We start from the raw sequence: 57,671 nt of genomic DNA on the forward strand, positions 1-57,671 counted from the left end.
GTCCTCTCAATATCTCGCTGCCTCCTACGTCACTGCATCTGATTTCAGAGCTGTATTCGTAATTTAAAGCAATGAGTTAGCGGCGCGCTTTAAGGCGTCGAGAGAGGGTGTACCATGCCAGCAAAACGGGTACTTCGGTATGTTACGGAAGTTGAACACGGCATCGATAACTACGTCGATGACTTGCCGTACACAAATGACAACACCAAAGGCGGGATTGAATTTATTCCCGCAGGCCAGCTTATTCTGGTGTCGACGGTTGACGACAATGGTGTGATTGAAGACATCGAACTCTGGGCCCCACCGGGAGCGTCGACCGCGACAAGGCTGCCCCCTGCCCGCACCAAGGGGCACAGTCGTGGTTATCTCGTCGATACCAGAACCAACCGTGCTGTAAGTTTTGCCAGCACGTACGAATTGACCTGCGCGTTGATGCTGCTTACGAATTCTTCAGTCGTCGATATCGAGGATCAACCTCCAGCCCTTCATTATATCGCAGCTGATGGGACCGAGCACAAACACACGTTCGATTATCGTGCGACCTTGCATAATGGAGTGCGGATTGCATTCGCGGTTAAGCCAAGGGACCAGGTGGAGTCTTCGGGCATCGAAGATGTTATCCAGCGGATCAAACCAAACCTTCGTGGATTTGCTGACGCCGCAGTCCTTATCACGGATCGGACTCTTACCCGGGACCGAGCATGGAACGCAAAGTGGACCCTGCGTGCATTGAAAATCCGGGATGAAGCTGACTGCGAAAAATTGCGCACCCTCGTTTCTGACATCAATGGAATTGTCAGTGCCTACGAGCTTGCCCGTAAATTCGAGCGGTTTGCTGACGGGCTGAATGCAATCTGGTGCCTCGTCTATGATGGTGTCCTTGAGTTGGCCGAACCTGGTAAAAAGTTGGTCGACGCACCGTGGGTGAAAATCCGTCACGGCAGGAACTGACGCCATGAAACCTGCCAACACCTTGACCTCAATGCTCATCGTTTCTGGATACTGGAAACCGCCGCTATGGTGGTCGCCAACCATATAATGCTGGCCTCTCTCCAGTAACCACTGCTTCCCATTTTTATAAAATTTCAATCCGCCACACGCGGAAACGGACCGCTGTGTCCGACAGGAATTCGACGATGAATATGATGCTCCGACACCGTCATTTGCATGCCCCAGATGCTCATGAAACAAAGCTCTATGACTTCCATCGCGGTGATCGTGTTGAATACAAACATGCCGTCTACAACTGGTTGAGCACCACGAATTCTGGGTACTGGTTTCAGCGCACTGATGACAATCTCCCACCCGAATTCTACACATTTGAAGAGGTTTCACGCGCTTTCCAGCAAAAGCGCGATCCCATGGGATATCTGCCTCACCGTCGTCGTCCCGAAAACGAGACAGTCTCCGGAGGAACGGAACTTCTCAGTAATCTCCTGCCTGACGAGCAGCAGGACGTCCTGTTCAAGCACGCCTGGTGTCTGCGTTTCCTGAAAACGGAAGACGATACAAAGGACCTTGAGATGGCCCTGCGAGTCACCCGTTCTGAGGCCAAACTGACGAAATACCTGAACGACACTCAAGAGGCCCTGCAGAAAGCATCCGACGAAGCTCATAAAGCGGCCGGACGTACCCATCGCACGGCCCCAAAGCTTCATGCACCGCCCGCACCTCGTACTTTGCGCCGATGGGTGGAGACTTTGGAAAAATCGAACTTCGACCCGGTAGCCCTCTGCAACGATAACAGTGCCAGACGCCGCCGTGACCATTTCACGCCGGAGGAGCTGAAGTACATCAATGAATACGTGTGGATGTACGCGTCGCCAGATCGCCTTCCTATCAAAGAGCTGCACCGGTTGCTTTCGCGTGCAATCGAGGCAGATAATGCGAAACGCGAGCAGAAAAATGCGGAGATGGGCGCGCAAGTTTTGGCAAAACTTCGGGTGCCGGACATTGATACGTTCAGCGCACGTATCCGTAAACTCCCCTCGTCTCATGTTGACCTGGGTCAACACGGCGCAGATTACGCCACCGCAAAGTACCGTTCGATTATGTCAGGTATCGACGTGCTCAGGCCGCTCGAACAAATCCAGCTTGATGAATGTTGGATCGACCTTCAAACGCTTCTTATCCAGGCCGAAGAGTGGGAGAACCTCAGTCCAAAAGAGAGGAAGCTCGTAGCCCGTGTCAGGCTGTACGTTACTGCGGCAAAGGACGTGGCTACGAAATCCATCGTTGGCATGCGCATCCACCATACATCGCCCAACACTGCCAGTGCAGTCTCTACTTTGGAGATGGTGACGCGCGACAAAACTGAACTCGCGAAAAGCATTGGATGCGAAACTCCTTGGGATCAGCATGGAGTGTTCGGCGAAGTCTCACTGGATTCCGCGAGTTGGAACGCCAGTAACGAAGTCCGGATCGCTGTAAATGACTTGGGCGGCATCCTCTTTCAGCCGAAATCAGGTGATGCTGCTGCGCGTGGAACTCTGGAGCGTTTTTTCCGCACCATGAACCGTCAGGCCTTGCTCTTTTTCACCGGCCGCACTTGGGGTTCCCCTGCAGAAAAGGGAGATTATGACGCTGAGGGGGAAGCAAGTGTTGTATTCCACCAGGCCGCAGAACTTCTGATGCGCTTTGTTGTGGATGTCTTCCATAATACTCCGCATGCCGGATTGAATGGCGAAACGCCACGACAGGCGTGGGAGCGACTGAACAAATTCTACAAACCTGCGCCTCCTCTTTCTTCCCGTCTGCGCCGTAACATTTTCGGGATCACGATTCGCCGAAAAATCTCCCGTTCAGGTATTCGTGTTCTCGGGATTCAATATTCCTCCAGCAAGCTCCAGAAGCTGTTCCGTGAGGACGATCTGGAGGTCGAGGTACGCATTGATCGCTTCGACCTCGGTGCGATTTCAGTGCGGCATCCGGAAGGCTGGCTTACAGTCCCGGCAGTCCATGACGATCTCATCGGAATGAGTATCTGGAAGTGGCTTGCCTTCAATGATCGCCTGCGGCTCACCAATCGCAAGAACGTCGAGGTCTCTCAGGCAATCGTGAACAGAACAAAGGAATGGCTGCGCGATCAGGCGCAAATGGCAAGAGCCGAAGCGGAGCTTGGCAGCGCAATTCTGACCGAACGAGACATTATGCGTTTTGAGAAGAAGGTCGCCTATTCCATCGACATTGTTGAGGAAACGCGTGCCAACGAGAATGCCATTCCTGAAGAGGTAGACGTCGCTACCACCATCAGGAACTGGGACATGTACGGCATCAGGCAGGACCCTAAAGTGGAACAGGCACCGGAGCCTGCACCTTTGCGTCCTTCGACTTCCTCCAGACTGAACACCCTCAATCCCGATTTCAACCGCTGAGAACGATCTTCGCAAAACCTCTTGTGAAGCGTGAAGGCCTGTCTCTTTGAAAGGAGAATTCCATGAATATTGCCCAAATTCCTAACGCCGAAATCGCTCGTATCCGCGCAATGATGCCACCAGACATGCTCGCGAAGGCAGACCGTATCGCGCAGATCAATGGTCGATACATTGGACTTTCACGGGATGCGACGCTCAAGAAAGCGTTCGACGCCATGATCGCGAGCATTGCAGTTATCGGCATTTCCGACATGGCTAAACCAGACAAGCGTCGTATTGTGGCGCTGTGTGGTGAATCCGGAGCAGGGAAAACGACTGCCCTTCTGACGCATACCTCTGAGTGTGCGATCATGCAGCCTTACGTGAACGAGGATGGCAATACGATCCGGCCTCTCCTTATGATGACCGCGCCCAGTCCATGCACTCCAAGGCTGCTGGCGTACGAAGGCCTTCATGCGATGGGTTACCCCGTTCGCCCAGGCCTGAAGGAAAACGAGATGTGGAAGCTGTTTCGTGATGTGTTGAAAGCGCATGGCGTCATGTGGCTTGTGATCGACGAAGCCCAACACGCGGTGGACGCGTCTAATGCGGTCGAAGTTACCAAAATTGGTAACGCTCTCAAAAACCTTGTGCAGATGCCGGACTGGCCAGTCCGTATTGTTCTGGCAGGTGTCGCACCGCTTGAAGCGTTTCTCTCAAGGAAACAGTTGGCAAATCGTTGCACGAAGATTCCGTTTGGTAAAATGAAGGGTTCTACCGGGGCAACGACGATGGCTGTTGTAACACGCCTGATCATCTTCGAGCATGCCGAGATGAAGACATCTTTGCATAAGGACGAGGAGTTCATTCAACGATTGATGCATGGATGCGATAAGGATTTTGGCACAATGGTTCAAATGATCCGAGGTGCCGTTGAGCTTGCGATATACGCAGACGAAAAGGTGATCACTATCAAACATTTTGCAGACTGCTTCGAAACCAACACCGGTCGTGATGACGTCGAGAATGTGTTTGTGGCCAAGGATTGGGAGGACATCAAGCCTTACAACGCATCGGAAAATCAGGTCACAGCGCGGTATCATCAGCAGCGCGGGTCGCGGAAGAGAGCGCGGTGAATACGATGGCCAAACTCTCTTTGACACTGCCTATTCAGCCCAGTGAGACACTGCCAAGCTACTGCTCGCGCATTGCTGCTGTGAACGGTATTGGGTCCGCATCAGAATTCTCGGCGCATTTCGGCTTCAGCTTCGACCGGCTGGCGAAAGGTTGGCACGCGGATATGGAAATCTTTGCTGAGCTTGTTGGGAAACGGCCCAATCAGTTGCATTTGAGTCAGCTCGCACAGTTCAGAAAGACCGTCGAAACGTATGGCGGAGTATTCACACGTGAGTTTATCGACACCGACCGGTGTCGCATCTGCCCGGCGTGCATCCTCAATGACATTGGCCCGAAATACGCATTCCATCGAGCTTACGGCCGAGCAGAGTGGATGCTGCGGTTTGTCCACACCTGCCCTGATCATGGAATTCCTTTGATCAGGCTCGCCAGTGATCGGAGGATTGCATCCGACTTCGCGACACAATTGCGTGCGATAATCCGTACCATTGAGTTTCATGCGAATGAACCCCTATCGAACTCCCCCACTGGTCTCCAGAACTACGTCATCAACCGTGTCCGTGGAGGTAAGCTGCAAAGTATCTGGTTGGACGGTTTCGCCATTCAGGCAGCGGCACATTTTACCGAACTCCTGGGAGCCGTGATCCGAGATGGTTCAGAACCTGATCTGGAGAGCTTCATATCGAATGACTGGATAGAGGTTGCCGATATTGGTTTCGAAATTGCAAAAAAGGGGAAAGCTGCCGTGAGAACCGCCCTGAAGGCGTTTCTTGCTTTCAAACCGACAGGGCATCGAATTAGAGCCTCCGTGTTTTTCGGTCGATTATCGGCGGAGCTTGTCGAACGATATGATCAGCCAGGATATTTTGATCTCGCAAAATTTCTCGAAGAAGTCGCACTATCAAGATATCCAAAATTGGTGACTGACCTCCCTATCTAAAACTCCACACTGCACTATGAGTAAACCGGGTTTCGACCCGGTTTTTTTGTATCTAGATTCCAGTGAAAATTGGGCCACGCTACGTTCGGTTTTGGGCCTCGGGCCTTCCGTTTTCGCTTCAAATCAAGGCGTTTTATAAGCGAGTTGGGCCATACGACGTTCCGTTTTTACACTTCACCATTTCATTCCGCATTTACGCAGTGCAGTCATGAATATCGTTGACGAGGTTAAGCGGATCGGTACGCTTTCGACATTGGTTCAGTGATAGAAGGTTCTGTTGTCGTTCGCACGAATGACTACGCATCCTCACGTTCTCTTGCTGCACCGATGTGTCTGGCTCAGGCACTGACGGTTGCGGTGGCCACTCGTGTACAGAAGTACGGACTCCCACCGTAACTGGCATTTAGCTATAGGCCTGTGACACCATCCCAGATGAGTTTGACGGCAACCAGAGCTACAGAAATATAGGTCATGGGATAAAAGACAGACGCACTCATGCGTCGGACAACCCACGCCCCCAGCCAGGTCGACACGATGGCCAGCGGCGTCATGAGTGCCGCGCGACCGAGGTTCTGGCTGGTAAAGCCACCCAGCGCCGCATAAGGAATGAGTTTCAAAGCATTGGTGATCGCAAAAAACATCACGGTCACTCCCGTGAAGATTTTTGGATCCAGCCGACGCGGTAAAAGATAGACCTGCAATGGCGGTCCACCAGCATGCGCAACGAAGCTGGTGTAACCGGCCATCATGCCCCAGAAACCTGCCGAATGACGGTTTTCGGTATAGTCTGCCTTGATTGTTTTCCCAAAGACAACCCGTAGAACGAACAACACTGAAACTGCACCGACAATCAGTCGGATCATCGCGTCAGATGTGAGATGCGCGGTCATCCAGCCCAGTGCAATACCGCATACCGACGCTGGCAAAATCCGAGCCATGATCTTCCAGTCAACCCATTTGCGCCATGCAACAACGCCGACCACGTCCATGACGACCAGAATGGGCAGGAGTATGGCTGCTGCTGTCACCGGAGACATTACAAGCGCCATCAGGGGGACGCCCAGAAGGCTCATCCCGCCGAGCCCGCCTTTGGAGAGCCCGACGAGAAAGACGGCTAATATTGTCACTGACAGTTCCAGTGTCGAATTGAAGAGACCGTAGCTCATTTCTGCCCCTGGAGCCAAATACCAGTTTGATGGCGAGAAGGTTATGCCTTCTTCACCCGTGCCTTCTGGCGATACACGTCTGCGACAACTGCCGCCACGATAATCAGCCCCTTTATGCTTTCCTGGTAGTAAGCATCAACACGCAGAAACGTAAAGCCGGACATTGCGCCCATGACGGTCTAGGTGAGCGTTGAAATCGATGAAAGACATTCGCGTAACGACTCGTTTTCACCAATCGAAAACAGATAAGGCGGACGTGACAAGCAGACTTCAAAGATCCGCCTCAGCAGCACACTGAAGAGCATCGAATATAACATTGCAAGCAACTTTGCCTGATCACTGATGATGAGGGAGGTAACGGCCCTTCGAGCCTCGAAACATAGGATCAACACAATTTCCGCAGAGAGCCTTCACACGCACCCACACAAATATTTGTCGCGCACATAATTTAAATTTGACGCGCGTAAATATTTGTGGTCTTGATGCCGCTGCGGTCGAAACCGGGGAGGGTCTGCCACTTCGGCCGCTAATCAAAAACAGGCCCGCGCCGAAAACGTTTCGGGAGGAAAGAATGATCCGCAATCGTATTTTGAAGTCTGTTTTCGCACTTGGCATGCTGTCTGTTGCAGCCGTCTCCGCACATGCGGAAGGTATCGGTGCTTCGCTTCTCACACAGCAGCACCCCTTCTACATCGATCTCGCAAACGCGATGAAGGATGAAGCCAAGGCAAAGAATATTCCGCTGGAAGTGTCCATTGCCAACCAGGACCTCAGCAAGCAGCTTGCAGACGTTGAAGACTTCATCGTCAAGGGCGTAGACGTCATCGTTATTTCGCCGGTTGATAGCCAGGGCGTACTCGCCGCTATCAACAAGGCTGAAAAGGCTGGCATCAAGGTCATCACCGTTGACGTTCCTGCCAAAGACGCAAAAGTTACCTCGCACATCGGTACCGACAACTACACCGGTGGTGTGAAGGCTGGCGAACTGATGGCGAAGGAACTTGGCAATAAGGGCAACGTCGCAATCATCGACTACCCGACCGTTCAGTCGGTTGTGAACCGCGTTGAAGGTTTCAAAAAGGCGATTGCTGAGCATCCTGATATGAAGATCGTCTCGATCCAGACCGGCATCACGCGCGCTGAAGCCCTGGCTGCTGCACAGAACATGCTGCAGGCAAACCCTGATATCAACGGCATCTTCGGTTTCGGTGATGACGCGGCTCTTGCTGCTGCCGTTGCTGTAAAGGCTGCCAACCTCGAAAGCCAGGTCAAGGTCATCGGCTTTGACGGTATGGAAGAGGCCCGCAAGGCAGTTGACTCCAACCCGGTGATGGTTGGCGTTATCCAGCAGTTCCCTGACCAGATGGGTAAGGCCGCTGTTGACACAGCCGCCAAGGTTATTGCTGGCGAGGAAGTTCCTGCGGACCAGCCAATCGTACCTGGTGTTTACACCAAGAAGTAAGCCTCCCAAGGCTGGCTGGCCCTTGTCTTCAGGGCAATTGGCCACGCCATTCGACGGTCCCGCGCTTCCCCCCAATCTCCCTTGCGCGGGACCGTTGAATAAAATTACAAAAAGAAGACGCAACAGGTTTGAGGAGACGCCGCATGGCAGACGCCGGCACGGACACTGTTCTCCAGATCAGCAATGTCACCAAAACATTCGGCACCGTTACGGCGCTGAAGGATATGCGGCTCAACGTCAGGCGTGGCCGTGTGCATACACTGCTGGGCGAAAACGGTGCAGGAAAATCAACGCTGATGAAGATTTTGGCCGGTGTTTACCAGCCAAGCTCCGGCGACATTCGTCTGGACAACCAGCCTTACCAGCCAGCCAACCCGCAGGATGCGGCAGGTTTGGGCCTGACCATCGTGTTTCAGGAACTGAGCCTGTGCAACAACCTGACCGTGGCTGAAAATATTCTGGCAACGCGCGAACCGTCCTTTGCCGGCTTCATCAACGACCGCGCACTTGAGACCAAAGCGCGCGCCATCGTGAAGGAACTTGGCTTGCCGATCGACGTATCGGACAAGGTCGGCGACCTTTCGATTGCCCAGCGGCAGTTGGTGGAAATTGCCAAAGGTCTTAGCATCGATGCCCGTGTGGTGGTGCTGGACGAACCCACATCCTCCTTGAGCGACAGCGAAGCCGAAATTCTATTTGGCATCGTCGAGCGACTTAAGGCGCAGGGCGTCGCCGTCATCTATATTTCGCACCGCATGGAAGAAATCATGCGGCTGAGCGACGATATCACCGTTGTCCGTGACGGCTGTTACATCACAACGCGTCAGCGTGAAGAGGCCACCATTGAAGAGCTCATCGCACTTATGGTCGGCCGCACGATGGACGAGATTTATCCGCAGCGCGAAACCCCTGCTCCGGAAGCATCGGTTGCGCCGATGTTGTCGGTAGAGGGCCTGGGACGCGAGGACGAATTCGAAAACATCAGCTTCGACGTGCGTCCCGGTGAAATTCTCGGTTTCTTTGGCCTGGTTGGTTCTGGACGCTCAGAGGTCATGAACGCGCTTTTCGGCATGAAACTCTCGACGGGCACGGTTCGTCTGAACGGTGAAACCGTCAAGATCAACTCGGCAGTCTCGGCCATTGAACACGGCATCGGTTTCGTGACTGAAAACCGCAAGGAAGAAGGCCTGGTTCTCAGCCAGAGTGTAGAATCCAATATCAGCATGGCCGCGCTGCAAAGCTTTGCGGGCAAGTTCGGATTTCTGCGGCGGAAGGAAGAGCGCCGATCCGCCAATGCGGAAGTGGCGCGCCTTTCCATCAAGACCGCATCGCTGGAAACAACGGCGGGCTCTCTTTCCGGTGGCAACCAGCAGAAGATCGTTCTCGCAAAGTGGTTGCTTACCAAGCCTAAGGTTCTGATACTTGACGAACCAACCCGTGGCGTCGATGTCGGCGCCAAATTCGAAATCTACAAGATCATTCGCCAGCTTGCGGCCGAGGGCACAGCTATCCTGCTGATCTCATCGGAATTGCCGGAAGTGCTGGGCATGAGCGATCGCGTCGTCGTGATGAACGAAGGCCGCATGATCGCAACTGCCTGCGGCGCAGATCTTAATCCTGAAACCATCATGACCTTCGCGACGGGGCACCAATCATGACCCAGACCAATTCTGTATCAGCCGCTTTTATGAAGATCATGAAGCAGTATGGCGGCATTCTTCTCGCGCTCATCATTTTGTGCGTTGTCTTTTCCTCTTATAATCAGCGGTTCATGTCGGTTGCCAACTTCATGAACATCCTGCAGCAGGTGGCAGTTATCGCCATCGCGGCCTTCGGCATGACCTGGGTTATTCTGCTCGGTGAAATTGACCTGTCTGTCGGCTCAATCATTGCCGTGGCCGGCATGGTCGGCGCGCAGTGTTTTGCCTTCGGCTTCGGTTTTTTCCCGGCCGTTCTGCTAACGCTGTGTGCAGGCGCCATGATGGGCATGATCAATGGTACGCTGACGGCCAAGCTGCTGCTGCCATCCTTCATTGTCACCGTTGCGACAATGGGCATCTATCGCGGTCTTGTCAGCCTGCCGACCAATGGCGCGCCGGCAATGATCATGGATGAAAGCTGGTCGGCGATTGGCGCCGACAGTTTCCTCGGTCTGCCGATCATTATCTGGATCGTAGTGGCACTCTTCCTGTTCAACCACATCCTGCTCAGCAAGACGACCTTCGGTCGCCGCGCTTATCTGATCGGCGGCAACAAGGAAGCAGCTCTTTATTCCGGCATCAAAGTTGATCGCATGAAGATCACCATCTTCATGATCTCCGGCATCATGGCCGCAATCTCAGGCATTCTTCTGTCGTCCCGCCTGTCATCCGCCCAGACCAACTCCGGTACAGGCGCTGAACTCGATGCGATCGCTGCAGCGGTTCTTGGCGGCACAAGCCTTGCTGGCGGCGTCGGAACCATGGTCGGCACACTGATTGGCGCGTTGATCATCGGTGTGATGAACAACGGCATGAACATGCTGTCCGTGCCCTATTTCTACCAGCTCATCGCCAAGGGTCTGGTCATCCTCATTGCTGTCTGGCTCGACGTTCGCGCCAAGCAGGCAAAACGCTAATCCCGCATAAAAGACGATAACATGAGCAAGATACTGACCATCGGTGAAATCCTTGTCGAAATCATCGCAACAGATCGCGGAGACGGCTTTCGTGCGCCTGTTCCGCTGATCGGCCCCTTCCCTTCTGGTGCTCCTGCCATCTTCATTGATCAGGTGGGCAAGCTTGGGCAGCAATGCGCCATTATTTCGCGCGTCGGGGAAGACGATTTTGGTTATGTAAACCTCAACCGCCTCGAGGCAGACGGCGTTGATATCTCGGGTATCGAAGTCGATCCGCAGGGCACGACAGGCAGCGCCTTTGTTCGCTACCGCGAAGATGGAAGCCGGGCATTCGTGTTCAACATTCGCCACAGCGCATGTGGCCAGATCAGCCTCAACGACAAAACGCGGGCTCTGCTGGACGACTGCACCCATCTGCACGTCATGGGCACAGCCCTGTACGCTCCAAGCGTGGTTGAAACCATTCTGGAAGCGATCGAGAGCATCAAAGCAAAGGGCGGAACTGTATCGTTCGATCCAAACCTCCGCCCTGAAATTCTGGGCAGCCCAGGCATGCGTGAAGCACTGACAAAGGTCCTGTCGAAGACTGACCTTTTCCTGCCGAGCGGCGAAGAGTTGTTCCTGTTCGCCAATGCCAAAACCGAACAGGAAGCAGTATCGGAACTTCTGACTGGCGGCATCAAGGCCATTGTCCTGAAACGCGGTGAAAAAGGCGCGACTTATTTCGACGCACATCAGACCATTTCGCAGCCCGGATTTGAAGTCACGGAAGTTGATCCAACCGGTGCTGGCGACAGCTTTGGTGCGACGTTCGTCACCTTCTGGCTGGCTGGGAAAGAACCATCGGCAGCGCTCACGCTGGCCAATGCCTCCGGTGCCCGTGCGGTTACCAAAGCAGGACCGATGGAAGGCGCCTCCACGCAGGCTGAGCTAGAAGACTTCATAGCGAATACGGCAAGGAAACAAGCATAATGAGCCAGAACCCGCTTCTCGATATCGCCAAGTGGAAAGATCGTACCGGTCCTCGCGGCATTCCATCCATCTGCTCGGCCCACCCGCTGGTTATCGAAGCTTCAATGCTGCGTGCACTGAAAGATGGCAATTACCTCTTGGTTGAAGCAACCTGCAATCAGGTCAACCAGGATGGCGGTTATACCGGCATGACACCGGCGGATTTTCGCACCTTTGTCGAAAAGATTGCTGCAAACGCCGGATTTCCATTGGAAAAACTGATCCTGGGTGGCGATCACCTTGGCCCTAATCCATGGAAAAACCTGGTTGCATCCGAAGCCATGGAAAAGGCACGGGTGATGATTGCAGCCTTTGCCAAGGCGGGCTTCACCAAACTTCATCTGGACACCAGCATGGGATGCGCCGGTGAACCTGTTGCCCTTCCAGATGCAATTACTGCCGAACGCGCAGCAAACCTTGCGGCCGTTGCTGAAGCTGCCATCAGTGGTGAAAACGGCATCAAACCGGTCTACATCATCGGCACAGAGGTGCCAATTCCGGGCGGAGCCATGGAAGAATTGGAGACGCTTGAGGTCACCTCACCGCAGGCAGCACTCGAAACTGTCAACATTCATCGTCAGGCATTTATCGATGCTGGCGTGGAAGAGGCATTTTCACGCGCTATTGGCGCGGTCGTGCAGCCGGGTGTCGAGTTCGGCAACCACAATGTCATTCCGTATGTTTCGGAGGCCGCCCGCGACCTGAGTGCGACACTTGCAGACATGCCAGGTTTTGTCTTCGAAGCGCATTCCACCGACTACCAGACACAGGAGGCACTGTCCTCGCTAGTCAATGACGGGTTTGCCATTTTGAAGGTGGGTCCCGGCCTTACCTTCGCCCTTCGCGAAGCATTCTACGGACTGGATCGCATCGCCGCATTCCTGTTTCCTGATCAGCGTAAGGAAAGCCTCATCGAGGTTATCGAGCGTGTGCTGACAGCAGATCCGAAAAACTGGGAAAAATACTACCACGGCACATCAGACGAACAGCGTCTGCAGCGCCACTTCAGCTATAGCGACCGCATTCGTTATTACTGGCCAAATCCCGAAATTACCTCGGCAATCAATGCGTTGTTTGCTTTGCTTGATGGCGTGGAAATTCCGGAAACGCTTATCAGCCAGTACCTTCAGGGAAGTTATGAACGGGTTCGCGACGGCAAGGTGCGCCCTTACGCACATGACCTTTCCATTGCTGCAGTTGATGCCGTTCTGGATATTTATTTCAAGGCATGCCGCTCTTAAGGAGCGGCACAAAGCTTATCGTGTAAAATCATTCCGGCAGATTGATCGTCCCCTTGCGGGGAGGTAGATGTAAAAATTCAATCGATTTATGCCGGATTGACGAATGGGGAATTCATACCGTGGATAAAGCGCCGATCAAAACGATGGAGGATTTTTCCGAATTCGTCGGCCTGTCTCGGCCGACGGTTTCCAAATACTTCAACGACCCCTCGTCTGTTCGCAGCAAGACCCGCGATCTGATCGAGGCTGCCATCAAGGAATCCGGTTTTCGGCCGAATATGTTTGCGGTGAATCTCAATAGACGCCGCAGCAACATATTGGGGATCATCATTCCCAATTCAACCGACCCCTTCTACATGGCCCTCACGCGCCGTGTGGAGCTGCTGGCCAATGAAGCCGGTTTTCTGGCCTTCATCCTGTCATCGGATGGCAATCCGGAGATTGAACAGCGGGCCATTGAAACACTGAAGTCCATGAATGTCGCCGGTGCCATCATTGCACCGCTTGGCGTTAAGTCACATCACCAGACGCTTGCGCAGCTTGGCGCCAGCATTCCACTGATTTACGTCGATTCACCACTGGACGAGACCTCGTCGTTCGTCGGAACCAATAACCGCCAAAGTTTCCAGTTGATTGTCGATTATCTGTGCCGCTCGGGTGAGCCGCCCTGCTATCTCGGCATGCCAGGCGTCAACAACAATGCCACCAGCCGTCGGCTGGCCTATATCGATGCCATGGAACAGTTACGGATAGAGCCCAAACTCGTTATAACATCAGAAGGCCGGGACTGGGACTTCGAAAAATTCGGTTATGACGAAACCATGCGCACCCTCAAGGAGCATGGGCGCTTCCCGACAAAGACGGTTTTGTGCGCCAACGACCGCGTGGCATTTGGTGCCATTGCTGCGGCATGGCAATCCGGCCTGAAGGTTGGGCGTGGTGTGGATTGCGATATTCGTATCGCTGGCCATGACGATCACCCACTGTCACGTTATGCCTGTCCGCCCATCACCACGGTTGCCCAGAACTATAATGAGATTGGCCGACTGGCGACCGAACTGTTGCTGTCAAAACTTGGCGAAGCAACCGACGCAAAAAACGAGATTCCGTCTGACGAACGTATTTTGCTCAACGCTGAAATCATGCTGCGCGACTCTGCTTGAATGTGATAAGCGGAACCTCCCACCACTAATGAATGGAAACATGCCATGAAGAATGAAATGCGGTCCCTTCCCTCCTCCCTGAGCGAGGCTCACGCCGCTTTTCTGTTCGACATGGATGGAACCCTGTTGAACTCGATTGCCGTCGTCGAACGCGTGTGGCGTGAATGGGCCGTTGATAACGGCATTGAACCGACTGCATTTCTGCAGCGTATTCATGGCCTCCGCGCCATCGAGGTGGTTCGCCGCGAAGCTGTGCCTGGTCTCGACGTTGTAGAGCAGGCCGCCATTCTGCTGCAACGCGAAATGGATGATGTTGAAGGCATCATCAAAATTCCGGGCATCGCAGGCTTCCTGTCGAAAATTCCTGAGGGCCGTTGGGCTATTGTCACATCAGCCCCTCGTCCGCTTGCCGTCCTTCGCCTCGCCGCAGCCGGCATAGTTCCACCTGAGATCATGATCTGCGGTGAAGATGTCGAAAACGGCAAGCCAGACCCTGAAGGTTACCTGAAAGCCGCCAAGCTGCTTGGCGTGGATCCGACACAATGTGTGGTATTTGAGGATGCACCGGCTGGTATCAGTGCAGGCGAACGCATGGGCGCAAACGTTGTGGTGATCAGCGCAACGCACTCACATCCAATTGAGACGGATCATCTTGCCATCGACAGTTATGACGAGTTGGACATTACAGTGACCGAGACTGGTGCTCTGCGTCTCGATCGCGCCAACGTTACGGCCCGCTGAGCTTTCCAACAAGCGCTGTCGTGACGAGGTATCCTGACAGGGATGCAATTCCTGTCAGGAATGTACCCCAGATGATGTCAACCACAGTCATCGACACCGACCAGCCCTTTAGGGTAGAAAGATTGGTCATGTCGTATGTGCCATAGGCGAGCATTCCCAGCAGTGCGCCATTGATAAGCGCGGTTGTCCAATTGCCGGAAGTAAGTGCAGGCCAAACGCCGAAATAGACAATACCGGCCACGTAGAAAAGATAGAATATACCGGCAGCCGTAAAGTTCGGCTGCTCCAGCAACAGTGAACCGATGCGGCTGCGGTAAAAGGTGCGGGTCATGGTCGAAAGCCAGATGAAATCCAGGCCGAAGAATACCACAGCCGTTGCAAAATAGGCCGTCAGGTATTTCACCATATCATCTCTCCTTTTTTTCGCAGGTTAAATGCCAAGAAGCGGCTGCACCAGACGGACAACCCAGCTTCTGAATTTCAAAGGTGCATCCGTCACCGCAAGGCAGATACAATCAGCTTGCGCCGAAGCGATGGGCTGATGCACCAGTTCTGAGTCCGCATCTTCTATGTCGCCACGGCCATAACTGTCTGTTTCATCGGTAAAGCTGCCACTCAGAACGAGAGTAAGTTCCCGCCCTCCATGACCATGCTCCGGCACCGGCTTTCCGGCAGGTATACGCAGCAGACGCACACTGGTTTCATTATCGCCAGTTTTAATCGGCAAATGGTAGGCGCCACGCCCCAATGACTTCCACTTCACATCCGAGAGATCACCGCCAACATAGGAGCGTAGAGGTTCAGGAAGAACAGTGGCATCACGCGTAATAGCTGTGCGTTTTACGGGTAATGCTGGCTCATCACCCTCACAGGTGATCCGTGACTTGATGCTATCCCAGGCAGAGTCGACATCATTATCAGCCGGCAGTCTGTCGATCATGTGTCCGCCAAGTTGCTCGAAACCTCTCAGCCTCGAGCGGCAGGCGGGGCACAAGGCGAGATGGGAGGCAACTGCGATGCTCCATCCTTCGCCAAGCGTTCCGGCCGCATAAGACGACAGGAGATCGTCGCTAAGATGATGTCTGATCTCAATCATGCGTCGTCTCCTTGTCCAAGGACGAGGCGCAACTTGGCAAAGGCAAGCCGCATACGCGACTTCACCGTTCCAAGCGGTATATTGAGCTTCTGGGCAATCACGCTATGCGTTGCATCTTCAAAGAACGACATTTCAAGCAATTTCGCCTGTTCTCGCGGCAATCCGGCAAGTGCTGCCTTCAAATGTTCAGCGGTCTGTTGTGCGACCAGCACATTGTCGGCGGATGGCTCTGCATCGGGCACGAACACCGGGTCATCAGCATCAAACTCCGGCCGTTTCTCTTTACGGACCGCATCGATACGCAAATTACGGGCAATCGTGAAAATCCATGTTGAAAGCGACCCCTTGGAGCGGTCATACCTGTCCGCCTTGTTCCACACAGCGATCATTGTCTCCTGCATCAGCTCTTCTGCCAGTTGGCTATCTGCAGCGAGTTTTGACATGTATGAACGAACGCGTGGCGCAAAATGCCGGAAAATTATCTCATAGGCATGAATGTCCTTTTGCGCGCTAATCGCGAACATCAGTTTTTCAAATTCATGCTGCCCGCTATCTGCGGCGCCATCATCCATTGCACTATTTCCTCGGCTCTTTCGACGTAATGGAGCAGACCGCCGGAATGTAATTCCAGCTTCCTTTTGCCACGTCGCTGCGCCTATGGAAATATGTGTGTTCATACCGCTTTTACGTCACGACTTGAACAATAGATCACCTGACTCAGTTTTTTTTGATCTGTAGCGATCCAACCTGCATTTCCTTGCGTAAAACATGCATTACAAAAATGAGGTAAGCAGTGGCGACCGAAAAACGATCCACGAACGAGACGAAACGCGTTGCTGTGATTGGCTCCGGCATATCCGGTCTTTCTGCGGCATGGTTGATCTCAAAAAGCGCCTCGGTAACGCTTTACGAAAGCGACGATAGGCTCGGCGGCCACTCGAACACCGTGACTGTTTCCGGCAGCAGTGGCAATATTGAAGTCGACACCGGCTTTATCGTTTACAATGAACGCAACTATCCGAACCTTGTTGAACTGTTTAAGACTGTCGGCGTTGAAACTCAGCCATCCAACATGTCTTTCGCCGTATCGTTAAACGGTGGCAAACTGGAGTATTCCGGTTCTGGTCTCAATGGACTGATGGGCCAACGCGGAAATATTGTGAAGCCCCGATTCTGGGCCATGTTACGAGACCTCATGCGTTTTTATCGCGAAGCGCCTTTGGCCTTGTCGTCACATGAGATGGACGATTTGACGATCGGCGATTATCTCGACATGAATGGTTATGGTCAGGGCTTTATCGACAACCATTTGTTGCCAATGGGTGCGGCAATTTGGTCGGCCAGCGCACAGGAAATGCGCGCTTACCCATTCAAGGCTTTCATTCGATTTTTCGTAAGCCATGGCCTGCTAACCCTGAAAGATCGACCGCTTTGGCGCACGGTAACAGGTGGCAGCCGACAATATGTAAAGCTCCTGATCGAGACGTTACCCGACATACGCATGTCGACCCGGATCGTCTCGATTGAGCGAAACAAAGACGGGGTCCACATCACCGACGAGCGCGGTAACCGAGAGACTTTCTCGGATGTCGTGTTGGCAACCCATGCCGATCAAGCGCTGGCTCTGCTGTCCGATGCATCGGACGAAGAACAAAATCTGCTCGCATCGTTCCGTTACACCGACAACGAAGCTGTTCTCCACACAGATCCGTCACTGATGCCGAAACGCGAACGCACATGGGCAAGCTGGAATTATATTGGTGAAACTAAACAGGATGGCGCCCAGTCACTCTGCGTGACCTACTGGATGAACCGTCTGCAGAATATTCCAATGTCCGACCCGTTGTTCGTCACCCTTAATCCGGTTCGCGAAATTGCGCCGGAAAACATACTGCGGCTCATTCCTTATATGCATCCGCTTTTCGACGGCCCTGCACTGGAGGCTCAACGCAATCTCTGGCGCATTCAGGGTAAAAACCGCATATGGTTCTGCGGGGCCTATTGTGGTTATGGTTTTCATGAAGACGGGTTGCAATCCGGTCTGGCGGTTGCAGAGGCAATAACCGGGCAAAAACGCCCATGGACCGTGGCGGATGAATCCGGTCGCATTCATTTACCTCCCAAATTGGAGGCAGCAGAGTAATGTCGCATTCGGCGCTTTTTGCAGGAAAGGTCATGCACATGCGGTACCGCCCCAAGCGGCATCGCCTGCAATACAGCGTCTTCTCGCTTTTACTGGATTTGGATGAACTTCCAGCACTAGACAAAAAACTGCGGCTGTTTGGTTACAATCGCCGTGCGTTGATCAGCTTCCATGACAAGGACCATGGCGATGGTCAGCCAGACGGCTTGCGGAATTGGGTAGAAATCCGGCTGGATGAAGCCGGTCTTTTGGAGCCTGGCATGCAAATCCGTGTGCTGTGCTATCCACGTATCCTGGGTTATGTGTTCAACCCACTCACTCTCTATTTCTGCCATGGAAAAAATGGCTTGCGCGCCGTTCTATACGAGGTGTGCAACACATTCGGTGAACGTCATACCTACACAATCGCGGTTGGGGCCTCGCAGCAGGAGAGCATTCGCCAATCCTGTGCCAAGGATTTTTACGTCTCACCCTTTGTGCCGATGAACTGCCACTATAATTTTCACATCGAACCACCCGGTGAAAACGTTTTGGTGCGGATCGATGAAGAAGACCCGGATGGCATGCTGCTGGTCGCATCCTTTGCCGCCAACCGGCAAGAGTTGAACAACCGTACACTTCTATCCGCCTTTGTGCGCCATCCGTTGATGACACTGAAAATCACCGCCGGAATCTACTGGGAAGCCCTGCTCCTCTGGCGCAAAGGCGCTCCGATCTATCGCCATAGTGCCGCAACCAACCGGGTTGCAAGCACTGTCGTCAGACCTTCATCCGCAGGAAATCAGGCTCATGACTCACGCTGAAGAAAAGTCTTTTGAAAGCCGCCTGAACAACTTGCCCTTTTGGGCAAGATTGGTGAAGGGCTGGGCCAACCGTATCGTGATCGGCAGTCTGACGATCAGGTTCCCCAACGGCAGCATGCATCATGTAGCCGGAGAGCAACCGGGGCCAGCGGCCACAATCTCGATATTATCAGGCCGCTTCGTTTGGCAGATCATGACGGAAGGCAATCTGGGACTGGCGCGCGGTTATATGGATGGCACCTGGGACAGCCCGGATATTGGCGCTGTTCTCGATCTGGGTTTGGCCAACGAGAAAGTCCTGTCTGGACTGATTGCTATTCCTTTCATGCGCAAAGTCATGGCCAATTACCGGCACCGCAAAAATGCCAATACCAAGGGTGGAAGCCGTCGTAACATTGCCTTCCATTACGACCTCGGCAACAAATTTTACGATCAGTGGCTGGATGGTACCATGACCTATTCCTCAGCCATCTTTCAGCGCCCTGATCAGCCACTCGATGAGGCGCAGACTGCCAAATATGCACGCATTGTCGAAAAGCTGGATATTCAGAAAGACGACACCGTACTGGAGATCGGCTGTGGATGGGGCGGCTTTGCAGAATATGCTGCACTCACCACCGGTTGCCGCATCCTGTGCCTTACGCTTTCCAATGAGCAGGCACTGTATGCGCAGGAACGCATGCGCCGTGCAGGACTGCTGGACCGTGTGGAGATCCGCATTCAGGACTACCGGGACTGCGAGGGTTCCTTTGACAAGATCGTTTCGATCGAAATGTTCGAGGCAGTTGGCGAGGAAAACTGGCCGATCTATTTCGACAAGGTCAAACATCTGCTCAAGACAGGTGGTGAAGCCATGCTTCAGGTTATCACCATTTCCCGCAATCGTTTTGAAACCTACCGCAACACCGCAGACTTCATCCAGACCTACATCTTCCCAGGCGGCATGTTGCCGTCAAACGAAGCATTGGTCAGCGTGGCCAATCACCACGGCCTGAAGCTAAGTGACCAATATTTGTTCGGCTTGGATTATGAGAAAACGCTCCTGTGGTGGGACCGCGCATTTTCCGCGCAGTGGCACAATATCGAACCCCTTGGCTTTGATAGCCGCTTCAAGCGCATGTGGCGTTATTACCTGCATTATTGCGCCGCAGGTTTCCGTTCCGGCCGCATTGATGTCGGCCAGTTTCACTTTCGATTAGAATAACAAGCATAGCAGTATGCTTCCTCTCCACCATTATGAAACAGGAGCCGGAAGATGGTTTCACGAGCAGTCGTTTGGCTTCGCAACGACTTGAGAATTGGCGACAACCCTGCACTTGATGCAGCGCTTGCGAGAGGCGGTTCGGTTACAGCCGTTTATATACATGAAACGGACCAAAACCTGCGCAAACCAGGCGCCGCGGTACAATGGTGGCTGGAACAAAGTCTTGCCAACTTTTGCAAACGACTTGAGAAACTAGGCGTAACCCTCATTGTTGAAACAGGAAAATCCGCGGACATCCTGCCAAAGCTGGCAAAAGAGATAAAGCCGGAGGTGGTTTTCTGGAACCGTCGGTACGCACCAGCTGAGCGGGAATGCGATGCGCAGATAAAGACTGAGCTTCGCCAGTCGGGTTTCACGGTAACCTCATTTCATGGCAATCTTCTCCTTGAACCCTGGCAACTCGAAACAGGCAGTGGCGGCCCCTATCAGGTCTTCACACCGTTTGCCCGTTCACTGCGTCAGAAGGGTGTGCCCACGCCCCTGCGTTTGCGCGACACCAAAGCGCAGTCATCATTTACCAAGCCTAAAAGCTATGAGCGTCCATCCCCACCGCATTGGGCTGAAAAGATGGAAGGCTCGTGGCAGATTGGCGAAGAGGCCGGTTACGAGCAGTTCCACGACTTTCTTGATGAGATCGTGAAGTCATATGCCGAAAGCCGCGACGTTCCCGGCAAGCTGGGAACGTCCAAGCTCTCACCCTATTTGCGATTTGGCGAAGTCAGCGTCCGACAGCTTTGGCACAGTGCTCTTCATTACAGCGAGCAACACCCTTCCGTCTCGTCGGGCGTCGAAAAATTTCTCTCCGAGCTGATCTGGAGAGACTTCCATTACCACCAGCTCTACCACCGCAAGGATATTGCGCGTTACGATATGCGCGACGCCATTGCCCATATCGAATGGCAGGAAAACAAAAAAGCGCTCAGCGCCTGGACAAAAGGACAGACGGGCTTCCCAATCGTCGACGCGGGCATGCGGCAATTATGGGCAACCGGATGGATGCACAATCGCGTCCGTATGCTGGTTGCCTCCCTGCTCACCAAAAACCTGCTCATCGATTGGCGACATGGTGAAGAGTGGTTCTGGGATACGCTGGTGGATGGCGACATTGCCAGTAATCCCGGCAGCTGGCAGTGGGTTGCCGGTTGTGGCATGGATGCTGCCCCTTACTTTCGCGTATTCAATCCCGTTGTCCAGGGCGAACGGTTCGATGCTGCGGGCGATTACGTCCGTGAATGGGTTCCTGAACTGGCCGACATGCCTAACAAATGGATACACAAACCGTTTGAAGCACCAGACACCGTACTGGAAAAAGCCGGTGTAGTACTGGATAAAACCTATCCAAAACCTATTGTTGATTTGAAAAGCTCATCGCGTCGTGCACGCAACAGTAAAAAGGGCCAAGAAGACAATCTCTTCGCCTAACACTCAAGGCTTTGCGTCATCCAATCATAGAAAACATTTTATGTCGACAGTATGTATTACCTCATGTTAGTGCTTGCCAAAAGCACTTCCTCCGTGGTTGGGAAGGGTGACAAAATCGGCGGGAGCGTCTTATGAGCGATCAGGAAAAACATGATGTGCTTGTGATTGGCACAGGCATTATCGGAGTGATGTCGGCACTTTATCTGCAATCACAAGGTCGTTCTGTAACCCTTTTGGAACGTGGAGAAATTGCACGGGGCGCAAGCTCCGGAAATGCCGGCATTCTAGCATTCCCTGAGATCATTCCCATTCCTGCGCCGGGCCTTATGAAAAAGGCGCCGCGTTGGCTTTTCGATCCGCTGGGCCCGTTAAGCGTTCCACCATCCTATGCCCTGAAGGTTGCTCCCTGGCTGTGGCGTTTCTGGCGCGCGAGCTCCGAATCCGCCTTCCGGCACGGCCTAAAAACCCAGATCTCGATGATGAAACTGTCTGCCGCGGAGATGGAAGTGATCCGCGCGACGCCCGAACTCTCCGGTTTCTTTAACAACACCGGAACGCTTGATCTTTACGACAGTGAAGCAAGCTTCAATGCCGCTGCTGCCGATTGGGCGGAAAAGGAAAAAGCCGGTTTTGTCTTCAACCGTGTTGGGCGCGATGAGATCAACGAATTGCAGCCGGGTCTGGCACCACAATTCCAGCACGCCATGTTTACATCTGGCGGCCTGCAGGTCTCCGAGCCATACGAATTCACCAAGGCGATTGCGGAACTGGTCATCGCACGAGGCGGCAAGCTGATTGAGGGCGAAGCGCTACGTCTTGAGCCCCGTGGCGACGAGGCGCGCGTGACCTTGACGGGCGGCAAAACAGTCGACGCGGCAAAGGTGGTCGTCGCCGGTGGCGCATGGTCAAAGAACCTTGGTGCCAGCCTTGGCGAAAACCTGCCGCTTGAGACAGAACGTGGCTACAACACCACCTTGCCCGACCAGTCTTTCAACTTGACCCGCCAGCTTTATTTCAATGACCACGCCTTCGTCGTGACGCCGCTCTCCACCGGCATTCGAGTGGGTGGTGCCGTCGAACTGGGCGGCCTTTCACTGCCGCCAAATTACCGACGCTCGGAAGCACTTTTGGGAAAAGCCGCCAAGTTCATGCCCGGTCTGAAAACCGAAGGCGGTAAACAGTGGATGGGTTTCCGCCCATCCATGCCCGATTGCCTGCCGGTTATCGGCGCCTCCAAGGTAAGCACCGCCATCATCTATGCCTTCGGGCACGGGCATCTTGGGCTGACGCAGTCGGCGGCAACGGGCAAACTGGTCAGCGATCTCGTTGCGGGACGGGAACCATCAATTTCCATCGATCCATTCCGGGCTGGCCGCTTCGGTTAAACATCACGGCTTTGTTGCGGTCAGAATAAACCGTCGATAAAGCCGCGTTCTCAAACGATCACGCAACTTCGCCTGCTTACGCTGCGCCACCGCGATCGGGTCGTGCGAGTGCAGGCGAATATCTGAAAACCCGGCATCTTTCAGCAGTGGAATGATGCGTTCAGGACGAAGCCCGCCCCCGAACGGCAGTTGCTCCATGATGTGTTTATGTTTGGCGCTTTGAGCACTGTCGTAATGTGGATCGGGCGGGGAAAACCGACCAAGAAGCGCAATCAGCTTTGACGCGATGCGACCAACCAGCGTCAATTGTGCCCAGTCCCCGTCAAAAACCAGCAAACGGCCACCGGACTTCAATACACGGTGCCATTCCTGAAACGCCTGTTCAGGCTGCGTCAACGTCCAGACCAGATGACGGCACACGATGGCATCATAGATGTCGTCAGGCTCCATCGTGTTTTCGGCATCCGCAAGCACAAAACGCAGACGCGGTTTTCCCGCGTGTTTGCGCCGCGCAACTGACAACATGGCTTCGGAGAAATCGAGGGCCGTCACGTTGTGACCAATGTCGTGAATAAGCCGTGTCACCTCGCCCGTGCCACAGGCCAGTTCCAGCACGGATAATGAATGTTCACCTAAAGCGTCGCGCACTGGCTGCTGCCAGGCGTCAAATTCTGGTCCGGGTGGAATACGATGGCCGAATACCAGATCGAATGTTTCCGACCGTTTCGACCAGTAATCCCTGATATCGTCCTTGAGATGGAAGTTGTCGATGCTCATGGTCAAGCCGTCTTGTACTGGATATGGCAGCGGCCATGGTAAGATGATCGCTCAATACGCGCACTAACTCCAAAAACGTCACGAATGAGTGTTTCCGTCAGAACCTCTTCTGGCGGGCCGAAAGCCACGATCTCCCCCGCATGCATGACCGCGAGATTGTCGCAGAACATCGCTGCAAGATTGAGATCATGCAAGGCGACGATACACGTTACCGGCAACCGGGACACCAGCGCCAGAATGTCCAGCTGGTGCTGAATATCGAGGTGGTTGGTTGGTTCATCCAACAGAAGCTGTGACGGCGTTTGCGCCAATGCCCGGGCAATATGAACCCGCTGTTTTTCACCACCAGACAGCGTGTGCCAAAGCCTCGAGGCTTTATCCAGCATGCCGACATGTGTCAGCGCATCCTGTACGGCGGCCTCATCTTCCGACTTCCAGATTGAAATCGGGCTGCGATGCGGTGTTCTTCCAAGCTTGACGACATCGATCACACTGACCTGGATTTCCGTCGTTGCCTGTTGTTCGACAAAGGCCGTACTTTTGGCAATCTGTGACTGAGAAAGGGTCGCTATGTCCTCGCCGCCAAGCGTAATTACGCCGCTCTGGACTTTGCGGATACGGCAGATGAGTCGCAGCAAACTGGATTTTCCCGAACCATTTGGCCCAAGCAGGCCAAGCGTCGTGCCGGGTGCAGCGTCGAGAGTTACGCCATTGACAATAAGACTGCCGCCTGAGGCCCAGTGAACTTTTTCCAGCGAAATACTCATGCGGCCCTCCGTGCCCGGTAGAGAATAAAGGCAAAAGCGGGAGCGCCAAACAATGCAGTTACGACGCCGATGGGCAGGATTTGCTGTGGGATGATGATACGTGACACGATATCGGCTGCCACCATGAATATGGCACCGATCATCGCAGACACAGGCAAAAGACGCTGATGTCCGGAGCCAGCAATGAAACGTGCGGCATGGGGAATGACCAATCCGACAAATCCGATGCAACCAACAATGCTGACGACGGTTGCCGTCATCAATGCCGTCACGCCAAGCAGAGTTATGCGTACACGACGAACGGGAATACCAAGTCCGGCGGCGGTATCTGTACCGAACATGAAAGCATCCAGTGCCCGGGCATGGGCCGCACAAAACACAAAACCCAACAATGCAACGGGTGCAGCGAGATAAACGTCCGGCCAGCGCACACCGGACAGGCTACCGAGCAACCAGAACATCACACCACGTGCCTGTTCTGCATTTGCAGATGTGGTGACGATATAGGATGTCAGCGCATTAAAGAGCTGCGAACCGGCCACGCCGGCAAGAATGATACGGTCGCTGCTGCCACCAGCGCCGGCCGCAAGCAGTGACACGAGAAGAAACGCAACGACGGCGCCCAGAAATGCTCCCGTAGACAGTGTCAAAACACCGTAACCGATTCCCAGAACCATAATACAAACGGCACCGGTCGAGGCACCTGCGGAAATGCCCAGCACGAAAGGTTCAGCAAGAGGGTTGCGTAGCAATGCTTGCAGGATCACGCCACAGAGCGCCAGCGCAGCCCCTGCACTTGCCGCAACCAAGGCGCGGCTCAGACGATAGTCCCAGATTACGCCTTCATGGATGCGGCTGATTTCAAACGGCATTCCAAAGGCGCGTTTCATGATCGCCTTGACCGTCGTATCGAGCGGAATGGAAATTTCGCCGATCGACACGGCAAGACTTATCATGAAGCCGAGAAGAGCTAGAAAAAAGACGGTGACTGCCAAAGGCAGCCACCATGCTGAACGACGTGCAGACATTTCTGTCACTTGGAAATCCCGAGCGCCTGGATACCCTTTGCCAGGATTTCAATGCCATCAATCGTACGAATGGTCGGGTTCATGGACTGTGCATCCATCATGACGAAATGTTTGTTCTTAACGGCATCCATGTGGCTGGTGACCGGATCATTTTCCAGGAAGTCAATCTTGACCGCAGGATCATCGGCGGCATAACGGCGACGATCCATGGTAGCGATAACGACGACAGCAGGGTTGGATTCGGCAATGGTTTCCCAACCGACCAGCGGCCACTCTTCTTCCGTGCTTACGACATTTTTGGCACCAAGCGTTTTCAGAATATAGGCCGGAGCACTGTTTTTACCGGCAATATAGGCGTCGCCCTTCACTTCCTTGCTGGAGAACCAGAAAACAACAGGAAGATTGGCCGACGATGCGTTTCCGATCGACGCGACGGCTGCGGCCTCACGTGCCCTCAGATCGGCTACCAGTTTTTCGCCCCGTTCTTTGATATCGAAAATATCGGAGAGTTCGCTGATCTGCTGATAGATCAGATCCATCGTGAAAAGCTCTTTGCGTACGCCATCGCCACCATCGGCATTGATCTTGGCCACGCAGTCTGCAGGAGAAACATAGGTATTGATGCCAAGTGAACCGAATTGTTCGCGTTTGCCCACAGAACCCTGCGTGCCGACGTGCCATTCGAACTCCGCAGCAACCAGATCAGGCTCTTTGCCGACAACCGATTCAAAGCTGGGGTCATTGTCTGCAAGGCGCGGAATTTGCGCATTGACGCCTTCATATTCTTTCAAAACCGGCCCAACCCAAACGGCGGTACCGGCAATCTTGTCTGCCAAGCCAAGGGAAAACAGGATTTCGGTCATGCCCTGTCCGATCGAAACGATCTTTGCTGGTGCTTTTTCGAACGTAATCGACTGACCGCAATTGGTAACCGTCAACGGATATTGGGTCGCCGCATGGGCGCTAGCAGAGAACCCGACAACTAAAACGGTTACAGCACTGAGAGTTTTTATGATGGCACGCATGGAAGCCTTCCGATTGGAAATATTAGAAATGCAGTTGAGATTACGGGAATGAATTGCCCGGTTTGTGCAGCGTTTAGAAAAACGACGCGCGGTTAACCCAACAATGCGATGAACGGAGGCAACAAATGCATATGTTATGTAATAACATGACTATTCCTTTCCGGACAACCCCGCCCGGTGCGTTGGATTAACAAATAACGGCAGGTCTCCTGGCTCACGAATTCACGCCGTTCATCTGCCTTCCCGTGCACTCAGGGGCACAGTGGCATGGTGTAAGAGCTACACCACAAGGATGAGCGGCAATCCGCTTACAGTTGCGGGGGCAGCCATGGCATTGTTTCTTCGATAGAAACGCACCATGTTCCCTATTAATCCCCTCCAGGTACAACCCTTTGGAGAACCGTCGGATGCCACTTATGGCCAAGGCGCAGACAAGGTCAAGGCTATTGCAACAGACCGAACAAAAGAAAACCGCCGCCCCAGAGATTGAGGCGGCGGCATTTTTCATTCTCAAAAATCTTGGAGGCTCAGAATTCTGTCCAGTCCGCTTCCTTGGCTGTAGTCGCAGCGGCAGATAAACCGCCACCGAAGGCGCTCGCCAACTTATTGCCCAGTGCACGTGCTGGAGAAGCAATCGGCCTGGACTTTGTCGATGCTACCACCGGTGCCGGTGCAGCAGGTCGCGAAACCGAAGCGGCGGCGCGAGGAGCAGCAGGCCTTGCGAAACCAGCCATACCGCCGGTGCCTGTCAGTCTGAACTGGCCGAGCAGCGAGTTGAGGGACGTGGCTTCCGTTGCAAGACCATGGCTTGCTGCCGTTGTTTCTTCGACCATGGCGGCGTTCTGTTGTGTGCCCTGATCCATGGTGTTGACGGCGGTGTTGATTTCCTGAAGACCAACCGACTGTTCGCGGGTTGCCTCAGCAATTGCGTGAACATGCTGGTTGATTTCCTGAACTTGAGCAACAATCGCGTCCAGCGCCTTGCCTGTCTGGTCGACAAGTTGAACCCCGGTTTCAACATGCGATGTCGAGGCGGTGATCAGCGACTTGATTTCCTTGGCGGCATTTGCGGAGCGCTGGGCAAGTTCACGAACTTCCTGCGCCACAACAGCAAAACCCTTACCAGCTTCACCGGCGCGCGCCGCTTCGACACCCGCGTTCAGAGCAAGCAGGTTGGTCTGGAAGGCGATGTCATCGATAACACCGATAATGTTACCGATTTCGCTGGAGGATTTTTCAATCTGCTCCATTGCGGTGACGGCTTCACGCACCACTTCACCAGACTTTTCTGCTTCCTGACGGGTACGGGAAACCAGGTGGCGTGCCTCTTCTGCGCGCTTGGCGGAATCTTTGACCGTCGTGGTGATTTCTTCCAGAGCGGCGGCTGTCTCTTCAACAGAAGCAGCCTGCTGCTCTGTGCGGCGGGAAAGGTCGTCAGCCGAGGAGCGGATTTCATTGGCACCAGCATCGATGGCGCGGGCATTTGTACCAACGCTCTGCATCGCCAGATCAAGCTTTTCTGCCGAATGGTTGAAGTTCTGACGCAGTGTGTCCAGTTGGCCGTTAAATGGATGTGCAATACGCGCAGCCAGATCGCCATCAGCCAGTTTGCCAAGCGCGGCACCCAGCGTATCGACGGCTTTCTGAATTTCTGCGGCTTCCAGGACCTTCTGCTGCTCGCGTTCAGCGCGCTCATTCTCGGTGCTGACGCGATCTTCATCAGCTTGACGGGACAGGCGACCACGTTCAATGGCGTTGTCGCGGAACACGGCCACTGCGGCCGCCATGTTGCCAATTTCGTCCTTGCGGTCCAGGCCGTCAATTTCAGACTTCACATCGCCACTGGCCAGTGTCTGCATGCGTTCGCGCAAACGAACCATCGGTGCAGTGATACCGGCGTGAGCGACGTAAATCGCAAAACAAACGGCCGCCACCAAGCCAACACACATAAAGATGAAGCTCTGTGTAATCGTCGAGCCGATCGATGCGGAAAGCGACTTGCTGCCATTGTCCAAAAGCTGCGACAGTGCGGTGTTGTTAGCACCGGCCTGATCCGAAACCTGTTTCAACAGTGTTTCCAGCTTTGACTGCATGGCTGGTAGTTCTGCGCCATTGCCGCCGAAATGCAGCTGCAGCATTTTTTCATACATGGTTTGCAGTTCGTTGGTCGAAGCCAGCAACTTCTCTATGTCGTCCTTGCGGCTCGGAACCGACGCCGGCACGGCGGCCAGTCGATCCTTGGCAAGCTTGAAGTTGGAGGCGAAGCGTTCGCGCATCTCCGGCAGGCCAGGATGCTGAGCATCCATTTGCAGCATACGCTCTGCCCAGACAACCGATGTCCAGATACCGGAAGCGGCACGGGCGCTCATCATGGCGGAGGTTGCTTCCTTGTCGATAAAGCCAAGGTAGCTGGTGTTTGCATCACTGAACTTGGCGGTAATGAATGTAAAACCACCAAACGAAACCAAGCCGAGCATGAACAAGGTGGAAAGTATCTTCCACTTGATGCTGAGGTTTTTCAACATGTTGGACTTCCTAGAACGAAAGGACAAGCGGAATACTGTGCCGCAGGCTGCGGCATTCCGACATCGATTTTTGTGGGAAAACTATGCTTCGACTAAAAGCTCAAACAACAAGCGTCATGCAGCCCCGGAAGGTGTCGTTCAACATCGTTATAGAAAGAAATTTATTAAAAACTTGTATAACTTTCGGTTACAACCAGTCCAAGCGTTATAAAAAAACGCCTTAAAAACAGTATGTTCGACAGTTTTCATGTACAAGTAGCAATCTCATTGACAGCAGGGCAAAAACGCGACAATTTGCACCTATTCCGAGGGGGGCATCCTACGATGCTGAGATGGCGGTGAGCCGGACCCTTGAACCTGATCCGGGTCGTACCGGCGTAGGAACGGAAACAGCGGCATAAAGCCCCCTTTTCTCTTCTCCGCTTGCCTGGATCTCCGTGATTGTCACAAGTCTGGAGATCGTAGATGACATTCAAGATTGCTATAGGTGCCGTTCGCGGCCATCCCCCTCATTTGGTTTATCGTTTCGTATAAACCCAAATGCGTGTCTCATCCGCCGTTTGCGGCGTGCTGTTGCTGGTCGTTGGCTGGCAGGTTGGCACGTGGCTGTTTGCCCCTGCGCATTATATTCTACCCTCGCCCTATGACGTCGTTTCGGCGCTGTCACGGCAGCCATCCTACTTGCTCGAAAACAGCCTGATCACCCTGACTGAAATGGTGGTTGGCCTTGTATTGGGCACTGGGTTTGGCGTTGGGACAGCTTTCGCAACAGCAGCATTTCCGAGAGTTGGAAAGCTGGTCTGGCCAACCATGCTGATCCTGCAGGCATTTCCCGTGTTTGTCCTTGCTCCCATCCTCGTGCTGTGGCTCGGCTTCGGCATGGCCTCGAAAGTAGCGATGACGACGCTGATCATCTTCTTTCCTGTCGCCTCGGCCTTCAATGACGGCCTGCAACGCACGGAAAGAGCAATTCTGGATGCCGCAGCGCTCACACAGGCAACACACTGGCAGATCCTGCTGCGGTTACGGGTGCCCCTCGCCCTGCCGGGGCTGATTTCGGGCCTGCGGGTCGCAGCGCCGCTCGCACCCCTTGGTGCCGTCATCGGCGAATGGGTCGGCGCGTCCTCAGGGCTTGGTTTCGTCATGGTGCAGGCCAATGCCCGTATGCAAACCGATACGGTTTTTGCAGCCATGGCCATTCTTGCGGTTCTGACCGTGCTTTCTCGCCTTTTTATCGACCGCGTCACCAGAGGGCTCACCCCATGGGCGGTCGAGACTGAACATTCCCTGCCATTTCTTAATTCCTCAAGGAAACACGCCTGATGAAGAAACTTGCCCTTTCTCTTTCCATCGCACTTGCGACGATCCTTCCCGCATCCGTGACACATGCCGCCGACAAGCTGACGGTGATGCTGGAGTGGTTCGTCAATCCCGATCACGCGCCGATGGTCATCGCCGCTGAACGCGGCGTCTTCAAAGCTGAAGGGTTAGAAGTCGAGTTGGTACCACCAGCCGATCCATCTTCCGTTCCGCGTCTGGTCGCCGTCAAACAGGCCGACATTGGCGTGCATTATCAACCAAACCTCTATCTCGACAACGCTGCCGGTTTGCCGATCCTGCGGTTTGGAACACTTGTCGAGACACCGCTTAACACGGTGACGGTTCTGGCTGATGGGCCGATCAAAAGCCTGAAGGACCTGAAGGGCAAAAAGATCGGTTTTTCTGTATCCGGTTTCGAAGATGCCATGCTGAAGCGCATGCTTGAGAAGGAAGGTGTCAGCCTTGACGATGTTGAGCTTATCAACGTCAACTTCTCGCTGTCACCTTCGCTGATCAGCGGCAAGGTCGATGCGACACTTGGCGGCTTCCGCAATTTTGAACTGACCCAGATGAAGCTCGCAGGTCACGAAGGTTATTCCTTTTTCCCTGAGGAGCATGGTGTTCCCGCTTATGACGAACTGATCTTCATCACCAACAAGGATCTGGTCTCGGACACTCGCTTGCCGCGTTTCCTTGATGCCGTCGAACAAGCCTCGATCTTCATCACAAACCACCCGCAGGAAGCTTGGGAACTGTTCATCAAAGCCTACCCCAGCCTCAATGACGACCTGAACCGCCAGGCATTCATCGACACCCTGCCGCGTTTTGCCAAACGCCCCTCGGCACTGGATCGCGCCCGTTACGAACGTTTCGGCCAGTTCATGCAGGACATGGAACTGGTGAAACAGGCGCCTGCCGTTGAAGACCTTGCGGTGGAATTGCAATGATTACGGCCCATACAATATCAGCTAAAAAGGCAGCCGATGTGCTCGAGCGGGTGCGGCAAAGCCGCCCTCGCGTCCATTGCCTGATGAACACCGTCGTGCAGAAATTCACTGCCGATGGCATTACGGCGGTCGATGCCATTCCTTCGATGACATCGTCGATGGAGGAAATCGAAAGTTTTGTTCTCAAAGCCGATGCGTTGACCATTAATCTCGGCACGCTGGATGCGGAACGTCGCAAGGTTGTCCTGCTTGCTGTGCAGGTGGCCAATGCGCATGGCAAACCTTGGATCGTTGACCCCGTCCACTGCGACTACTCTCCGTCGCGACTGGCCTTTGCAAGGGACCTTCTGCAACATTCGCCGACCATCATCCGTGGCAATGCGGCTGAAATGGCGCTGTTTGACGACACAGGCAACAGCTTGCGAATTCAAACCGGTCCGCAAGACCATTTGTCTCTCGCAAATCGATCGGTCCGTATTTCCAACGGTCATCCATGGATGGCGAAAGTGACCGGAACAGGCTGCCTTTCCGGCGGCATAATCGCCGCGTTCCTAGCGGTAGAGCCAGACGCGCTGCTGGCGGCCAGTGCGGCGCTGTGTGTGACGGGAATTTCTGCAGAGCAGGCCGCGGTCTACGCCAATGGTCCCGGCACATTCGAGCCGGCATTTCTCGACATGCTGTCGGCCATTGGCCGTCAGGACATCATTTCCCATGCAAGGATAGAACATGACGAAGGTTGATTATCGCCTGAACGCGTTGGTCGATGGCTCCCTGATCGATATCGCCCCGCTGCGGGAACTCGCCCGTATCGCGGCCGAAAACGGCGCAACACTGATTCAATACCGCGACAAGACGGCATCCACCCGTTTGATGATCGAACGGGCCAAGGAGATTATAGCCGCGCTCAAAACAAGCGGCGTCCCGCTTGTCATCAACGACCGCGTTGATGTCGCGCTGGCGGCTGGTGCAGATGGTGTGCATCTGGGTGCGGACGACATGGATGCAGAGACGGCACGCAGCATTTTGGGCAACGAGGCGATTATCGGACTTACCGTCAAAAATGCCAAGGACGCGGCACGCGCGGCAGCGGCGCCTGTCGACTATGCCTGCATTGGCGGCGTGTTCGAAACAGTATCGAAAATCAATCCTGACCTTCCAGTCGGCATTGATGGTTTCAGTGCGTTGCGGGCAGCACTGCGTCAGCAGCGACCCGAACTACCGGTCGGCGCCATTGCCGGCATCGATTTGGCAAGAACACCAGAGGTCGTCGCGGCCGGTGCCGATGGCATCGCGGTTATCTCCGCGATTTTCAGAGCCAATGACATTGCTGAGGCGACACGCAGCTTCCGTGACGCAGTGGATGCTACACTGGCGGAGAAACACCCATGACCGCCATTGCTTTGACCATTGCAGGTTCCGATAGCGGCGGCGGGGCCGGCATTCAGGCTGATATCAAGACATTTTCAGCGCTTGGTACTTATGCCGCCAGTGTACTGACCGCAATCACCGCCCAGAACACCAGGGGCGTGACGGCTGTTGAAGACATTTCCGTACCCTTAATCGTCGCGCAGATGGATGCCATTTTTTCCGACCTCGATGTCGATGCCGTCAAGATCGGCATGGTGTCCCGGTCGGAGACAATTTTGGCCATTGCAGAGCGACTGCGCCACTACAAACGCGGCGTGGTTCTCGATCCGGTGATGGTTGCAACCTCCGGCGACCGGCTTTTACAACAGGAAGCGATCGAGACACTGAAGCAAGAACTTGTCCCGCTTGCAGCCGTCGTCACGCCCAATCTGCCAGAAGCAGCGCTGTTGACGGATCTGCCCATCGCTGCAAACCAGAGTGAGATGGCGCGCCAGGCAGACGTCATCCTGAAAGCAGGGGCACGCGCCGTGCTGATCAAGGGTGGACACGGTGACGGCCCTGACAGCACCGATCTTCTGTTCGATGGAAACGAAATCCAAGTCTTTTCCGCACCGCGCATCGACACCAACAATGATCACGGCACCGGATGCACGCTGGCCGCCGCAATCACCGCGCATCTCGCCAAAGGATATTCACTGACCGATGCGGTGGAGCAGTCGAAGGACTATCTGCACAAGGCACTGCAAGCGGGTGTCGGCCTTTCAATTGGGCACGGTCGTGGACCCGTACACCATTTCCACGGCTGGTGGTAAATATGGTCTGGCGAGACGATAACATCAGGCATGTTGCACAGCGTCTCAGCGACGCCATAGAAGCAATGCTCGGCGCACTTGCTGTTATCGTCCTCGCCATCATGCTGGTCACTGTTCTTGCCACTGCCGGCATGCGCTATTTTTTCCATACCGGCATTGTCGGCGTCGAAGATCTTGGCATCTGGCTGCATATCGCCCTCATCGCGCTTGCTGCACCGCTCAGTGTCACCGGGGCATTGGCAATGCGTTTTGATGTGCTGGTCCGCGTGTTGCCCGAAAGAGGGCGTGCACTGACACGCATTGCGGCTGACAGCATCAGTGTCATGGCAGCGTTTGTCCTGACCTTTGGCGCTGTCAACATAAGCACGATGCTTGGCGGCTACTCACCCACACTTGGTCTACCGGAATGGATTCGTTTCGGTTTTATCGGCGTCGGCGGCGCATTGTTGTTGATCATGATGTTGCTTCGCCAGTTGGCAACCGGGCAATGGCGGACAGGCCTTGTTGCACTAATTGTCGGAACTCTGCTCTATACCGCGGTTCCGCTGGTCTTTATCGACAGCTCATTTCCGGCCAGTCTCTATCTGGCACTGATTGCAGGGGCAGGTCTATTGCTGGCGGCACCGCTTGCCCATGCATTTCTCGTCGCCGCCTATCTGGCCATTTCATTTGGCAGTTCCCTGCCTGAACAGGCTATTGTTTCGACAACGGTCACCGGGATGTCGAAATTTCTGCTGTTGGCCATTCCATTTTTTCTGCTGACCGGCGGCTTGCTTGGCGCATCAGGGGCTGCACAAAGGCTGGTGCATGTTGCCCAGACACTGGTCGGTCACAAAAGAGCAGGTCTGGCGCAAACCGTATTGTTGACCAGCGTGCTTTTCTCAGGCGCGTCAGGTTCTTCGGTCGCCAACGCGGCGTTTGGAGCATCGACCTTTCAGCCGGAACTGGTGCGGCACGGATATCCACCTGCACAGGCAGGCGCCATTATCGCCGCAACCTCCGTGCTGGATAACGTCATCCCGCCATCCATTGCGTTTCTCATCCTTGCCGCCGCAACGAACCTCTCGATAGGTTCATTGCTGGTTGGAGGCTTTTTTGCGGGCGGCGTCATGGCATGCTGTCTGGCAATCGCCATTCATTTGACCGTACGCGAAAAAAACAAGCGCCCACCGGCCCCGGCAAAAGAACGTTGGCAGGCAGCATTTGCAGCCATTCCGGCCTTTGGCCTCGGTGTTATTGTGGTCGCTGGCATTCGCTTTGGCATTGTCACCACAACGGAAGCCTCCGCTCTCGCTGCGGCCTATACATTTGCACTCGCATATTTTGCCAGAACAGGCGCTAAAACGCTCTATGGTGTGTTTCGCCAAGCCGCAACGGAGGCGGCGGCCATTGGGCTACTGATCGGGACAGCCGCACCATTTGCATTCCTGCTCGCAACCGATGGCGTGGCCGGCCACGTCATGGATTTTGTAGCCATGCTTGGCGGCAGTGCCTTTGCCGTGCTGCTCCTGGCCAATCTCGTGCTGCTTGCAGCCGGTCTGGTGCTGGACATTGGCGCAGCCATTCTGCTGTTTGGTCCCATCCTACTGCCTGCGGCGGTCGCGGCTGGCATTGATCCCATTCATTTCGGCGTCATTCTGGTTGTGAACCTAATGATCCACGGACTGACGCCACCCATCGGCATGTTGATTTTTGTCGTAAGCGGCGTGACGAAAGTGCCTGCGTCCTCCCTCTTTCGCGCCGTTCTCCCCTATCTGACTGCGCTTTTGGTCTCCCTCACCATTCTTTGCGCCTACGCGCTTGTTTTCCGCTGAAAGGATACTTTCCGTGCATAGATTTTCTCGCCGCATGTTTTTGAAAAGCCTCGGCATCGCAACAGCCACGCTGCCTCTACCCGTCCTGATGAGACCGGCCTTCGCCCGGATCCAGACAATAACCGTTGCATCACTGCTGGGAGAGGACAAACCGGAAACCAGGATCTGGCGCCAGATCGCAAAACAAGTGGAAACGCGCCTGCCGGGCCGCTTCCGTTTCAACATCGTTGCAAATGGCGCATTGGGCGGCGAAAAGGAAGTCGCTGAAAGCATGCGGCTCGGTTCCGTGCAGGCCAGCCTCTCTACAGTCTCAGCCCTCTCGGGCTGGGTACCGCAGTTGCAGCTTCTCGACCTGCCCTTCCTGTTTCGCGATGCGGAACATCTCAGACGTGTCGTCAACAGCGATATCGGCCAAAGCCTGAAGGATGAACTGCTGCAGCAGCAATTTGTGGTTGGCGGGTTTATCGATTACGGCCCACGCCATCTTCTGACAAAAGAACCGGCCCGCACACCGCAGGATATAGCAGGTCAGAAAATCCGGGTTATCCAAAGCCCGCTGCATACAAAACTCTGGAGCTCTTTTGGCGCGGTGCCGGTCGGCATCCCTATCACCGAAACCTACAATGCACTGGCATCTGGCGTGGCTGACGCTATGGATCTGACGAAATCTGCCTATGCCGGTTTCAAACTTTACGAGGTCGTGCCCTGCATGACACAGACCGGACATATACGCGCATCCGGTGTCGTGTATTTCTCCAACATATTTTGGAGCGGACTGTCGGATGAGGAAAAGACCGTTTTGTCGGAGGAGACCGCTGCTGGCGCCGACTACTTCAACCAGCTGATCGTTGAAGATGAAACAGCGTCAATGAAAGTAGCCTCATCCTTGGGCGGACAGGTTTTTGAGCCAGAAGCACTCGATCAATGGCGGGGCGGTGCCACTGCCGTGTGGCGTGACTTTGCCGATGTGGTTGGCGGCATGGCACGTATTGATGCAGCGGAAGCTGCCTGACGAAAATGGTTTAGCGGATCGCGCTATTCAATTGATGAAAAAGAAAAAGCGGCCAAAGGCCGCATTTTCTGGCAGTGCGGGACGCTATTGCAGGGCTTTACAGATCGCCGAAATAATTGGCGATCACCTCTGTGGTCACACCATTGGCAACCAGAACGGCAAGCAGAACTCTTGCTTGACCGGGCCGAAGTGTTTTGGAATGCACGGCCCCCGCTGCCCCCATGTCATAACCGCCACCTCCGCCGCCATACCCTGGCACCAGCAGACCAGTCGGAACACGGCTGGAAACAACAACCGGAATGCCTGTGTCGCTGCAACGTTTGACGGCCTGTACCACTTCCGGGTTGGCGTTGCCGGAGCCCAGCGCTGCCAGCACAATGCCGTCGACACCAGCAATGAGACTGGCATCGAGATGTGTAGCATGACAGCCCGGGTAAATCGCAGCGATATCAACGCGGATATTGCTGACGGACTTTTCAAAGGTGTCCAACGATGGACAGATATCAGGCCGCGCAAGTCGGAAAGCATCGGCTTCGTCAGCCGAGTATTTGTATAAACCCCATGCTGGCAACACACTGCCGCCGAAGCCCAGAAGAACACCGTGCTTTGCATTGGCAGGGTCAACAGCCAGAGCAATCGCCGCGGCCAGATTGGCCGGACCATCGGTGTCTGGATGGTCTGCGGTAAACTGCGCACCGGTCAAGATAACTGGTTTGTTCAGTTTGTGCTGAAGATGCACCAAAAGAGCAGTCTCCTCCATGGCGTCCGTACCATGGAGAATGACAACACCAGCGATGTCAGGGTCACGCAGCTGCCTGCCAACCTCATCACTGATGTCTTGCATGTCGGCGAGCGTCAGGCTGGACGAATCCTTCGCCATCAGCTCGACCGGCTTTAGCCTTGCCTGCATGTCCGGTAGAACAGACAACAGGCTTTCGCCCGTGAGGGACGGCTTGCTCGATCCGTCCTCACTTTTTTTGCTTGCAATCGTACCACCAGTGGCGATTACCGCCACCAGAGGAAGAATGTTTTGCGACTTCACAGCAGGCCCCGCTTGCTTGGAACGTCAGATTGATTGTGCTCGCTAGCGATTTGCTGGATTCGGTCACGAAGCAGATACCACCCTATGACAAGCGCCGGAGCGATTATCAAGATGGAAGCAATTGTCCATGTTCCCGCCGGGTAGTCAAAGGCCATGAGGACAAGCACGCTGAACAGGAAGATAAGCGTGAGAATACCTGTGTAAGGCGCGCCAAACATGCGGAAGTCAGGACGGGCCAACTCGCCACGACGAGAAAGCTGCCACAGCTTCAGCTGGCAAAGAATGATAACACCCCATGCGCAGATAATGCCGAGAGCCGAAAGATTGAGCGCGATTTCAAATGCAGCTGCCGGAACAATCGCATTCAAAATGACGCCGATCACAGTCACGACAGCCGTCACGGCAATGCCGCCATAGGGAACGCCGGCCTTGTTCATCTTGGCAAGTGCCGCAGGTGCGGAACCGGAAATTGCCATGGAGTGCAAAATACGACCGGTGGAATAAAGGCCCGCATTCAGCGAAGACAGCACCGCCGTCAGAACCACGAGGTTCATGATGACATCAGCACCTTCAATGCCAATAGCACCGAAGAATGTCACGAACGGGCTCTCACCCGCCTTATAGGCGCTGTACGGCAACAGCAGCGAAAGCAACAACACTGAACCGACATAAAACACCAAAAGGCGGATAACCACAGTGCGGATTGCGCGTGGCATGACCTTGCGTGGATCTTCGGTTTCACCAGCAGTCGTGCCAATGAGTTCGATCGATGCATAGGCAAAGACAACACCTTGAATAATCACAAAGGCCGGCAATATTCCGTTGGGGAAAAAGCCGCCATTCTGCGTTATCAAACTGAAACCGACAGTGTGGCCTTCAATCGGCGTCCCAAAGATGACGAAGTAGACGCCAACCACCAGAAATGTCGCCAGCGCCAGGACTTTGATAAGGCTGAACCAGAATTCCAGCTCACCAAACACCTTTACTGAAAGAAGGTTCATGGCAAGAACGATGATCAGGGCACTTAGCGCGAAGACCCACTGGTCGATGCCGGCAAGCCACGGAACATATTGCTTGAAAAAGTTCATGTAGAGCGCAACGGCCGTAACGTCCGCCACCGATGTCATGGCCCAGTTCAGCCAATACATCCAGCCAACGGCAAAGGCCATTTTTTCTCCGTAGAACTCGCGTGCGTAAGACACAAAGGAACCGGAGCTTGGCCGGTACATGATAAGCTCACCCAGTGCGCGCAGCACTAGAAATGCGAAGAAACCGCAAAGCGCATAGACAAATACCAGCGCCGGTCCGGCCATGGCCAACCGCCCGCCGGCGCCAAGGAAGAGCCCGGTGCCGATGGCGCCACCGATTGCGATCATCTGGATTTGACGCGGTTTCAGCGCCTTATGGTATCCGAGGTCTTCCTCGGCAAAGACCGCTCGGTCATCGGATGTTTTCTGAAAGTTTTCGACTGACATAGCTCCTCCCTCTGAGCCCTGTATGCAATGGATCGTGATTTACACTTTCGAGTGCGAATGCGGTGTCGCTTTGCCGTCCGTGGGAGGCTGCGCTGGACCGTATTTCAATTGGCATGCTGTAATGCTGTATGACAGATATTTTCTCATATTCGCAGCATGGCCCCGCCGTCAAGCAGGATTCTGTTCAGTTGACCTTTGCAACGGACAGGAATACACAAGCCACAATCTGTCTTACAGCTATACAGATTATGTCACGATCCATAGGAGGACAATGTGGTCACGACGCGTACGGAGCACGATTTGCTCGGTCCAAAAGAAATTCCGACAGATGTTTATTGGGGTGTACACACGGCACGCGCCGTTGAAAATTTCCAGATAACCGGAACATCGATCGGTCATTACCCTTACCTCATTCGTGGCCTTGCCTACGTAAAGGAGGCCGCGGCACTGGCCAATCACGAGCTTGGTCTGCTGGATCAGGAACGACTGGAAGCGATTGTCAAAGCCTGCCGTGAAATTCGTGATGGCGCGTTGCACGACCAGTTTGTCGTTGATGCAATACAGGGCGGCGCCGGCACTTCAACCAATATGAATGCCAATGAGGTAATTGCCAACCGCGCCCTTGAACTGCTGAACCATGAAAAAGGTGACTACAGCCGCCTTCACCCGAATGATCACGTCAATCTCAGTCAGTCGACCAATGACGCCTATCCAACGGCAATCAATGTCGGCCTGATCGAAGCAATTGATGCCCTTTCTCATTCTATGGGCGTGCTGCAGAAGGCATTTGAAAAAAAGTCCGTTGAATTCCATAGCATTTTGAAGGTCGGCCGCACGCAGTTGCAGGATGCCGTCCCGATGACACTCGGCCAGGAATTCCGTACTTTTGCAGTGATGCTTGGTGAAGACAGAGCTAGATTGATTGAATCGGCCGCACTCCTGCATGAAATCAATCTTGGTGCCACGGCTATCGGCACTGGTCTTAATGCGCCGGCTGGTTATGCTGCGCGCGCATGTGAACATCTTTCCCAACTGACCGGTCGTCCGCTCGTTACCGCCGCCGACCTGATAGAGGCGACGCAGGATCCTGGCGCTTTTGTCCATCTGTCCGGCGTTCTCAAGCGGATCGCAGTCAAACTGTCCAAGACCTGCAACGACCTCAGATTACTGTCTTCCGGTCCGCGCGCCGGCATCGGAGAAATCACCCTACCCGCTGTTCAGGCAGGATCGAGCATCATGCCTGGCAAGGTCAATCCGGTCATTCCGGAGGTCGTCAATCAGGTGGCGTTTACGGTCATCGGCAACGACATCACAATCACGATGGCAGCGGAAGGCGGACAATTGCAGCTGAACGCATTTGAGCCTGTCATTGTACGGTCGCTCTCCGACAGCATCAGTCACCTGAGTGCCGCCTGCCTGACACTGGCAGAACGGTGCGTGGATGGCATAGTCGCCAATCCGGCGATCATGGCCTTGCGTCTGGAAGAGTCTATCGGACTTGCGACAGCACTCAACCCGCTGATCGGCTATTATGCGGCAACACAAATTGCGCGCGAGGCGCTCAGCACAGGACGCAACGTCCCTGAAATCGTACTCGACCGCGGTTACCTGACCGCTGAACAGTTGCTGGAAGCACTCAAGCCGGAGCGGCTTGCCAACTTGCAGGACCTTATGACTGCCGGGAGCGATCCGCAGCCATAATGCTGGTCACAACCTGCTTGACCTGACCAAGATGCGCCTCCATCGCCTTAATCGCGTCCTGCTCATTGCCCGCCTGGATTGTTTCAGCAATCCGGCGGTGTTCAATGTTGGACGCTTCCCGGCGATGGGCCATCATGTTCAGCAATTCTGACTGCTGGGAAATAGCGCCCCGCGCATCGGTCACAATCTTTGCAAAAACCGCATTCCCGGACGATTCCGCAATCAACGTATGAAATTCTGAATCCAGCAGCACCCATTTATGGGGATCTGTCTGCCGATCCATAGCGTCGCAAAGCTGCAGCAAGGCCGTAGCTTGCCCATCAGACCGGCGCAGCGCCGCCCATCCAGCAGCAGGAACCTCGATAAAGGGGCGTGCCTCAATCAGATCTCGTGCGGAGTAACTGCCGTAACTCAGTTCGGTGCTGGGTGTAGATGTGAGAATGAAGGTGCCGCTGCCCGTACGTGTTTGCGTTAGTCCCAGCGTTTGCAGCGAACGCAAAGCTTCACGCACAATCGGCCTGCTAACCCCGTAACGAACCGCAAGGCTGCTTTCGGATGGTAATCGTGCACCAACCGACAGACGTCCAGACGTTATTGCAGAACGAATATCTTCGAACACCGATTCAGCGGCGTTCTTCCGACTGATCGGACTTGCATCAGATAACCAATCAGCCAGTTCACTCATAGTTGCAACCTTCACAAACATCCGGGCTTTGTCAAGAAGCCACACCCGAAGGCAGCAGATCTGTTAGCCAGATATCGAACTACAACATCACAACCAAAAGCGGAATTGATTTCTGTAAGTTACGCGATTTTCGACGCAACTGACACACCCCACGACCGCCATTCAGGTTCGTGTCAGAAAAGCCGGACATCTAGCCATCAGAGCCGGTTGCAAATGCACATCCCCACGACCTTCAAAATCTGAAGGAGAGTATTGCCCGGTTTATGATCAAAACGAAAATACGGGTGGCAAATTGGCGTTTCTCACAGTGAAAACCGACAGGATCGAAATGTTTCGTCCTGTTATTGGCAGCGGAACATTAAGCGCGCTGGGCGCACTTTATCTGCTGTTTTTCCTCAACAGAACGTTCTGGAGCAAGATACACATCTATCTTTCGCCCTACCCGGTAGCGATTACTTCACTTTACGTCGCGATGAGTGCATTGTTCATCGCAATGATCACGATCTTTTCGGTCAAATATCTGATCAAGCCGTTTCTGGCATCGCTGATCGTTATTGCCGCATCGGCGTCCTGGTTCATTGATCGCTTCAGCGTCATCGTGGACAGCGACATGGTGCGCAACGTGTTTGAAACGACACCTGCGGAAGCCGGCAATCTGCTGACATGGGGTTTCGGGTCCTACATGGCAATGTTTGCAGGATTGCCAATACTTTTTCTTGCCCTCTTGCGCGTCCGGCACCGGTCATTTCCGCAGAAACTGATGCGCAACACCGTGACAGTCCTGGGCTGCGTGGCAATTGTTGGTTTCATCGGTTTTGCAAACTCGAAAACATTCACGACCGCCATACGCCAGCACCGGGACATTGTGAAAAGCATCAATCCTCTCACGCCGATTTCAAGCACCGTGCATTACCTGACGCAGGCCGGGCATGAAGCAAAAATCATTGCAGAGCCAATCGGCCTAGATGCCAAGGTCATGGCATCGGCCGGTGGTGTCAGAAAGCCTCGAGTGACCGTCATCGTTGCCGGTGAAACCGCCAGAGCAGCAAACTTCTCGCTGAATGGTTATGCCCGCGACACCAATCCCGAACTTGCCAAGCGCGATATTGTTTACTTCCCGAACACATCCAGCTGCGGTACGGCAACCGCAACATCGATCCCTTGTATGTTCTCGAAATTCACACGTGCGGAATATACCCACGCCAAGGGTCTTGCCAATGAGAACGTGATGGATGTTCTGTCCCATGCAGGCATCAGCGCCACCTGGTGGGACAATAATACCGGCAGCAAGGCTGTGGCCGATCGTATCGATTTCACCGATCTTGCAGCAACAAATGACCCGCGTTTCTGCACTGGCGGCGAATGCAAGGACGAGATCTTCATGGAGCGGCTCGGCAAGTGGCTCGACTCCATCACCAAGGACAGCGTTGTCGTTCTGCACCAGATGGGCAGCCATGGCCCGACCTATTACCTGCGTTATCCGCAGGAATTCAAGAAGTTCACACCTGACTGCGAAACCGCAGAGCTTGCCAATTGCACCGACGCGCAGATCGTTAATTCCTATGACAACTCCCTTCTCTACACCGACCATTTTCTGGCAACGATCATCGACAAGCTGAAATCCCACTCTGACAAACTGGCAACCGGCATGATCTACGCATCGGACCATGGTGAGTCCTTGGGTGAAAACGGGCTTTACCTGCACGGCACGCCGTATCTTCTGGCGCCTGACCAACAGACCCACGTCCCCTTCCTCGTCTGGTTCGATAATGACTTTGCCAAGTCCATGGGATTGGACCGGGCCTGCATGGCAAAGGAAGCAACGGCTGTTGCTCACTCCCACGACAACTTTTTCCACAGCATCCTGAGCATGATGAATGTTCAGACCTCGGTCTATGATCCGAAACTGGATATCTTCAACCGTTGCAGGAGCAACCAGGTCTCATGAGTGTAATGCCAGACTATACAAAACTGACTGGCATCACGCATTTGCTAGCCGCCACCCGCTACTCCGCAGCGGGGGCCAAACGGGCGTGGAGGGAAACCGCATTCCGCCATGAAGTCTTTGCCTTCGGGCTTTTGATGGCCACTTATCTCGCGCTTGGCGTCAGCCTGACGATCCTGTGCGCAGCCATCATCCTGTTTCTGGCGCTTGTCTCGGCTGAGGCGCTGAATACGGCAGTCGAAGAGATCATCGACCGTATTTCCCCGGAGATATCGACGACGGGCCGCCATGCTAAAGACCTTGGTTCTTTTGCAGTTTTTTGCCTGCTGACGGCCAATGCAGTGCTGTTTTTATATGCTGTCGTCACCCACTTGTTTTTATGACGAGTGCGCTTGTTCCGGCCGCGAACGACAGGTCATGGCTTGACGCCTTGCCCTCTTACAGAATACGCAATGACAAATCGCTTTATGGGGTTGTCTTGCGGGTCCTTCTGGTTGAAGACGATTATGTGCTCGGAGAGGCGTTGCGTGATCACGTAGCAGCCGCAGGCCATGCTGTGGATTGGTTCAAGAATCTGGCGGATTCAATCGCTGCAACGCAGACAGTCAATTATGGGCTGGTGCTCCTGGATTTGCGCCTTCCCGATGGTGAAGGGCTTACATTGCTCAAGACCCTGCGCTCCGCCCATGATTCAACACCCGTCATCATTCTGACTGCCCATGATCAGGTATCGGACCGAATTGAAGGCTTGAATGCCGGTGCGGATGATTACCTAGTCAAACCTTTCAATCTCGGCGAGTTGACGGCGCGTATGCTGGCAGTCTCACGTCGTTACGAAGGCAGGTCGGTCTCAGTTGTTACCCTGCCGGATATCGAGATCAATCAGGCGGTGCGCAGCATTGATGTTCACGGCAAGCCCGTGTCACTGAGCGCACGCGAATGGGCAGTTCTGGACAAATTGATCGAGCGACCCGGCGCGCTTGTGTCCAAGACACAGCTCAGCGAAACGTTGTACGAATTCGGCGCGGAAATCGAGAGCAATACGGTCGAAGTCTACATTAGCCGTCTGCGCAAAAAAATCGGGCATGGCCGCATCGAGACTGTGCGCGGCATTGGCTACACAATCCGTTGAGGCAACAATGAACGCCAAAATGAGCATGACACGCAAGCTCGTTTACGCCGTGACCGCTGTGGTTGCCGTGGCATGGCTGCTTGCCTCCAGCCTTGGCATCATGGTGATGCAGGACGAGTTTGCAGAGATATTTGACAGCGCCGTTGAAGAAACGGCTGAGCGCTTGTTGCCGCTAGTCGTGAACGATATTCAGGAAGGCGGTGTCTCATCCGCGCAACTCGACTTCACGCAGCGAGCCGCTGGCAAGGAGTATTTGACCTATCAGGCGCGTGACCGGCTTGGACATGTTCTTGTTCATTCGCATGACAGTTCGACCGAGCCCTTTGATGTGCCGCTCGTTGCTGGTTTTGCAGACACATCTACACAGCGCATCTATACCGCCGTATCCCCTGACGGTGCGATTTTCCTGCAGGTGGCAGATGCTTTTGCCAATCGCCGCGAAGCTATTGTTGAAGCAAGCGTCGCATTGTTCCTGCCGCTTATCATTCTGATCCCTGCCAGCATCGCTGCGGTTATCTTCGTGGTTCGTCGCACCTTGTACCCGATCCAGGAACTGAGGGACGATATCGGACGCAAAGACAGCGGCAACATGGTGCCTGTTGATGCAAGCCCCCTGCCGGCCGAGTTACATCCGATTGCCCGTTCAGTAAACCTGTTGCTTGAACGTCTGCGGTTATCCCTCGAAGCGGAAAGGGAATTTACCTCCAACAGTGCCCATGAATTGCGCACGCCGATTGCGGGCGCGCTTGCCCAGGCACAGCGTCTGAAAGCAGAAGTGCCGACGGAGTTTTCACCACGCATCGACCAGATTGAACAGTCACTGTCACACCTTGGTCGTCTGGCAGAAAAGCTTCTCCAGATGTCGCGCGCCGATGCCGGCATCGGTATTTCCGATACGCTGACAGACCTCGTTCCGGTGATAAAGGTCGTCGTAGGCGACCTCGAAAGAATGTCAATTGGTGACGGTCGGATCAATCTTCAGCTTGGCAAAGACGCGCAACTTGAACGCCACATCAATCCGGATGCCTTCGGCATTGTCATTCGCAACCTGCTGGAAAATGCCCTGGTGCACAGCCCGCAAGACAGCATGGTGGAAATTTCTGTCGAAAACGGCAATCGCCTGCGTGTTGCCAACGAATGCGAACTGATCAGCCCAGAAGATCTCGCCGGGTTGACGGCGCGCTTCACCCGTGGGCCAACCAAGGCCTCCGGTTCTGGTCTTGGTCTGGCGATCGTTAGCAATCTCGTAGAGAAGATGAACGCTAAACTCACTCTCTCGTCACCCGCATCAGGAAAAAAAGATGGCTTTGAAGCCATTTTGACCTTCTAGCCAAATAACTGGAAAGCGACCTTACAGACGTTCCAGGGCATCTTGCGCTTGCGCTCTGGTCGGCATGCCACGACGGCCACCAAACACTTCGCATTTCAGTGCGGCTGTGACAGAGGCAAGTCGCATCGTGTCGCGCAGTGGCAAACCTTCGGCGATGGCCAATGCGAAGGCACCGTGGAAAGCATCGCCAGCAGCCAGGGTATCAACCGCCTTGATAGTCAAGGTCGCCTGATGCTGCACTGTGCTGGAGGCATTTTCCAGCCAGAAACAGCCTTTTGAGCCAGCCGTAATGCACAAAAGTGTATCCGGCAACTTTTTCCGCAAGGCCAGCAACATATCGGTGACATCGTCCAGACCAGTCAGACTTGTCGCGGCGGGCTCGGAAAACACGATGTGGCTGGCCGCCGGTGCCAGTCGCTCCAAGACATCGACCGGAGCAACGTCTCCATCCAGAATGGCAGGAATGCCGACGCGCCTTGCGGCCTGCAACACCGCAAGCGCCAGCTTCGGCCAGCGAACATCCACCAGCACGGCATCAAATCCGGCGATCTCGGCATCATCAAAGGTCTTTGCCGTATCATGCAAGCGATGGTCGTAAAATGGTACGATCAGTCGTTCGCCAAAATCATCGACCAGAATGGTCGACAGTGCTGAACGGGCACCCTCCGCAATCGTCATGCCGGACATGTCGATACCGTCGTCACCGAGATCACGCAAAATCCGGACACCGGTTTCGTCTTTGCCAACCGCACCCCAGAGGCTGGCATGGCCGCCCAATCGCACGATGGCATAAGCAGCACTGGCTGCCATGCCCTCGGCAATCTCCAGCATGTCGTAAGGCAATAATTTGCCTTCGCCCTTTGGCAGGTCGTGAACTCGGAAGATCGTGTCGAGGACGGATGCCCCGACACACAGAATACGCTTTGTCACGTTGCTCAAATACGCTTGCCAGTTTCTTTGTCGAACAGGTGAATATGATCCGTATCTACGGCAATGCCGACCGTGCTGCCAAATTGAACATTGAGACGTTCGCGGAACAGGCAGGCAATTTCATCACCCTTGCAATTCAGCTTGGCATAGATTTCAGAGCCAGTGCCTTCAACCAGTGTGACCGTGCCTTCAATGTTGCCAGCAGCAGCCTTGATGTGTTCGGGACGAATGCCGTAAACCAGTTCGCGGCCATGAGCCGAGGCAGCCACGTCCTTTGGCAGTGGCAAGGTCAATCCGTTTTTCGTCCGGAAAATACCTTCCTCGATACGACCATCGATGAAATTCATCGATGGTGAACCGATGAAGCCTGCCACAAAGATATTGGCCGGGCGGTCATAGAGTTCTAGCGGCGCGCCAACCTGTTCAATGTACCCGTCATGCAGAACCACGATCTTGTCGGCCATAGTCATGGCTTCAACCTGGTCATGCGTTACGTAAATGGTTGTCGTACCAATACGCTGATGCATCGCCTTAATTTCACCGCGCATCTGCACGCGCAATTTCGCATCAAGGTTGGAAAGCGGTTCATCGAACAGGAACACCTTGGGATCGCGCACAATGGCACGTCCCATCGCGACGCGTTGGCGCTGGCCGCCAGACAGTTGGCGCGGGTATCTTTCCAGCAATGCGTCAAGGCCAAGAATGGTCGCTGCCCGGTTGACCTTTTCCTTGATTTCCGCGGGGCTTGCTTTTTTGAGCTTCAGTGCGAAGCCCATATTTTCGGCCACAGTCATGTGCGGATAGAGCGCATAGTTCTGGAACACCATGGCGATATCACGATCGCGCGCCGGCAGATGCGAAACCTCACGAGAACCGATGTGGATTTCGCCGTCGCTCAACTCTTCAAGTCCGGCAATCATACGCAGCAGCGTGGATTTTCCGCAGCCCGATGGGCCAACGAGGACAACAAAATCTCCATCCGTGATATCAACGCTGATGCCGTGAATGACCTTGACGGCGCCATAGTGTTTCTGGACGTTTTGAATACTGACGGGTGCCATATGTATCTATTCCTGTCGAAAATCGTTTCGTGAACGGGCGTTGAGCCCGCTTAACCGCCCTTGACCGCGCCTGCCGTCAAACCTGCGACAATCTGCTTTTGTGCAAACATTGTCAGCAGAAGAACTGGCAGGGTCACAATCAGCGCAGCCGCTGCAAGTGGTCCCCAACTGACCTGTTCAAAGGACAGCATGTTGTAAACGGCAACCGGCAAAGTACGGGTCTCACGGCTGGCAAGGACAATACCGAAAACGAAATTGTTCCATGAGAAGATCAGCGCCAGAATGAACGACACCACGATACCCGGCTTGGCAATCGGCAAGGCAACCAGACGGAACACCTGCCATGAACTTGCGCCGTCAATGCTGGCTGCCTCTTCCAACTCCATGGGCGTCGTTTCGAAGTAACCAATCATGATCCAGACCACGATTGGCACAGTTACCACCAGGTGAATGATGATCTGCGGCCATAGGGTACCGAGCAGGTTTAGCCATTGGAACAGCAGGAACAACGGAATGAGGAACGAAAGTCCGGGTGTCATACGGGCGATCATGATCACAACCGCCGACTTTTCCGCCTTTAACCGGGCAATGCCGTATCCGGCCGGCACACCGATGATGAGTGCCAAGATTGTCGCAGCACCTGTCACCAGCACGGAATTCCAGAAATAAAGCAGAAAGTTATTCTCTTCAAAAACCTTGGCATAGTTCGACCATGCGATGTTTTCTGGAATGAGAATGGGCGGGTATGCGCCGTTGTCGATTTCATATTTAAGTGACAGAGATATCATCCAAAGAAAGAACAGGATGACAGGCGACACCATCACAACGGCCACGAACAACATGCCGATGCTGTCGAGTGTTTTGCGTCTCATCAGCGTCCCTCCGCATTAGACCAGTTTGCACGCTGGCGTGCCATCAGAAGCACGAAGGAAAGCGCGATAATGACCAGGAAGAAAACCACTGCCATGGCAGAGCCATAACCAATGTCGTAATAGGCAAAGGCCGTATTATAAAGGTATATGTTGATCGTTTCTGAAGCCGTGCCCGGACCACCCTGTGTCATCGCATAGATGATGTCGAAGCTTTTCACGGCATCGATCGAGCGGATGATAACAGCGATAATCAGGAAGGGCGCGATCATCGGCAATGTCAGAAAACGGAACTTCTGCCAGGCGTTTGCGCCATCGATTTCAGCGCTTTCATAGGGCTCGCGCGGCACGGCCGCCAAACCACCAAGCACAATCAGCATAACCAGCGGTGTCCACTGCCATGTTTCTACCAGAACCAGCGAAGGAATAACCGTCGACTGGTTGTAGATCCATTCCTGAGCACCAATACCGATGAAGGACAGAAGATAATTGAGTACACCAAGCTGTGGGTGGAACATCATTGTCCAAACCAGCGCCACAGCAACCGGTGTTGCCATCATTGGCATGACGAACACACCACGAAGCAAACCACGCAGCGGGAATTTTGCATCGAATACAAGAGCCGCGAGTGTCCCGAGAAACAGTGGTAAAACGACAGAAAGTACTGTGTAGACCGTCGTATGCCACAGGGATTCCCAGAAGCGCATATCCTGGGCCAGCCGCACATAATTGGCAAAACCGGCAAAGACCCGTTCCTGGCCGAGTGTCCAGCTATTAACGCTCATCCACAGGGTGAACGCCCAGGGAAAAACAATCACGGCCGCAACGACCACTAGGGCGGGAAGAACGAAAGGCCAGTAATTGGGAGCAAGCCGTGAAGGCTTGCTCTTTTTTACCTGTTTGCCTTGCGTCATCGTATTATCGATGCTCACGGCTGTCATTACCCCTCGCTACGTGCCAGTACGGGTTCAAACTGGGCTGTTGCGTTCTTCAGTTCAGCGGCCGGATCAGCGCCGCCAATCATATTGGTAAGCGCAACACCATAGATGTCGCGGAATTCCGTCACCGGTATGATGACCGGCAGAGCCAGCTTGGATACCTTGCCCGAGCCGGAAACGGCATCAAGCCATGCACTTGGCATTTTCACGCCTTCACGCACTTTGGCATCTTCAAGAATGGACTGGCGGAACGGTACACCGGCACCGGCCTGCAGCAGGCGGGCACCCATTTCATGCGAAATCGCCCATTGGCAGAACAGATAAGCTGCTTCTTTTTTGGTGCTGGCCTCGGTCACGCCAAGACCGTCACCGAAGGTACCGGCAGCCTGTGTCGCTGGTCCCTTTGGCATGACACCATAACCGACCTTGCCAACAACGCGGGACTTCTGCGGATCTTCGATTGGCGGTGCAAAACCAACGCCGTCGAACCACATGCCGACCTTGCCCTGCAGGAAGGCCGACTGTGCTTCCGCCCAATTGAAGCCGGATATACCTGGAGGTGCCGCTTTGGTCATCAGACGCTGATAGAGCGTTGCAGCCTCGACCGCTTCTTTGGAGGTCGTCTGCAGTTTTCCATCAGCATCAATAGGACCGGAACCGTAGCCCAGCAACAGCGACGTCCAGACCGGCGTGTTGGCGTTTTTCAGACCGCGCGCAACGAAACCATAAGTGTTTGTCGATGGGTCAGTGATCTTTTCAGCAGCATCGACCAGTTCCTCAAAGGTCGTCGGATAGGAAAGCCCCTTCTGCTCGAACAATTCCTTGTTCCAGTAGACAATCCAGTAATCCACCGAGAATGGCAGCGAACGCAGGACCCCGTTGGAATCCTTGGCAAACAACATGCCGGCCTCAGCAAAATCGCTTTCCACAAGTGATGGATCGGTCAGCGACGGATCTTTCAGGAAACCGCTGATATCAGCCAGCCAGCCGCCCTTTTCGAACTGGCGCTTCTGAACGTGGTAGCTGAGGTGCACAACGTCAAAGCTTGGCTTGCCTGTGCTGAGCTCGATAACCGTCTTTTGGCGCTGCTGCTGCTCTGGAGTGGCTTCGGCGTTGACCTTGATGCCGGTCAGCTCTTCGAATTCCTTGAGATGCTTGATCAACGTCTCGCTGCGTGGACTTTTGACGAGATTGACTTCCAGCGTGGTGCCAGAGAATTTCTTCCAGTCCACTGCAGCCGATGCTGTGCGTGCGCCAAGCAGGGCTGCGCTACCAAAGGCAGCACTTGCCGCCAAAAACGTACGGCGGGTTGGTCTCAATAATGACGATGTCATGCCAGTCCTCCTCTTATTGCCGTACAACTCCTCCGCACGGCTTGCTTCTCATACCCTAAAGGCCTGTTAAGCCCTGATTATATTGCCAGTGAACGATCCCTCGCATTGTTAATATGCGCGGTCAGGTTCTGCACCGCCTCTTCGGCATTGCGCTTTTCAATTGCTTCAAGCACGGCCAGATGTTCCCCCATAACCGGCCCGACACGTCCATCGATGCGGAAACGCTCCTGATTGATGAGGCGCATCTTGATCGAATTGACGCGGTAAGCATTCGAAATGATCGAATTGCCCATCGCATCCAAAAAGGCATTATGCATGCCCCAGTCCGTTGCCTGTGCCCGCTGTTCCAACTCGGCAGACGCGCCCTTCTCCTGAAGTTCCGCCGCAATATCTCGATGCAGCTTCAGCAAATTCTGAACGGCTTCATCGCTGGCGGAATGCGTAAACAGCGCCACGGCCTCGCGCTCCAGCAGAATTCTGAACTGGAAGGCCTCACGGATGAGGTTGATATCGATATGGGCAATTTGCAGTCCACGTTGCGGAACGGTTTTTATCAAACCTTCCGCCTCAAGCCGTGGAATAAGCTCGCGTATCGCCCCCAGCGTCAGTCCCGTCAGGCCAACAAGTTGCCGTTGCGAGATGAACTGTCCCGGCCGGACATCACGAGCGAGCAGATGGCGCGTGAAGCTCTCATACGCCTTTTCCCTCAGAGTGATCTGCTCGCCGGTTTCGTCCATGCAATCCTCTAACCTTGCCGTCAATCAAGCCGCTTTTGATGAAAAAAGCCCATCAAAAATCTGCCCAATCTTCTCCCGCTCCTCGGATGGAATCGTTACAAGTGGCGGTCTTACATTGTGCCATACCGCGTCACCCGTCGTGCGGGCAACCAGTACTTTCACCGCAGGCGTGACCGGATACTTCAAAATTTCCACAACGAGATCAACGACGCGCTGATCTTCCTTGCCATCGACGGCCATGGCGCGAATTTCCTGCGGCATGACATTTGCCATGCCCGAAATCGCACCCTTGCCACCAAGACGCGTGCCCTGGGCAAGATGTCGCTCATCACCGATCAGAATGATCAGGTCTGCATGTTCTTTCAAAAGACGCTCGGTATGTGCCCAGTCACCACCGGAATCCTTCACACCGGTCACGACGCCCGGAAACGCCTTGCGCAACCGGCCAACCAGCTCGACCGAGAGCTTCACCATCGTTACCGACGGAATATTGTAGACGATGACGTCTCTTGCCTTGCTGCCAAGCTGTTCAAACACCTTGGAGAACCACTCAAACAGGCCGTCGTCAGACACATTCTTGAAGTAGGATGGCGGCGCCAGCAGAACATTGCGCGCTCCCGCATCCAGAGCCTGCGCCGACTGATCCGCTGCATCTTCAGCAGAATCAACAAGCACACCAGCCACAAATTGACGGCCAGAAATGCCCGCATCTGCAAACGCCTTGAGGACCGCACTTCGTTCGCGGCTGCCGATTGAACTTCCCTCACCCGTTGTGCCGAACAGCGTGACACTGTCGCAGCCCGAAGAAAGGCAGCTCTTGGCATGCTGCGTCATGGTTGCGAAAGCAATGTTGCCTGCTTCATCAAAAGGCGTCGTGAGAGCTGCCGAAAGGCCGAAAGCTATTGTCAATTGAATGCTCCTCCAGTCTGATAGCAGCAATATATTCAGGTAACATGTCAGTTGTAAACACAATAATTGTTTGCCTGTGGATGAATGATATGACAGGCATTTTGCGAATATGAAATTATTCGTTACCGGTTGTTTATGTTTCTATTTTCATCGCAGGTAATTAATGCGATGCTGTAAATATCTCTGGCACCGGCGCGCTGTGGCCAATAAAAAAGGCGCAATTGAATTGATGTGGTTTCCTCATTTTGACGTAAGGCACATGACCGTAGAAAGCTGGGTTAAGCTCTCGAGGATTGCTGTCACCGCATTGATTTGGGGTTGCGCCATGATGACGCCAACACAGGCCCAGGATAACGCCAAGCCACTGCGGATAGTTTCCTTTGGAACATCCCTGACCAATCAGGGTGGCTGGCAGGTGCCGCTACAGACCTCACTCGCCTCATGCCTCAATCGGCAAGTTGAAGTGCTCAAGGTTGCCCAAAGCGGCGGCACATCAGACTGGGCCGTTTCGCATGTCGATGATGTTGTCCGACTTGCACCAGATATTGTGCTGATTGAGTTTTATGCCAATGACGCAGCCATCAACCGTTTGATGACGCGCGAGCGCAGCCGCACAAACATCGCACTTGTTTTTGATCGTCTCAAAAAAGAACTGCCAGCGACCCGGGTGATCATGACGCGCATGAATCCGGTTTCCGGAATGCGCGGATCGATGCGCCCATTACTGGAATGGTATATCGACATGCAACGCAACGAGGCACTTGCCCGCGGTTATGAATATATCGACTATTATCCCGGCTGGTCCAAAATGACAAAAAATGAGCTGGAATCCGCCATTCCTGACGGATTACACCCTCGGCCCGAAGCCGTTGCCCGTATCGTCACATCGATCATGACGCCTTATCTTTGCAAGGGAAATGGCTAAAAGCCATTCCCCTTACATCACCTGCCCTGCCAAGGCCTTTGGTTTAAATGTCTTCCGCGCCGCTCCAAAGATGAAAAGTCCCCAGACCGCAATAGAGGCGACGCCCAGAACGGCAGCGATGGGTCGTTCAAAAAGCCCAAACACATTGCCATTGGTGATGATCATTGACGTCGTGAAGTTCTGTTCGACCAGAGGGCCAAGAACGATACCCAGGATAACCGGCGCCATGGCAAAGCCGGACTTCTCCATGAAGAACGCCATCACACCCAACACCAGCATGACCGTTACGCCAAACATCGTGTTGTTGATGGAGTAGGATCCAACCACGCAGAACAACAGAATTGCCGCATTGAGCAATGCGCGAGGCACTTCGAAGATCCACCGTGCTGAACGAGCGGCAACATATCCAAGCGGCAGCATCAGAATATTGGCAATCACAAACACCAGCATGACGGCGTAGAAGTTTTGTGGGTTGGTGGTCAGCAACTGCGGCCCTGGCTCCATGCCCTTCATGACCAGGACGCCAACGGCGATCGCTGTCACGGCATCACCGGGAATACCGAAAACCATGGCCGGAATCCATGAGGCACTGAGCGCCGCATTGTTGGTAGCACCCGCCTCGACAAGGCCTTCCGGATGCCCCTTACCGAACAGCTCGGGGTTTTTGGAGGTCTTCTTGGCCAGTGAATAGGTTACCCAGGCAGCCAGGTCGCCGCCGACACCCGGCAAAGCGCCGATAAGACTACCGATGATTGAACCGCGAACCTGATTTTTGCGATATTTCCACAGGCAGGCCATAACGCCCTTGAACGGGTTGCGCACATTGGCCTGTGGAATGTCCAGCCTGAAGCGACGCCCGGTACGCATGACTTCCGCCAAGGCAAACATACCAATCATCGCCGGAATGAAACTGATACCACCCGTCAATTCGGAAACACCAAATGTAAAACGCGGCGTGCCGGTTAGCGGATCAACACCGACTTGCGAAATCATCAGACCGAGAAGCAATGAAAGAGCGCCTTTCGCAACGCCACCGGAGGAAATCAAAGCAGCACAGCTCAGACCCAGTACCGCCAGCCAGAAATATTCAAAGCTGGAAAAACCAAGTGCAAACTTTGCCAAGGCTGGCGCGGTGAACATCAGGAATACAAAGCCGAACAGGCCGCCTAGGACCGAGCCGATAACGCCAATACCAATCGCAAGCCCCGCCTGCCCCTTTTGGGCCATGCGATAGGAATCTTCGACGTATGCGGCAGAGGCTGGCGTTCCTGGAATGCGAAGCAGTGTACCGGGCAAATCACCGGCAGTGATTGCCATCGCTGTTGAGGAAATAATGGCCGCAATGGCCGGTATCGGCGACATGTAAAATGTCAGCGGCACCAGCAAGGCGGTTGCCATTGTCGCCGTCAGACCGGGAAGTGCGCCGACAAACAGGCCGAATATTGACGACGCGACGATGACAAGCAACGTCTCAAGATTGAAGACGAGAAAATAGGCCTCAATAAATGCATTCATGGCTCAACCCCACATCGCGACCGGCACCGGCACACGTAATCCATAAACAAACAGCGCATAGGTCAGTCCGGTCATGACCACTGCGAAAATGATCGCCTGCAACCATCCGCCGCCACCCAGCAACACCATCGCAAAAACGAAAATGGAGGCTGTGATGAGAAACCCGAGAACAGGCATAAGCAGGATCAATGCAAGGATCGCTAACAACAACAGCGGGTTATAAAGCCGGTCGATGAGAGTTATCGGTCCACCGTCATCTTCGGCTGGTTCGTCCACGGCCAGCTCATCAGAAGCATCCGTGCCACGTCCCATCCACGTCTGGGCAAGCATAACAAGGCCAAAGAACAGCATACCGGCACCGGTAATGGCCGGAAATAAACCAGGTCCAACCGCCATGCCCGGCATGGCTTTCAGCTCCATGGAGCCGACGAGCACATAGGCACCAACCAGCGCAAACAGAACGGATATTACAAGATCAAGTCGATTGACCGTCGTCATACGCGGTCTCCTTCTGCAAGTGTTCGCAGGGACAGTCGGCATAGCAACGCGTGATGCTGAACACTGTCAGCGTTCCCATGACGTATCGTTTAAGAGAAGATGAGCGGCCGACTTCCGGCCGCTCGTAAACCCGATTAATTGGCTTTGATACCGGCAGATTTGATCGCAGCACCGAACGCGTCATCACGCTGCTTCAGGTAGGTTTCGAAGTCAGCCCCGCCCTTCCAGTTGACTCCAAAATTGCGACCATCCATGAAGGTTTTGAAATCATTGCTCGTAACGATCTCTTCCAATGCGGAGGCCAGCTTTGCCTGGACGTCCTCGGGAATGCCCTTTGGAGCCGCAACGCCACGCCAGCCGGAGACAGCAAACTCGATACCGGCCGCTTCGCTGATTGGCGGCACGTCCGGGTTTTTCTCGTTCCGCTCGTTTCCGAGATAGGCAAGCGGTCGAATCTCACCCGCATCGACCAATGCCTTGGCTTCCGGGAACTGGGAAACAGCTACATTGATGGCATTAGACGCCAGCAATTGCAGCGACACGGTGGCACCATCCGTTGGCACCCAAAAGGCTTTTTCTGCCGGCGCACCCAAAAGCTGCACCAGACTTACCCAGGCGATGTGGTTATTGCCGCCGAAATTGGCGCCGCTTGCCTTGATGGTGGATGGATCCGCCTTGATGGCAGCAATCAGGTCATCAATGGTTTTATAGGGTGAATCTGCCCGTACAAAAATTGCAGACGGATCAGCATTATAAAGGCCGATCGGTGTGAAATCTTCGTAGGATATATCGGACGAGCCAACCGATTTGTACATCGATAGTTCGGTCGTGATGATACCGATCGTATACCCATCAGATTTGAGGTTTTTGAGTTCCTGGTGACCAACAATGCCGCCACCGCCGGTGCGGTTGACCACCGTGATGGGCTGCTTCAGTTTCTCTTCCAACATCGTTGCGATGATACGGCCTGTGGCATCCGTTCCACCGCCAGCCGCCCATGGGATAATCATGGTGATCGCGCGCTCAGGATATTCCGCAAATGCCTGACCGGACAAAGCGACGACAGCACATGCCGCCAGAGCGGCTTTCTTGAAAAATGACATTGGTTCTCCTCCCGAATAGGCCGCCTCCACGCAGCCGTTTAAGTTCGAGGCGCCGGGGCGCCCCGTAGTCCTTTATTCAGACTTTGATCAAACCGGCCCGGTTGAGCCGACTGGCCAAACATCCCTCAGCTTTTCACCGGACAGGATGCGTTCTCGGCACTTAGCTTCACCCTCGCCATTGCGATCCGCCTCATCGGCAATGACCGCAACCAGTTCCTGAGGAATGACCACCACACCGGAAATATCTGCAAAAATCACATCGCCCGGTCTCACTTTCACACCCTTGATGTCGAGTTCGACCTGCGCTTCCGTCGGCTCCATGCGACCTGAAACACCAACCGGGCTGACACCACGCCCAAACAGCGGGTAGTCGAGCTTGCGGACTTCGGCCAGATCACGCACGGTGCCGTGCACGATGGTTGCCGCAGCACCAGCGGTTTTTGCGCCCGTAGACATCAATTCACCCGTGCCAGAACCCTCTGCGCAGGAAGCATCCACCAGAATGATGCCGCCTTTCACCACAGCATCGATCGCGCCGTGATAGACATCCTGCGGCTGCCCCTTACGGGTACTCGGTGTATAACGCACAGTCGACACCGGGCCACAAACCACCTGACCTGGCTTGAGAACACCGTGAAGCGTTATGCCGTCGAGAAAGCCGTAAAAACCATAATTGTCCATCACGTCATGGATATCGCCGGAGTACCAACGAGACAGCCGCTTGATCGCATCCCAGTTCACGTTGTTGTAGTCATAGGCACTCATTCAGATTTTTCCTCCCGTTTACCGGATCTGCTCATGGCCTGTTCGAGATAGGCCATACTGTTATCGATATGTTCACGCATTGCAGAACGGGCGCCCTTAACGTTGCCACTGCGGATCAGCGTGTAGATGTTTTCGTGCTCAGCCAAACCATCGGCCAAGGTTTTGCGCGGTACGCGACTGGCCACCTTGATGACCCCGGCAATCAGAGTGTGCAGATTGCCGTGAAGCGACGATAAGATTTCATTGCCAAGCGACTGAACCAGTGCCCGGTGAAATGACGCATCACCTTCGGTGAACTGCGAAAAATCATTGTTGCGCACCGAGTTACGCATGGCATCAAGGGAGGCTAGGACCGCTTCCGAAAGCTGCCCTTCTCCGGCAGCAATCCGTCCAACCACTTCCAGTTCGATCATGCGCCGCACATCCATGGCTTGCACG

At 54.3% G+C, this 57,671-nt stretch carries 53 protein-coding genes, 1 pseudogene and 2 riboswitches (1 of these 56 only partly in view); of the genes and pseudogenes, 29 read left to right on the forward strand and 25 right to left on the reverse strand.

The window, feature by feature from the left end:
- Positions 1 to 114: 114 nt before the first annotated feature.
- From PYL13_RS21365 to PYL13_RS21380, 4 genes are all read left to right on the forward strand, one after another.
- The gene (locus tag PYL13_RS21365) at positions 115 to 951 is read left to right on the forward strand and encodes a hypothetical protein (protein ID WP_275642268.1); all 837 of its coding nucleotides are present in this window, start codon (positions 115 to 117) and stop codon (positions 949 to 951) included.
- Between the two features lie 185 nt (positions 952 to 1,136).
- Positions 1,137 to 3,374, forward strand: a complete 2,238-nt coding sequence (locus tag PYL13_RS21370) for a Mu transposase C-terminal domain-containing protein (RefSeq protein WP_275642269.1) — start codon at positions 1,137 to 1,139, stop codon at positions 3,372 to 3,374.
- 62 nt (positions 3,375 to 3,436) lie between these two features.
- Positions 3,437 to 4,489: an ATP-binding protein gene (locus tag PYL13_RS21375; protein WP_275642270.1), complete on the forward strand. Its 1,053-nt coding sequence runs from the start codon at positions 3,437 to 3,439 to the stop codon at positions 4,487 to 4,489.
- A gap of 5 nt (positions 4,490 to 4,494) precedes the next feature.
- Positions 4,495 to 5,430, forward strand: coding sequence for a TniQ family protein (locus PYL13_RS21380; protein ID WP_275642271.1), 936 nt, complete (start codon positions 4,495 to 4,497; stop codon positions 5,428 to 5,430).
- A gap of 407 nt (positions 5,431 to 5,837) precedes the next feature.
- Here the strand turns inward: PYL13_RS21380 and PYL13_RS21385 are convergent, their stop codons facing one another.
- Together PYL13_RS21385 and PYL13_RS21390 are read right to left on the reverse strand one after the other, a co-directional pair.
- Positions 5,838 to 6,596: a sulfite exporter TauE/SafE family protein gene (locus tag PYL13_RS21385; protein WP_275642272.1), complete on the reverse strand. Its 759-nt coding sequence runs from the start codon at positions 6,594 to 6,596 to the stop codon at positions 5,838 to 5,840.
- 41 nt (positions 6,597 to 6,637) lie between these two features.
- Positions 6,638 to 6,772, reverse strand: a pseudogene (locus tag PYL13_RS21390) (ABC transporter permease); the annotation flags it as partial.
- A gap of 395 nt (positions 6,773 to 7,167) precedes the next feature.
- On the opposite strand from PYL13_RS21390, the gene PYL13_RS21395 reads away from it, so the two are divergent.
- The 7 genes from PYL13_RS21395 (at position 7,168) to PYL13_RS21425 (ending at position 14,831) form a co-directional block, all read left to right on the forward strand.
- The gene (locus PYL13_RS21395; RefSeq protein ID WP_250985297.1) at positions 7,168 to 8,058 is read left to right on the forward strand and encodes a substrate-binding domain-containing protein; all 891 of its coding nucleotides are present in this window, start codon (positions 7,168 to 7,170) and stop codon (positions 8,056 to 8,058) included.
- Positions 8,059 to 8,201: 143 nt separating this feature from the next.
- Positions 8,202 to 9,716: a sugar ABC transporter ATP-binding protein gene (locus tag PYL13_RS21400; RefSeq protein ID WP_275642273.1), complete on the forward strand. Its 1,515-nt coding sequence runs from the start codon at positions 8,202 to 8,204 to the stop codon at positions 9,714 to 9,716.
- Positions 9,713 to 10,675 (forward strand): ABC transporter permease, encoded by a 963-nt coding sequence (locus tag PYL13_RS21405; RefSeq protein ID WP_275642274.1) that lies wholly within the window; start codon positions 9,713 to 9,715, stop codon positions 10,673 to 10,675. The genes PYL13_RS21400 and PYL13_RS21405 overlap by 4 nt, the downstream gene beginning before the upstream one ends.
- A 21-nt stretch (positions 10,676 to 10,696) precedes the next feature.
- On the forward strand, positions 10,697 to 11,647 hold the full coding sequence (locus PYL13_RS21410; protein ID WP_275642275.1) for a tagatose kinase: 951 nt from the start codon (positions 10,697 to 10,699) through the stop codon (positions 11,645 to 11,647).
- Positions 11,647 to 12,927 (forward strand): D-tagatose-bisphosphate aldolase, class II, non-catalytic subunit, encoded by a 1,281-nt coding sequence (locus PYL13_RS21415; RefSeq protein ID WP_275642276.1) that lies wholly within the window; start codon positions 11,647 to 11,649, stop codon positions 12,925 to 12,927. The genes PYL13_RS21410 and PYL13_RS21415 overlap by 1 nt, the downstream gene beginning before the upstream one ends.
- 143 nt (positions 12,928 to 13,070) lie before the next feature.
- Positions 13,071 to 14,090, forward strand: coding sequence for a LacI family DNA-binding transcriptional regulator (locus tag PYL13_RS21420; RefSeq protein ID WP_192489432.1), 1,020 nt, complete (start codon positions 13,071 to 13,073; stop codon positions 14,088 to 14,090).
- A gap of 45 nt (positions 14,091 to 14,135) precedes the next feature.
- The gene (locus PYL13_RS21425; RefSeq protein ID WP_275642277.1) at positions 14,136 to 14,831 is read left to right on the forward strand and encodes an HAD family hydrolase; all 696 of its coding nucleotides are present in this window, start codon (positions 14,136 to 14,138) and stop codon (positions 14,829 to 14,831) included.
- Here PYL13_RS21425 and PYL13_RS21430 read toward each other — a convergent pair.
- From PYL13_RS21430 to PYL13_RS21440, 3 genes are read right to left on the reverse strand one after another with little or no spacing between them, the layout of a single operon-like run.
- Positions 14,818 to 15,234 carry a DUF2177 family protein gene (locus PYL13_RS21430; RefSeq protein ID WP_441296688.1) on the reverse strand — a complete coding sequence of 139 codons (417 nt, stop codon included), beginning with the start codon at positions 15,232 to 15,234 and terminating at the stop codon, positions 14,818 to 14,820. The two genes, PYL13_RS21425 and PYL13_RS21430, sit on opposite strands and share 14 nt — an antisense overlap.
- A gap of 27 nt (positions 15,235 to 15,261) precedes the next feature.
- Entirely contained in the window at positions 15,262 to 15,924 is a 663-nt protein-coding gene (locus PYL13_RS21435) for a ChrR family anti-sigma-E factor (protein WP_275642559.1), read from the reverse strand.
- On the reverse strand, positions 15,924 to 16,499 hold the full coding sequence (locus tag PYL13_RS21440; RefSeq protein ID WP_275642279.1) for a sigma-70 family RNA polymerase sigma factor: 576 nt from the start codon (positions 16,497 to 16,499) through the stop codon (positions 15,924 to 15,926). Before PYL13_RS21440 ends, PYL13_RS21435 begins: the two co-directional genes overlap by 1 nt.
- A gap of 221 nt (positions 16,500 to 16,720) precedes the next feature.
- Between PYL13_RS21440 and PYL13_RS21445 the strand changes: the two genes are divergently transcribed.
- From PYL13_RS21445 to PYL13_RS21465, 5 genes are all read left to right on the forward strand, one after another.
- A complete protein-coding gene (locus tag PYL13_RS21445) occupies positions 16,721 to 18,070 on the forward strand; it encodes an NAD(P)/FAD-dependent oxidoreductase (RefSeq protein WP_275642280.1) in 1,350 nt (449 codons plus the stop codon).
- Entirely contained in the window at positions 18,070 to 18,873 is an 804-nt protein-coding gene (locus PYL13_RS21450) for a DUF1365 domain-containing protein (protein ID WP_275642281.1), read from the forward strand. The genes PYL13_RS21445 and PYL13_RS21450 overlap by 1 nt, the downstream gene beginning before the upstream one ends.
- Positions 18,860 to 20,077, forward strand: a complete 1,218-nt coding sequence (locus PYL13_RS21455; protein ID WP_275642282.1) for an SAM-dependent methyltransferase — start codon at positions 18,860 to 18,862, stop codon at positions 20,075 to 20,077. Before PYL13_RS21450 ends, PYL13_RS21455 begins: the two co-directional genes overlap by 14 nt.
- 51 nt (positions 20,078 to 20,128) lie before the next feature.
- On the forward strand, positions 20,129 to 21,559 hold the full coding sequence (locus PYL13_RS21460) for a cryptochrome/photolyase family protein (RefSeq protein ID WP_275642283.1): 1,431 nt from the start codon (positions 20,129 to 20,131) through the stop codon (positions 21,557 to 21,559).
- 131 nt (positions 21,560 to 21,690) lie between these two features.
- The gene (locus tag PYL13_RS21465) at positions 21,691 to 22,944 is read left to right on the forward strand and encodes an NAD(P)/FAD-dependent oxidoreductase (RefSeq protein WP_275642284.1); all 1,254 of its coding nucleotides are present in this window, start codon (positions 21,691 to 21,693) and stop codon (positions 22,942 to 22,944) included.
- Between the two features lie 3 nt (positions 22,945 to 22,947).
- Here the strand turns inward: PYL13_RS21465 and PYL13_RS21470 are convergent, their stop codons facing one another.
- The 5 genes from PYL13_RS21470 to PYL13_RS21490 all read right to left on the reverse strand — a co-directional run bounded on the left by PYL13_RS21470 (position 22,948) and on the right by PYL13_RS21490 (position 29,066).
- Entirely contained in the window at positions 22,948 to 23,721 is a 774-nt protein-coding gene (locus tag PYL13_RS21470) for a class I SAM-dependent methyltransferase (RefSeq protein WP_275642285.1), read from the reverse strand.
- 2 nt (positions 23,722 to 23,723) lie between these two features.
- Positions 23,724 to 24,488, reverse strand: a complete 765-nt coding sequence (locus tag PYL13_RS21475) for an ABC transporter ATP-binding protein (protein WP_275642286.1) — start codon at positions 24,486 to 24,488, stop codon at positions 23,724 to 23,726.
- The gene (locus tag PYL13_RS21480; RefSeq protein WP_275642560.1) at positions 24,485 to 25,516 is read right to left on the reverse strand and encodes a FecCD family ABC transporter permease; all 1,032 of its coding nucleotides are present in this window, start codon (positions 25,514 to 25,516) and stop codon (positions 24,485 to 24,487) included. The genes PYL13_RS21475 and PYL13_RS21480 overlap by 4 nt, the downstream gene beginning before the upstream one ends.
- Before the next feature lie 5 nt (positions 25,517 to 25,521).
- On the reverse strand, positions 25,522 to 26,541 hold the full coding sequence (locus PYL13_RS21485) for an ABC transporter substrate-binding protein (RefSeq protein WP_275642287.1): 1,020 nt from the start codon (positions 26,539 to 26,541) through the stop codon (positions 25,522 to 25,524).
- Positions 26,542 to 26,723: 182 nt separating this feature from the next.
- Positions 26,724 to 26,961: riboswitch (cobalamin riboswitch) on the reverse strand.
- 107 nt (positions 26,962 to 27,068) lie between these two features.
- Positions 27,069 to 29,066, reverse strand: coding sequence for a methyl-accepting chemotaxis protein (locus tag PYL13_RS21490; protein WP_275642288.1), 1,998 nt, complete (start codon positions 29,064 to 29,066; stop codon positions 27,069 to 27,071).
- A gap of 298 nt (positions 29,067 to 29,364) precedes the next feature.
- A riboswitch (TPP riboswitch) is annotated at positions 29,365 to 29,467 on the forward strand.
- 139 nt (positions 29,468 to 29,606) lie between these two features.
- On the opposite strand from PYL13_RS21490, the gene PYL13_RS21495 reads away from it, so the two are divergent.
- Genes PYL13_RS21495 through PYL13_RS21525 form a run of 7 tightly spaced genes read left to right on the forward strand, consistent with a single transcriptional unit; the run spans position 29,607 to position 36,339 of the window.
- Positions 29,607 to 30,389, forward strand: a complete 783-nt coding sequence (locus tag PYL13_RS21495; RefSeq protein ID WP_275642289.1) for an ABC transporter permease — start codon at positions 29,607 to 29,609, stop codon at positions 30,387 to 30,389.
- Positions 30,389 to 31,333, forward strand: coding sequence for an ABC transporter substrate-binding protein (locus tag PYL13_RS21500; RefSeq protein WP_275642290.1), 945 nt, complete (start codon positions 30,389 to 30,391; stop codon positions 31,331 to 31,333). Before PYL13_RS21495 ends, PYL13_RS21500 begins: the two co-directional genes overlap by 1 nt.
- The gene (locus PYL13_RS21505; RefSeq protein ID WP_275642291.1) at positions 31,330 to 32,073 is read left to right on the forward strand and encodes a hydroxyethylthiazole kinase; all 744 of its coding nucleotides are present in this window, start codon (positions 31,330 to 31,332) and stop codon (positions 32,071 to 32,073) included. Before PYL13_RS21500 ends, PYL13_RS21505 begins: the two co-directional genes overlap by 4 nt.
- Positions 32,060 to 32,722: a thiamine phosphate synthase gene (gene thiE, locus PYL13_RS21510; protein ID WP_275642292.1), complete on the forward strand. Its 663-nt coding sequence runs from the start codon at positions 32,060 to 32,062 to the stop codon at positions 32,720 to 32,722. The genes PYL13_RS21505 and thiE overlap by 14 nt, the downstream gene beginning before the upstream one ends.
- Positions 32,719 to 33,513 carry a bifunctional hydroxymethylpyrimidine kinase/phosphomethylpyrimidine kinase gene (thiD, locus tag PYL13_RS21515; RefSeq protein ID WP_275642293.1) on the forward strand — a complete coding sequence of 265 codons (795 nt, stop codon included), beginning with the start codon at positions 32,719 to 32,721 and terminating at the stop codon, positions 33,511 to 33,513. Before thiE ends, thiD begins: the two co-directional genes overlap by 4 nt.
- A gap of 2 nt (positions 33,514 to 33,515) precedes the next feature.
- Entirely contained in the window at positions 33,516 to 35,327 is a 1,812-nt protein-coding gene (locus PYL13_RS21520) for a TRAP transporter large permease (RefSeq protein WP_275642294.1), read from the forward strand.
- A gap of 13 nt (positions 35,328 to 35,340) precedes the next feature.
- Positions 35,341 to 36,339 (forward strand): TRAP transporter substrate-binding protein, encoded by a 999-nt coding sequence (locus PYL13_RS21525; protein ID WP_275642295.1) that lies wholly within the window; start codon positions 35,341 to 35,343, stop codon positions 36,337 to 36,339.
- Positions 36,340 to 36,436: 97 nt separating this feature from the next.
- Here the strand turns inward: PYL13_RS21525 and PYL13_RS21530 are convergent, their stop codons facing one another.
- Together PYL13_RS21530 and PYL13_RS21535 are read right to left on the reverse strand one after the other, a co-directional pair.
- Positions 36,437 to 37,381, reverse strand: a complete 945-nt coding sequence (locus PYL13_RS21530; RefSeq protein ID WP_275642296.1) for an asparaginase — start codon at positions 37,379 to 37,381, stop codon at positions 36,437 to 36,439.
- Positions 37,378 to 38,856 (reverse strand): amino acid permease, encoded by a 1,479-nt coding sequence (locus PYL13_RS21535; protein WP_275642297.1) that lies wholly within the window; start codon positions 38,854 to 38,856, stop codon positions 37,378 to 37,380. Before PYL13_RS21535 ends, PYL13_RS21530 begins: the two co-directional genes overlap by 4 nt.
- Positions 38,857 to 39,129: 273 nt before the next feature.
- On the opposite strand from PYL13_RS21535, the gene PYL13_RS21540 reads away from it, so the two are divergent.
- The gene (locus PYL13_RS21540; RefSeq protein WP_275642298.1) at positions 39,130 to 40,557 is read left to right on the forward strand and encodes an aspartate ammonia-lyase; all 1,428 of its coding nucleotides are present in this window, start codon (positions 39,130 to 39,132) and stop codon (positions 40,555 to 40,557) included.
- Here the strand turns inward: PYL13_RS21540 and PYL13_RS21545 are convergent.
- Positions 40,526 to 41,242, reverse strand: coding sequence for a FadR/GntR family transcriptional regulator (locus tag PYL13_RS21545; protein ID WP_275642561.1), 717 nt, complete (start codon positions 41,240 to 41,242; stop codon positions 40,526 to 40,528). The two genes, PYL13_RS21540 and PYL13_RS21545, sit on opposite strands and share 32 nt — an antisense overlap.
- Positions 41,243 to 41,570: 328 nt before the next feature.
- Here PYL13_RS21545 and PYL13_RS21550 point away from each other — a divergent pair, with 328 nt between their 5' ends.
- The 4 genes from PYL13_RS21550 (at position 41,571) to PYL13_RS21565 (ending at position 45,649) form a co-directional block, all read left to right on the forward strand.
- Positions 41,571 to 43,190, forward strand: a complete 1,620-nt coding sequence (locus PYL13_RS21550) for a phosphoethanolamine transferase (RefSeq protein ID WP_275642299.1) — start codon at positions 41,571 to 41,573, stop codon at positions 43,188 to 43,190.
- Complete coding sequence (locus tag PYL13_RS21555; RefSeq protein ID WP_275642300.1) at positions 43,187 to 43,570, forward strand: diacylglycerol kinase; 384 nt, start codon at positions 43,187 to 43,189, stop codon at positions 43,568 to 43,570. Before PYL13_RS21550 ends, PYL13_RS21555 begins: the two co-directional genes overlap by 4 nt.
- A 95-nt stretch (positions 43,571 to 43,665) precedes the next feature.
- Positions 43,666 to 44,319 (forward strand): response regulator, encoded by a 654-nt coding sequence (locus PYL13_RS21560; RefSeq protein ID WP_192489437.1) that lies wholly within the window; start codon positions 43,666 to 43,668, stop codon positions 44,317 to 44,319.
- Between the two features lie 19 nt (positions 44,320 to 44,338).
- Positions 44,339 to 45,649 carry a sensor histidine kinase gene (locus PYL13_RS21565; RefSeq protein ID WP_259146902.1) on the forward strand — a complete coding sequence of 437 codons (1,311 nt, stop codon included), beginning with the start codon at positions 44,339 to 44,341 and terminating at the stop codon, positions 45,647 to 45,649.
- A 21-nt stretch (positions 45,650 to 45,670) separates the two neighbouring features.
- Here PYL13_RS21565 and PYL13_RS21570 read toward each other — a convergent pair whose 3' ends face one another.
- The 7 genes from PYL13_RS21570 to PYL13_RS21600 all read right to left on the reverse strand — a co-directional run bounded on the left by PYL13_RS21570 (position 45,671) and on the right by PYL13_RS21600 (position 52,427).
- Positions 45,671 to 46,588, reverse strand: coding sequence for a sugar kinase (locus PYL13_RS21570; protein ID WP_275642301.1), 918 nt, complete (start codon positions 46,586 to 46,588; stop codon positions 45,671 to 45,673).
- Positions 46,585 to 47,640 carry an ABC transporter ATP-binding protein gene (locus PYL13_RS21575; RefSeq protein WP_275642302.1) on the reverse strand — a complete coding sequence of 352 codons (1,056 nt, stop codon included), beginning with the start codon at positions 47,638 to 47,640 and terminating at the stop codon, positions 46,585 to 46,587. Before PYL13_RS21575 ends, PYL13_RS21570 begins: the two co-directional genes overlap by 4 nt.
- A gap of 50 nt (positions 47,641 to 47,690) precedes the next feature.
- A complete protein-coding gene (locus PYL13_RS21580) occupies positions 47,691 to 48,512 on the reverse strand; it encodes a carbohydrate ABC transporter permease (protein ID WP_275642303.1) in 822 nt (273 codons plus the stop codon).
- Positions 48,512 to 49,450, reverse strand: coding sequence for a carbohydrate ABC transporter permease (locus tag PYL13_RS21585; protein ID WP_259146894.1), 939 nt, complete (start codon positions 49,448 to 49,450; stop codon positions 48,512 to 48,514). Before PYL13_RS21585 ends, PYL13_RS21580 begins: the two co-directional genes overlap by 1 nt.
- Entirely contained in the window at positions 49,450 to 50,781 is a 1,332-nt protein-coding gene (locus PYL13_RS21590; RefSeq protein ID WP_259146892.1) for an ABC transporter substrate-binding protein, read from the reverse strand. Before PYL13_RS21590 ends, PYL13_RS21585 begins: the two co-directional genes overlap by 1 nt.
- Positions 50,782 to 50,858: 77 nt before the next feature.
- On the reverse strand, positions 50,859 to 51,518 hold the full coding sequence (locus PYL13_RS21595) for a GntR family transcriptional regulator (RefSeq protein ID WP_275642304.1): 660 nt from the start codon (positions 51,516 to 51,518) through the stop codon (positions 50,859 to 50,861).
- A 24-nt stretch (positions 51,519 to 51,542) separates the two neighbouring features.
- Positions 51,543 to 52,427 (reverse strand): dihydrodipicolinate synthase family protein, encoded by an 885-nt coding sequence (locus PYL13_RS21600; protein WP_275642305.1) that lies wholly within the window; start codon positions 52,425 to 52,427, stop codon positions 51,543 to 51,545.
- A gap of 325 nt (positions 52,428 to 52,752) precedes the next feature.
- Here PYL13_RS21600 and PYL13_RS21605 point away from each other — a divergent pair, with 325 nt between their 5' ends.
- Positions 52,753 to 53,352 (forward strand): SGNH/GDSL hydrolase family protein, encoded by a 600-nt coding sequence (locus PYL13_RS21605; protein WP_275642306.1) that lies wholly within the window; start codon positions 52,753 to 52,755, stop codon positions 53,350 to 53,352.
- A 12-nt stretch (positions 53,353 to 53,364) separates the two neighbouring features.
- Here PYL13_RS21605 and PYL13_RS21610 read toward each other — a convergent pair whose 3' ends face one another.
- From PYL13_RS21610 to PYL13_RS21630, 5 genes are all read right to left on the reverse strand, one after another.
- Positions 53,365 to 54,867: a tripartite tricarboxylate transporter permease gene (locus PYL13_RS21610; RefSeq protein ID WP_250985260.1), complete on the reverse strand. Its 1,503-nt coding sequence runs from the start codon at positions 54,865 to 54,867 to the stop codon at positions 53,365 to 53,367.
- Between the two features lie 3 nt (positions 54,868 to 54,870).
- Positions 54,871 to 55,365: a tripartite tricarboxylate transporter TctB family protein gene (locus PYL13_RS21615; protein ID WP_250985259.1), complete on the reverse strand. Its 495-nt coding sequence runs from the start codon at positions 55,363 to 55,365 to the stop codon at positions 54,871 to 54,873.
- A gap of 134 nt (positions 55,366 to 55,499) precedes the next feature.
- On the reverse strand, positions 55,500 to 56,468 hold the full coding sequence (locus tag PYL13_RS21620) for a tripartite tricarboxylate transporter substrate binding protein (protein ID WP_250985258.1): 969 nt from the start codon (positions 56,466 to 56,468) through the stop codon (positions 55,500 to 55,502).
- A gap of 87 nt (positions 56,469 to 56,555) precedes the next feature.
- Complete coding sequence (locus PYL13_RS21625; RefSeq protein WP_275642307.1) at positions 56,556 to 57,233, reverse strand: RraA family protein; 678 nt, start codon at positions 57,231 to 57,233, stop codon at positions 56,556 to 56,558.
- On the reverse strand, positions 57,230 to 57,671 hold the 3' portion of the coding sequence (locus PYL13_RS21630) for a FadR/GntR family transcriptional regulator (RefSeq protein WP_275642308.1). 314 nt of this gene lie beyond the right edge of the window; only the last 442 of its 756 coding nucleotides appear in the window; its start codon lies beyond the right edge, outside the window; it ends in the stop codon at positions 57,230 to 57,232. The genes PYL13_RS21625 and PYL13_RS21630 overlap by 4 nt, the downstream gene beginning before the upstream one ends.

Origin of the sequence: Agrobacterium sp. Azo12, from assembly GCF_029193765.2 — a bacterium.
GTDB lineage: Bacteria > Pseudomonadota > Alphaproteobacteria > Rhizobiales > Rhizobiaceae > Agrobacterium.

Excerpts from the sequence above, each read along its gene's own strand:
- PYL13_RS21535 (WP_275642297.1), bottom strand. The coding sequence starts at position 38,856 with ATGTCAGTCGAAAACTTTCAGAAAACATCCGATGACCGAGCGGTCTTT.
- PYL13_RS21495 (WP_275642289.1), top strand. The coding sequence starts at position 29,607 with ATGCGTGTCTCATCCGCCGTTTGCGGCGTGCTGTTGCTGGTCGTTGGC.
- PYL13_RS21625 (WP_275642307.1), bottom strand. The coding sequence starts at position 57,233 with ATGAGTGCCTATGACTACAACAACGTGAACTGGGATGCGATCAAGCGG.
- PYL13_RS21395 (WP_250985297.1), top strand. The coding sequence starts at position 7,168 with ATGATCCGCAATCGTATTTTGAAGTCTGTTTTCGCACTTGGCATGCTG.
- PYL13_RS21595 (WP_275642304.1), bottom strand. The coding sequence starts at position 51,518 with ATGGACGAAACCGGCGAGCAGATCACTCTGAGGGAAAAGGCGTATGAG.
- PYL13_RS21380 (WP_275642271.1), top strand. The coding sequence starts at position 4,495 with ATGGCCAAACTCTCTTTGACACTGCCTATTCAGCCCAGTGAGACACTG.
- PYL13_RS21460 (WP_275642283.1), top strand. The coding sequence starts at position 20,129 with ATGGTTTCACGAGCAGTCGTTTGGCTTCGCAACGACTTGAGAATTGGC.
- PYL13_RS21485 (WP_275642287.1), bottom strand. The coding sequence starts at position 26,541 with ATGCGTGCCATCATAAAAACTCTCAGTGCTGTAACCGTTTTAGTTGTC.
- PYL13_RS21545 (WP_275642561.1), bottom strand. The coding sequence starts at position 41,242 with ATGAGTGAACTGGCTGATTGGTTATCTGATGCAAGTCCGATCAGTCGG.
- thiE (WP_275642292.1), top strand. The coding sequence starts at position 32,060 with ATGACGAAGGTTGATTATCGCCTGAACGCGTTGGTCGATGGCTCCCTG.
- PYL13_RS21400 (WP_275642273.1), top strand. The coding sequence starts at position 8,202 with ATGGCAGACGCCGGCACGGACACTGTTCTCCAGATCAGCAATGTCACC.
- thiD (WP_275642293.1), top strand. The coding sequence starts at position 32,719 with ATGACCGCCATTGCTTTGACCATTGCAGGTTCCGATAGCGGCGGCGGG.
- PYL13_RS21415 (WP_275642276.1), top strand. The coding sequence starts at position 11,647 with ATGAGCCAGAACCCGCTTCTCGATATCGCCAAGTGGAAAGATCGTACC.
- PYL13_RS21610 (WP_250985260.1), bottom strand. The coding sequence starts at position 54,867 with ATGAATGCATTTATTGAGGCCTATTTTCTCGTCTTCAATCTTGAGACG.
- PYL13_RS21550 (WP_275642299.1), top strand. The coding sequence starts at position 41,571 with ATGTTTCGTCCTGTTATTGGCAGCGGAACATTAAGCGCGCTGGGCGCA.
- PYL13_RS21410 (WP_275642275.1), top strand. The coding sequence starts at position 10,697 with ATGAGCAAGATACTGACCATCGGTGAAATCCTTGTCGAAATCATCGCA.
- PYL13_RS21565 (WP_259146902.1), top strand. The coding sequence starts at position 44,339 with ATGAGCATGACACGCAAGCTCGTTTACGCCGTGACCGCTGTGGTTGCC.
- PYL13_RS21585 (WP_259146894.1), bottom strand. The coding sequence starts at position 49,450 with ATGACAGCCGTGAGCATCGATAATACGATGACGCAAGGCAAACAGGTA.
- PYL13_RS21450 (WP_275642281.1), top strand. The coding sequence starts at position 18,070 with ATGTCGCATTCGGCGCTTTTTGCAGGAAAGGTCATGCACATGCGGTAC.
- PYL13_RS21455 (WP_275642282.1), top strand. The coding sequence starts at position 18,860 with ATGACTCACGCTGAAGAAAAGTCTTTTGAAAGCCGCCTGAACAACTTG.
- PYL13_RS21620 (WP_250985258.1), bottom strand. The coding sequence starts at position 56,468 with ATGTCATTTTTCAAGAAAGCCGCTCTGGCGGCATGTGCTGTCGTCGCT.
- PYL13_RS21370 (WP_275642269.1), top strand. The coding sequence starts at position 1,137 with ATGAATATGATGCTCCGACACCGTCATTTGCATGCCCCAGATGCTCAT.
- PYL13_RS21555 (WP_275642300.1), top strand. The coding sequence starts at position 43,187 with ATGAGTGTAATGCCAGACTATACAAAACTGACTGGCATCACGCATTTG.
- PYL13_RS21590 (WP_259146892.1), bottom strand. The coding sequence starts at position 50,781 with ATGACATCGTCATTATTGAGACCAACCCGCCGTACGTTTTTGGCGGCA.
- PYL13_RS21470 (WP_275642285.1), bottom strand. The coding sequence starts at position 23,721 with ATGAGCATCGACAACTTCCATCTCAAGGACGATATCAGGGATTACTGG.
- PYL13_RS21490 (WP_275642288.1), bottom strand. The coding sequence starts at position 29,066 with ATGTTGAAAAACCTCAGCATCAAGTGGAAGATACTTTCCACCTTGTTC.
- PYL13_RS21520 (WP_275642294.1), top strand. The coding sequence starts at position 33,516 with ATGGTCTGGCGAGACGATAACATCAGGCATGTTGCACAGCGTCTCAGC.
- PYL13_RS21615 (WP_250985259.1), bottom strand. The coding sequence starts at position 55,365 with ATGACGACGGTCAATCGACTTGATCTTGTAATATCCGTTCTGTTTGCG.
- PYL13_RS21385 (WP_275642272.1), bottom strand. The coding sequence starts at position 6,596 with ATGAGCTACGGTCTCTTCAATTCGACACTGGAACTGTCAGTGACAATA.
- PYL13_RS21580 (WP_275642303.1), bottom strand. The coding sequence starts at position 48,512 with ATGAGACGCAAAACACTCGACAGCATCGGCATGTTGTTCGTGGCCGTT.
- PYL13_RS21500 (WP_275642290.1), top strand. The coding sequence starts at position 30,389 with ATGAAGAAACTTGCCCTTTCTCTTTCCATCGCACTTGCGACGATCCTT.
- PYL13_RS21475 (WP_275642286.1), bottom strand. The coding sequence starts at position 24,488 with ATGAGTATTTCGCTGGAAAAAGTTCACTGGGCCTCAGGCGGCAGTCTT.
- PYL13_RS21365 (WP_275642268.1), top strand. The coding sequence starts at position 115 with ATGCCAGCAAAACGGGTACTTCGGTATGTTACGGAAGTTGAACACGGC.
- PYL13_RS21425 (WP_275642277.1), top strand. The coding sequence starts at position 14,136 with ATGAAGAATGAAATGCGGTCCCTTCCCTCCTCCCTGAGCGAGGCTCAC.
- PYL13_RS21480 (WP_275642560.1), bottom strand. The coding sequence starts at position 25,516 with ATGTCTGCACGTCGTTCAGCATGGTGGCTGCCTTTGGCAGTCACCGTC.
- PYL13_RS21575 (WP_275642302.1), bottom strand. The coding sequence starts at position 47,640 with ATGGCACCCGTCAGTATTCAAAACGTCCAGAAACACTATGGCGCCGTC.
- PYL13_RS21375 (WP_275642270.1), top strand. The coding sequence starts at position 3,437 with ATGAATATTGCCCAAATTCCTAACGCCGAAATCGCTCGTATCCGCGCA.
- PYL13_RS21440 (WP_275642279.1), bottom strand. The coding sequence starts at position 16,499 with ATGGATGATGGCGCCGCAGATAGCGGGCAGCATGAATTTGAAAAACTG.
- PYL13_RS21405 (WP_275642274.1), top strand. The coding sequence starts at position 9,713 with ATGACCCAGACCAATTCTGTATCAGCCGCTTTTATGAAGATCATGAAG.
- PYL13_RS21505 (WP_275642291.1), top strand. The coding sequence starts at position 31,330 with ATGATTACGGCCCATACAATATCAGCTAAAAAGGCAGCCGATGTGCTC.
- PYL13_RS21420 (WP_192489432.1), top strand. The coding sequence starts at position 13,071 with ATGGAGGATTTTTCCGAATTCGTCGGCCTGTCTCGGCCGACGGTTTCC.
- PYL13_RS21465 (WP_275642284.1), top strand. The coding sequence starts at position 21,691 with ATGAGCGATCAGGAAAAACATGATGTGCTTGTGATTGGCACAGGCATT.
- PYL13_RS21605 (WP_275642306.1), top strand. The coding sequence starts at position 52,753 with ATGATGACGCCAACACAGGCCCAGGATAACGCCAAGCCACTGCGGATA.